The sequence below is a fragment of the Aquimarina mycalae genome, assembly GCF_029906345.1.
In the GTDB taxonomy this organism is placed as follows: domain Bacteria; phylum Bacteroidota; class Bacteroidia; order Flavobacteriales; family Flavobacteriaceae; genus Aquimarina.
Map to the genome: position 1 here is coordinate 230,687 of NZ_JARYGY010000007.1, position 57,671 is coordinate 288,357.

Annotated in this window: 47 protein-coding genes (2 of these 47 running past the window's edge); 19 read left to right on the top strand and 28 right to left on the bottom strand. The window is 33.1% G+C overall.

Annotated elements, in window-relative coordinates:
- Window positions 1-2,432 carry the 3' portion of an alpha-2-macroglobulin family protein gene (locus QBK95_RS17470; protein ID WP_280935842.1) on the top strand. It extends 3,094 nt beyond the left edge of the window, so 2,432 of the gene's 5,526 nt are visible here — the last part of the coding sequence; its start codon lies beyond the left edge, outside the window; it ends in the stop codon at window positions 2,430-2,432.
- Window positions 2,433-2,484: 52 nt separating this feature from the next.
- Here the strand turns inward: QBK95_RS17470 and QBK95_RS17475 are convergent, their stop codons facing one another.
- The 8 genes from QBK95_RS17475 to QBK95_RS17510 form a co-directional block, all read right to left on the bottom strand.
- Window positions 2,485-2,970: a hypothetical protein gene (locus QBK95_RS17475; RefSeq protein WP_280935843.1), complete on the bottom strand. Its 486-nt coding sequence runs from the start codon at window positions 2,968-2,970 to the stop codon at window positions 2,485-2,487.
- Between the two features lie 166 nt (window positions 2,971-3,136).
- Window positions 3,137-3,577: an SRPBCC family protein gene (locus tag QBK95_RS17480; protein ID WP_280935844.1), complete on the bottom strand. Its 441-nt coding sequence runs from the start codon at window positions 3,575-3,577 to the stop codon at window positions 3,137-3,139.
- A 12-nt stretch (window positions 3,578-3,589) separates the two neighbouring features.
- Entirely contained in the window at window positions 3,590-3,913 is a 324-nt protein-coding gene (locus QBK95_RS17485; RefSeq protein ID WP_280935845.1) for an ArsR/SmtB family transcription factor, read from the bottom strand.
- A 247-nt stretch (window positions 3,914-4,160) separates the two neighbouring features.
- Window positions 4,161-5,132: an NAD(P)H-dependent flavin oxidoreductase gene (locus QBK95_RS17490; RefSeq protein WP_280935846.1), complete on the bottom strand. Its 972-nt coding sequence runs from the start codon at window positions 5,130-5,132 to the stop codon at window positions 4,161-4,163.
- A 130-nt stretch (window positions 5,133-5,262) separates the two neighbouring features.
- The gene (locus QBK95_RS17495; RefSeq protein ID WP_280935847.1) at window positions 5,263-5,619 is read right to left on the bottom strand and encodes a bleomycin resistance protein; all 357 of its coding nucleotides are present in this window, start codon (window positions 5,617-5,619) and stop codon (window positions 5,263-5,265) included.
- Window positions 5,620-5,909: 290 nt separating this feature from the next.
- Window positions 5,910-8,147, bottom strand: coding sequence for a response regulator (locus QBK95_RS17500; RefSeq protein WP_280935848.1), 2,238 nt, complete (start codon window positions 8,145-8,147; stop codon window positions 5,910-5,912).
- A 271-nt stretch (window positions 8,148-8,418) separates the two neighbouring features.
- Window positions 8,419-9,906 carry a response regulator gene (locus QBK95_RS17505; protein WP_280935849.1) on the bottom strand — a complete coding sequence of 496 codons (1,488 nt, stop codon included), beginning with the start codon at window positions 9,904-9,906 and terminating at the stop codon, window positions 8,419-8,421.
- Between the two features lie 65 nt (window positions 9,907-9,971).
- Window positions 9,972-10,631: a tetratricopeptide repeat protein gene (locus tag QBK95_RS17510; RefSeq protein WP_280935850.1), complete on the bottom strand. Its 660-nt coding sequence runs from the start codon at window positions 10,629-10,631 to the stop codon at window positions 9,972-9,974.
- Between the two features lie 381 nt (window positions 10,632-11,012).
- On the opposite strand from QBK95_RS17510, the gene pbpC reads away from it, so the two are divergent.
- The 12 genes from pbpC to QBK95_RS17575 all read left to right on the top strand — a co-directional run bounded on the left by pbpC (window position 11,013) and on the right by QBK95_RS17575 (window position 27,477).
- On the top strand, window positions 11,013-13,364 hold the full coding sequence (gene pbpC / locus QBK95_RS17515) for a penicillin-binding protein 1C (protein WP_280935851.1): 2,352 nt from the start codon (window positions 11,013-11,015) through the stop codon (window positions 13,362-13,364).
- 120 nt (window positions 13,365-13,484) lie between these two features.
- Complete coding sequence (locus QBK95_RS17520) at window positions 13,485-14,138, top strand: TetR/AcrR family transcriptional regulator (protein WP_280935852.1); 654 nt, start codon at window positions 13,485-13,487, stop codon at window positions 14,136-14,138.
- A 9-nt stretch (window positions 14,139-14,147) separates the two neighbouring features.
- Window positions 14,148-15,833, top strand: a complete 1,686-nt coding sequence (locus QBK95_RS17525; RefSeq protein WP_280935853.1) for an AMP-binding protein — start codon at window positions 14,148-14,150, stop codon at window positions 15,831-15,833.
- Window positions 15,824-16,624 carry an SDR family NAD(P)-dependent oxidoreductase gene (locus tag QBK95_RS17530; protein WP_280935854.1) on the top strand — a complete coding sequence of 267 codons (801 nt, stop codon included), beginning with the start codon at window positions 15,824-15,826 and terminating at the stop codon, window positions 16,622-16,624. Before QBK95_RS17525 ends, QBK95_RS17530 begins: the two co-directional genes overlap by 10 nt.
- On the top strand, window positions 16,625-18,226 hold the full coding sequence (locus tag QBK95_RS17535) for an acyl-CoA carboxylase subunit beta (protein WP_280935855.1): 1,602 nt from the start codon (window positions 16,625-16,627) through the stop codon (window positions 18,224-18,226). It begins immediately after the preceding gene.
- Window positions 18,227-18,241: 15 nt separating this feature from the next.
- Window positions 18,242-20,221, top strand: coding sequence for an acetyl/propionyl/methylcrotonyl-CoA carboxylase subunit alpha (locus tag QBK95_RS17540; RefSeq protein WP_280935856.1), 1,980 nt, complete (start codon window positions 18,242-18,244; stop codon window positions 20,219-20,221).
- A 2-nt stretch (window positions 20,222-20,223) separates the two neighbouring features.
- The gene (locus QBK95_RS17545; protein ID WP_280935857.1) at window positions 20,224-21,042 is read left to right on the top strand and encodes an enoyl-CoA hydratase-related protein; all 819 of its coding nucleotides are present in this window, start codon (window positions 20,224-20,226) and stop codon (window positions 21,040-21,042) included.
- A gap of 34 nt (window positions 21,043-21,076) precedes the next feature.
- Complete coding sequence (locus QBK95_RS17550) at window positions 21,077-21,931, top strand: beta-keto acid cleavage family enzyme (RefSeq protein WP_280935858.1); 855 nt, start codon at window positions 21,077-21,079, stop codon at window positions 21,929-21,931.
- 2 nt (window positions 21,932-21,933) lie between these two features.
- The gene (locus QBK95_RS17555; RefSeq protein WP_280935859.1) at window positions 21,934-22,740 is read left to right on the top strand and encodes an SDR family oxidoreductase; all 807 of its coding nucleotides are present in this window, start codon (window positions 21,934-21,936) and stop codon (window positions 22,738-22,740) included.
- Window positions 22,741-22,745: 5 nt separating this feature from the next.
- Window positions 22,746-24,524 (top strand): acyl-CoA dehydrogenase FadE, encoded by a 1,779-nt coding sequence (locus tag QBK95_RS17560; RefSeq protein WP_280935860.1) that lies wholly within the window; start codon window positions 22,746-22,748, stop codon window positions 24,522-24,524.
- 13 nt (window positions 24,525-24,537) lie between these two features.
- Window positions 24,538-26,043, top strand: coding sequence for an acyl-CoA dehydrogenase family protein (locus QBK95_RS17565; protein WP_348637346.1), 1,506 nt, complete (start codon window positions 24,538-24,540; stop codon window positions 26,041-26,043).
- Window positions 26,044-26,055: 12 nt separating this feature from the next.
- Window positions 26,056-27,477 carry an aldehyde dehydrogenase family protein gene (locus QBK95_RS17575; RefSeq protein ID WP_280935861.1) on the top strand — a complete coding sequence of 474 codons (1,422 nt, stop codon included), beginning with the start codon at window positions 26,056-26,058 and terminating at the stop codon, window positions 27,475-27,477.
- A 35-nt stretch (window positions 27,478-27,512) separates the two neighbouring features.
- Here QBK95_RS17575 and QBK95_RS17580 read toward each other — a convergent pair whose 3' ends face one another.
- The 5 genes from QBK95_RS17580 to QBK95_RS17600 form a co-directional block, all read right to left on the bottom strand.
- Window positions 27,513-27,980 carry a CYTH domain-containing protein gene (locus QBK95_RS17580; RefSeq protein ID WP_280935965.1) on the bottom strand — a complete coding sequence of 156 codons (468 nt, stop codon included), beginning with the start codon at window positions 27,978-27,980 and terminating at the stop codon, window positions 27,513-27,515.
- A 90-nt stretch (window positions 27,981-28,070) separates the two neighbouring features.
- On the bottom strand, window positions 28,071-28,904 hold the full coding sequence (locus QBK95_RS17585; RefSeq protein WP_280935862.1) for a DUF2911 domain-containing protein: 834 nt from the start codon (window positions 28,902-28,904) through the stop codon (window positions 28,071-28,073).
- Window positions 28,905-28,927: 23 nt separating this feature from the next.
- Window positions 28,928-30,031: an AraC family transcriptional regulator gene (locus tag QBK95_RS17590; protein ID WP_280935863.1), complete on the bottom strand. Its 1,104-nt coding sequence runs from the start codon at window positions 30,029-30,031 to the stop codon at window positions 28,928-28,930.
- 33 nt (window positions 30,032-30,064) lie between these two features.
- Window positions 30,065-30,763 carry a hypothetical protein gene (locus QBK95_RS17595; RefSeq protein WP_280935864.1) on the bottom strand — a complete coding sequence of 233 codons (699 nt, stop codon included), beginning with the start codon at window positions 30,761-30,763 and terminating at the stop codon, window positions 30,065-30,067.
- Between the two features lie 103 nt (window positions 30,764-30,866).
- Entirely contained in the window at window positions 30,867-31,538 is a 672-nt protein-coding gene (locus tag QBK95_RS17600) for an NAD(P)H-binding protein (protein WP_280935865.1), read from the bottom strand.
- A gap of 90 nt (window positions 31,539-31,628) precedes the next feature.
- Here QBK95_RS17600 and dinB point away from each other — a divergent pair, with 90 nt between their 5' ends.
- Window positions 31,629-32,735, top strand: coding sequence for a DNA polymerase IV (dinB, locus tag QBK95_RS17605; RefSeq protein ID WP_280935866.1), 1,107 nt, complete (start codon window positions 31,629-31,631; stop codon window positions 32,733-32,735).
- A 53-nt stretch (window positions 32,736-32,788) separates the two neighbouring features.
- Complete coding sequence (locus tag QBK95_RS17610) at window positions 32,789-33,538, top strand: hypothetical protein (protein ID WP_280935867.1); 750 nt, start codon at window positions 32,789-32,791, stop codon at window positions 33,536-33,538.
- A gap of 11 nt (window positions 33,539-33,549) precedes the next feature.
- On the opposite strand, the gene QBK95_RS17615 is transcribed toward QBK95_RS17610, so the two are convergent.
- The 4 genes from QBK95_RS17615 to QBK95_RS17630 all read right to left on the bottom strand — a co-directional run bounded on the left by QBK95_RS17615 (window position 33,550) and on the right by QBK95_RS17630 (window position 37,532).
- Window positions 33,550-34,695, bottom strand: coding sequence for a methionine aminotransferase (locus QBK95_RS17615; RefSeq protein WP_280935868.1), 1,146 nt, complete (start codon window positions 34,693-34,695; stop codon window positions 33,550-33,552).
- A gap of 397 nt (window positions 34,696-35,092) precedes the next feature.
- Window positions 35,093-35,263, bottom strand: a complete 171-nt coding sequence (locus tag QBK95_RS17620; RefSeq protein WP_280935869.1) for a hypothetical protein — start codon at window positions 35,261-35,263, stop codon at window positions 35,093-35,095.
- Window positions 35,264-35,469: 206 nt separating this feature from the next.
- Complete coding sequence (locus QBK95_RS17625; RefSeq protein ID WP_280935870.1) at window positions 35,470-35,628, bottom strand: hypothetical protein; 159 nt, start codon at window positions 35,626-35,628, stop codon at window positions 35,470-35,472.
- Window positions 35,629-35,861: 233 nt separating this feature from the next.
- A complete protein-coding gene (locus QBK95_RS17630) occupies window positions 35,862-37,532 on the bottom strand; it encodes a helix-turn-helix domain-containing protein (protein WP_280935871.1) in 1,671 nt (556 codons plus the stop codon).
- 399 nt (window positions 37,533-37,931) lie between these two features.
- Between QBK95_RS17630 and QBK95_RS17635 the strand changes: the two genes are divergently transcribed.
- The 3 genes from QBK95_RS17635 to QBK95_RS17645 are packed head-to-tail and all read left to right on the top strand — an operon-like array spanning window position 37,932 to window position 41,383.
- Window positions 37,932-38,603: a succinate dehydrogenase cytochrome b subunit gene (locus QBK95_RS17635; RefSeq protein ID WP_280935872.1), complete on the top strand. Its 672-nt coding sequence runs from the start codon at window positions 37,932-37,934 to the stop codon at window positions 38,601-38,603.
- Between the two features lie 10 nt (window positions 38,604-38,613).
- Complete coding sequence (locus QBK95_RS17640; RefSeq protein ID WP_280935873.1) at window positions 38,614-40,629, top strand: fumarate reductase/succinate dehydrogenase flavoprotein subunit; 2,016 nt, start codon at window positions 38,614-38,616, stop codon at window positions 40,627-40,629.
- 7 nt (window positions 40,630-40,636) lie between these two features.
- Entirely contained in the window at window positions 40,637-41,383 is a 747-nt protein-coding gene (locus QBK95_RS17645; RefSeq protein ID WP_280935874.1) for a succinate dehydrogenase/fumarate reductase iron-sulfur subunit, read from the top strand.
- A gap of 88 nt (window positions 41,384-41,471) precedes the next feature.
- On the opposite strand, the gene QBK95_RS17650 is transcribed toward QBK95_RS17645, so the two are convergent.
- Window positions 41,472-42,290: a Rossmann-fold NAD(P)-binding domain-containing protein gene (locus QBK95_RS17650; protein WP_280935875.1), complete on the bottom strand. Its 819-nt coding sequence runs from the start codon at window positions 42,288-42,290 to the stop codon at window positions 41,472-41,474.
- A complete protein-coding gene (locus QBK95_RS17655) occupies window positions 42,274-44,673 on the bottom strand; it encodes a M28 family peptidase (protein ID WP_280935876.1) in 2,400 nt (799 codons plus the stop codon). The genes QBK95_RS17650 and QBK95_RS17655 overlap by 17 nt, the downstream gene beginning before the upstream one ends.
- Window positions 44,674-44,987: 314 nt before the next feature.
- On the opposite strand from QBK95_RS17655, the gene QBK95_RS17660 reads away from it, so the two are divergent.
- Entirely contained in the window at window positions 44,988-45,458 is a 471-nt protein-coding gene (locus QBK95_RS17660; protein ID WP_280935877.1) for a CBS domain-containing protein, read from the top strand.
- 2 nt (window positions 45,459-45,460) lie between these two features.
- On the opposite strand, the gene QBK95_RS17665 is transcribed toward QBK95_RS17660, so the two are convergent.
- The 9 genes from QBK95_RS17665 to QBK95_RS17705 form a co-directional block, all read right to left on the bottom strand.
- The gene (locus tag QBK95_RS17665; RefSeq protein ID WP_280935878.1) at window positions 45,461-46,159 is read right to left on the bottom strand and encodes a GIDE domain-containing protein; all 699 of its coding nucleotides are present in this window, start codon (window positions 46,157-46,159) and stop codon (window positions 45,461-45,463) included.
- A gap of 19 nt (window positions 46,160-46,178) precedes the next feature.
- Complete coding sequence (locus QBK95_RS17670) at window positions 46,179-46,529, bottom strand: hypothetical protein (protein WP_280935879.1); 351 nt, start codon at window positions 46,527-46,529, stop codon at window positions 46,179-46,181.
- A 51-nt stretch (window positions 46,530-46,580) separates the two neighbouring features.
- Window positions 46,581-47,483 carry a histone deacetylase family protein gene (locus QBK95_RS17675; protein WP_280935880.1) on the bottom strand — a complete coding sequence of 301 codons (903 nt, stop codon included), beginning with the start codon at window positions 47,481-47,483 and terminating at the stop codon, window positions 46,581-46,583.
- Window positions 47,484-47,489: 6 nt separating this feature from the next.
- Window positions 47,490-49,001 carry a hypothetical protein gene (locus tag QBK95_RS17680; RefSeq protein ID WP_280935881.1) on the bottom strand — a complete coding sequence of 504 codons (1,512 nt, stop codon included), beginning with the start codon at window positions 48,999-49,001 and terminating at the stop codon, window positions 47,490-47,492.
- A gap of 83 nt (window positions 49,002-49,084) precedes the next feature.
- The gene (metG, locus tag QBK95_RS17685) at window positions 49,085-51,151 is read right to left on the bottom strand and encodes a methionine--tRNA ligase (protein WP_445012635.1); all 2,067 of its coding nucleotides are present in this window, start codon (window positions 51,149-51,151) and stop codon (window positions 49,085-49,087) included.
- Between the two features lie 212 nt (window positions 51,152-51,363).
- A complete protein-coding gene (locus tag QBK95_RS17690) occupies window positions 51,364-52,977 on the bottom strand; it encodes a DUF1501 domain-containing protein (RefSeq protein ID WP_280935882.1) in 1,614 nt (537 codons plus the stop codon).
- 6 nt (window positions 52,978-52,983) lie between these two features.
- Window positions 52,984-54,444 (bottom strand): DUF1800 domain-containing protein, encoded by a 1,461-nt coding sequence (locus QBK95_RS17695; protein ID WP_280935883.1) that lies wholly within the window; start codon window positions 54,442-54,444, stop codon window positions 52,984-52,986.
- A gap of 325 nt (window positions 54,445-54,769) precedes the next feature.
- Window positions 54,770-56,404, bottom strand: a complete 1,635-nt coding sequence (locus QBK95_RS17700; RefSeq protein WP_280935884.1) for a DUF1501 domain-containing protein — start codon at window positions 56,402-56,404, stop codon at window positions 54,770-54,772.
- Between the two features lie 7 nt (window positions 56,405-56,411).
- Window positions 56,412-57,671: the 3' portion of a DUF1800 domain-containing protein gene (locus QBK95_RS17705; protein ID WP_280935885.1), read on the bottom strand. The gene runs 285 nt beyond the window's last position; the window shows 1,260 of its 1,545 coding nt (coding positions 286-1,545); the start codon falls outside the window, past its right edge; the stop codon is at window positions 56,412-56,414.

A 57,671-nucleotide genomic window follows, 5' to 3' on the forward strand; every position in this document is an offset into this window, starting at 1 on the left:
AAACTAAGTTTGAATTACCAATAGAAGAATTATATACACCAAATGTATATATCCATATTACATTGTTGCAACCACATGCATCTACAGCTAATGATTTACCTATCCGATTGTATGGTGTGATTCCTATTTCTGTAGAGAATCCAGCTACTAGGATTACTCCTGTTGTTAAGATGCCAGATGTGTTGCGCCCAGAAGAAACTATTGATGTCAAAATTAGTGAAACCAATGGGAAAGCTATGACCTATTCTATCGCTATAGTTGATGAAGGATTATTAGATCTTACGCGATTTAAAACACCAAATCCTTGGAGTACTTTTTATGCAAGAGAGGCTTTGGGAGTAAAAACCTGGGACGTTTATGATGATGTAATCGGCGCATATGGAGGAAGTATAAATCAAATCTTTAGTATTGGTGGTGATGCAGAAGCGGGAGGAAGCAAATCCAAAAAAGCAAATAGATTTAAACCAATGGTGGTTTACAAAGGACCTTTTGAGCTGAAAAATGGAGAAACAAAATCTCATAAAATTAAAATACCAAAATATATAGGGTCTGTTCGTACGATGATCGTAGCTTCTGATGCATCAAATGCAGCGTACGGAAGTACTGATAAAACAACTCCTGTAAGAAAACCATTAATGGTATTGACTTCAATTCCTCGAAAAATAACTCCTGGCGAAAAAGTAACAATTCCAGTAACTGTTTTTGCCATGGAAAATAAAGTAAAGGATGTAAATGTAACTTTAAAACCAAATAAAGGATTTACAGTAGTAGGAGAAGCTAGTAAACGTATTTCATTCTCACAACCAGATGAACAAATGGTGTATTTTGATATTGAAGTGTTAGAGGGCGCATCAATTACAGATATTGAAGTGGTTGCCAGTGGTAATGGTGAGAAAGCATCTTATAGTGTTCCTATTGATATTATGAATCCGAATCCAATGACTACAGAGGTTACTTCTATAGTATTGGAGCCTAATAGTGCGCAAGAGGTGGATTTTGCTTCTTTTGGAGTTGAAGGCAGCAATAGTACAATAATAGAATTGTCCTCATTACCTCCAATGAATTTTGAAGGAAGATTAAAATATTTAATCAGATACCCTCACGGTTGTGTAGAGCAGACAACTTCGGGAGCTTTTCCTCAATTATATTTAGGAGATGTATTTGAGCTGTCTTCAGAAAAGAAAAAGAAAATTCAGCGTCATATGGAAGCTGCAATTTATAGATTAAAAAGCTTTATACAACCTAATGGAGGGATGTCTTATTGGCCAGGATATAGTGGTGCTAATGATTGGGGAACTACTTATGCAGGACATTATTTGTTAGAGGCAAATAAGCAAGGCTATGTATTACCGATTGGTTTTAAAAGCAATTGGATTAATTATCAGCAGCAACAAGCAAAAAGATGGAGAAGCAATGGTAGTGATCTGGCACAAGCTTATAGATTGTATACATTAGCATTAGCTGGTAGCCCTGATTTATCTTCAATGAATCGACTACGAGAAACATCAAACCTTTCTAATGATGCTAAATTAAGACTGTCAGCCGCTTATGGGCTTGTAGGGCAAAAAAGTGCTGCAGAAAAATTATTGAATAGCGCAAATATTGATTTTCAGCCAAGAAAAAACTATTACTATACATATGGATCTACCAATAGAAACAGAGCGATGGCACTTGAAACGTTAGTGTTATTAGATCAAAAAGTAAAAGCTCAGAAAATAGCAGTAGAACTAGCCAAAGAGTTATCTTCAAAAAAATGGATGAGTACACAAACAACTTCTTATGCATTGATGGCCATGGCAAAATATGCTGCGTATGTTGGAGGAAAAGGAGTAGATGTGCAGTATACCTTAAACGGAAAATCAGTACAGGCAAATTCAAACAAAACGTTGGCTACATCTGGAGAGTTGTCTATTGTTAAAAACAATAAGCTAATCCTGAAAAACAATAAGGATAACACCATTTTTGTGCAGCTTGCAACTAGCGGAATCTTACCTGTTGGTAGTGAGAAAGTGATTCAAAGTAATTTTAAAGCAATTGTAGATTATAAAAATAGAGAAGGCAGAATTATTGATATTACCAAACTATCACAAGGAACTGATTTTGTTGCCGAGGTAACTATTACTAATACATCTGGAAATAAAGTAAAAGATATTGCTTTGACAGAGATTTTTCCATCAGGATGGGAAGTAGTCAATACTCGTTTTACCGATTTTGGGTCATTTAGAGCTAATAAAGTAACCTATACAGACATACGAGATGATCGAGTGAATTTCTATTTTGATTTAAAACCGAAAGAAAGTAAAACTGTTACCTTGTTGCTCAATGCTTCTTATTTAGGGAAATATTATTTACCAGGCATTCAATGCGAAGCAATGTATGATAATGACTATCTGGTAAGAACTAAAGGGAAATGGATTGAAGTAGTTAAATAGAGTAGAGGAGCGTACAGAAATATTATTGATCTGGTTTTTATCTTATTTAAGTTTAAAACACATCATTAGTATACCCAATTGTATTACCAACTTTTTGAATAAATTTTTTATTGTCTGGAGTTATACCGTGAATGGTATAAATATTTTCATTCTTGGCATTAAATAACCTCAAAACTCGAAACATACCATGGTACTTAGTTTTTGTTATTTCTGACCAGGTATAACTAGAAGTCTTCCCTCTTTTAATAACTGTAACGCAATGTTCATTATATAGTACCTGCGCGGTTTTATATCGTAGTACTTGTAAGCCTAAATAAGAACTATATCCTGTAAAAAAGGTAATGACCAGAATACCACCAATAGATAAAAATCCTTCTGTTTTTACTAGTGTGATAATCCAGATGATGGATAGAATAGTTAGACAACAAAAAATAAACACTGCGGTATAAGTAAGAATTTGATATAATAAGGGATTCTGTATAGTATATTCTTTAGCTTCTTGTTCGCGAATTTGTTTTTCAGTATCCTTTATTTCCATTTCATTTTTTGTTCTATTAGTGATAATGATCTTTGCATTTAGTAGTACTGTAACACTAAGTTAGCAAAAAGAAAGACGAGTGTGAGATTTACTTGAATTTCCTTAAAACTTATTAGGAGATTTTGCAATGAGATATGCTTCAAAAAGATAGGTTGGTTATTTTTTACTACCAATTACGAAGTGCTTTACCATTTTCGAGATATTCCTTCAAGGACTCATGAATTAGATATTTCCATCCACCCATGAAATTGTCTCTCATAAAGTCTGGGTTTGTAAATGTTTCGAGTCCTTCATGGATTAGTTTAACACTGGTTTTTTTACCAACAGATGATAATTCAAATGTAACAAAAGAAATGCCTGTATATCCTTCATATGTCCATGAGTACTTTAGTTTTTTATAAGGAATTACTTCTAAAACTTCGCATAGATGTACATAGCGTTTATTTTCTTCGCCACCTTCAAAATGGAACTTGCAGCCTACCTCTGGTTTGAAATCAGAAATATCAAAATACCATTTTTTCATTAACTCCTTTTCGGTAATTGCCCGCCAAACAAGTGCTAATGGAGCATTAAATTCTTGTTCTATTATTAATGGTTTATTATCCATGTTAATTGTGTTTTATTGTCTCTTTGTAGATTGTAAATCGTTCAATAACTTGTCAAGCTGATTGAATTTTCCAGCCCACATCTTTCTGAAAGGTTCTAACCAATCAGCAATTTCTGCAAGTTTTTGAACTTCAAGATTGCAATGACGCTCTCGACCTTCTTTTTTTATAGTGATAACACCACATTCTTGTAGATATTTAATATGTAATGATACTGCTTGTCTAGTCATGTCAAACTTGTCTGCCAAAGTATTGACATTCTGTGATTCGCTGGTCAAGGATATTAGTATACTCCTTCTGGTAGGATCTGCGATAGCATTAAATACATCTCTTTTCATAAATTTATTTAATAAGCAAGTGATTGCTTGCAAATATAAACGAAAGCAATCACTTGCGCAATTTTTTTTAGCAAATAATAACCTTTAGAAGATAGGGTGTAAAGTGTAACCAGCGATTCTATGTTTAAACTGGCCTCATATAAGCATAATAAAGGATCTATGTACTAATCGTTTGATAATAGAACGATTTCATTGTATTCGTCTCACCTTATCCTTTATTATGTTTATATCTTATATGTTATTTATATCAAATTAAATCATTCAATCTTTTGGTAATAAGGCTGTGCGATTCTGTCATTATACGATCAATTAACTCTTTACAGGTTGGTATATCATGAATCAATCCTACAACCATTCCACATGACCATGCTCCAACTTCCATATCCCCTTCCATCATAATTTTAGGATATACGCCGGCAACTTCCTCAATTATATCCGAGAATTGAATGTTTTTCCCAAGCTTTTGTTCTTTTTCTAATAAACGTTGTACTGCTGCATTGTTCATTACACGTTCTGTATTTCTTAGAGGTCGCATAACCAAACGAGTATCTAATTCTGTAGCATCTAGGATGGCTTGTTTTACATTTTCATGGATAGGTGCTTCTTGTGTAGCCATAAAACGGGTTCCCATATTGATACCTTCCGCACCCATTGCTAATGATGCTACCAAAGAGCGAGCATCTGCCATTCCACCTGAAGCTAAAAATGGAATTTCAAGTTCTTCATGAGCTCGTGGTAACAATATCATGTTCGGGATATCATCTTCACCTGGATGGCCACCACACTCGAAACCATCAACGGACACAGCATCACAACCAATAGATTGTGCTTTTAATGCATGTCTTACTGAAGTACATTTATGAATGACTTTAATTCCTGCGTCTTTAAGGTATGGTAACACCTCTTGCGGATTACGTCCTGCAGTTTCCACAACTTTTACGCCTCCTTCTATAATCGCCTTGACATATCCTGGATAATCTGGAGCATTGACTGTGGGTAAAAAAGTTAGATTTACAGCAAAAGGTTTGTCAGTCAAATCTTTACATCTTGCGATTTCATTTGCTAAATCAGCTGGTTTTTTTTGAGTCAAGCCTGTAATTGTTCCAATACCACCTGCATTAGAAACAGCTGCAGCTAATTCAGCAAAGCCTACATAGTGCATTCCTCCTTGCATAATTGGATGTTCAATACCAAATAGTTCAGTAATCTTAGTCTTCATTATATTGTTTTTATAGTCAAATTAGTTAATTGTTTTTCTTGTTATAAAGGTTACTTCAATAATGTTGATGGGTTTTTTAAATACATACAATGATTTAAAGGTATTACTCATTGTTGAAGGTTTATTTTTCTTAAATATTCTGTCCAAATGTCAATAAATTATTATCGGGATCAAGTACAGAGAATTCCTTTTGTCCCCAAGGTTTGATTTCCAATGGTCCATTAGGATGAATATTCGTTTGTTTTTCCAGCAAAAGTTTATACAACTTATCAATATTGTCAGTTCTGATATAAACCTGACCGTAATTCTCTTTTGGGTCAAGCTCTTTAAATTCAAAGAAATGAATTTGAATTTGGTCACACTGCATCATCAAATAACCATCATAGTCAACACCTCCAAATTCTTTGAAGCCTAATTGATTTGAATAAAATTCGCGCGTTACCTTTTTATCACGCATTGGTAATTTAGGATTAATATCTGTAAGCATTGCATTCTCTTATTTTAAATTCACATTAAAACCCATGTTAATTTTGATTTCACGTAGGGATTCTTAAATGATCACTGTTGATTAATATAAGAAACGTGTAGTAGTGAATAAGCTATACGTTTCTGGTTGGTATTAAATCAAATATAAATGTTTTGCTTTTATCATTTTCAAATCAATGACTAAAAATTCCCAATGTGACAAAATGCTGTACATATTTCTGTAGGGAAGAAAATTCGTGTAGATCAGAACAGTCTAGAGGACAAATTAATTTAACGATGGAGGCATAGCAATTAACCCTTAGTCTCAGAGTTGTTAATGATTAAATTTTTATCAATAGCCTCTCGCAAATCCTTTTTATTTAAAGGTTTATTAATAAGGTCATTCATTCCTGCTTTTGTACATTCATCTCCTACTTCACTTAATTCTGAAGCAGTCAATGCAATAATCGGAGTAGTTTTATCAAATTCCCGAATTTTTAAGGTAGCCTGCATACCATCCATTACAGGCATGTTAATATCCATAAGTACCAAATCAAAAGTTTCTTTCTTCAAAATTTGGACGGCTTCTAATCCATTTTCTACTATCGTACAAATACACCCAATATTTTTTAACAAGTTTTTGGTTACTAATTGATTGACTTTATTGTCTTCTGCAACTAATATTTTTGCAGATACATTTTCTGTGATGATCGTATTTTCTAACCCGTTTTCTAAATCATTTAGGCTTTCTGAGATCTCCAGATCTAAATCAAAATAGAATATAGATCCAACCCCTTTTTTACTTTCGAAATTAATCTGACTTCCCATTACCTGAACCAAGTTTTTGACAATAGAAAGTCCTAAACCTGTTCCTTGCTTATTATCGTAGACACTACCGATTTGTGAAAACTCTTCAAAAATGTATTCTTTTTGATCTTCTGGTACTCCCATACCTGTATCTTCTACCTCGAATCGAATTCGAACGATTTTAGAATCATTATCTAATAATTTGATTCGAAGCCAAATTCTTCCTTTATCAGTAAATTTAATGGCGTTCCCAATTAAGTTGATTAAAACTTCGGAGACCCTTAATGCATCTACATTAAGTAGTTTAGGGATACTATGATTATGCTTTAGGATTAATGTGTTTTCTTTTTTTTGTGACTGATAATCAAAAGATTGTAAGATATTCTGTGATAAGGAAAATATATCTGTGGGTGTTTTGATAAGTTCCTTTTCTTCAGAATCAATTTTACTTACTTTGAGCACCTTATTTACTAAATCAAGAAGGTAATCTGCAGAAAATTTCAAAGAATTGAGTAATTTTTTGTCTTTTTCAGATTTCTTGTCATTTTCTAATAAAATTGAAGAGATTCCAACCACGCCATATAAAGGAGTCCTAAGTTCATAACTTATGGTAGAGATAAATTGTGACTTGATCTTACTTAATTTTTCTGCTTTTTGATTAGCTTCTGATAGCTCGCTATTTTTTAATTCTAAAGTTTCGCTAATTCTTTTTTTGGATTTATATGCTTTGTAATACAGGACAACTAGAATCATCAACAGAATAAGACCAGAGAGGGTAATGTAAATGATTTTTTTATTCTTTTTATCAATGTTTTGATAAAGCTGATTTTCTCTTTTATTGGCCTCAAATTTTGCCTCATATTCGTTTAGCTTAAATCTAGATTTAGCCATTTCCTCAAGCTTGGATTTAGTAAAATCATAGACTTTGCGCTCATTTTCTATTAAACTGTTCTTATCAGCTAATGCTAAAGGATAATTTTTAATTCTTTCATACATTTCAGATCTGTATTCATAAAAATAACTTTTCCCTTTGACCCAAGAACTTTGTTTATCAAGTTGTTTTAGTGCTTTTTCAAAGTATGCTTCAGCGCTATCGATAGCCACATAATGTGCATAATTTCGTGCCTTTAACAGATAATAAGAGGACTTATTCCCTTCTGACCCAGTAGGTGAAAAAATCAAACTGTCAATTTCTTTTAGATATGGAGCAGTGTTATCAAACTCATTGAGATCCATATATGTCCAAGTCAAATTAATAATGAGAGTTTCATAACTGGTCATATTAACTTCTTCAGGTTTTTTTTCAATTTTATTTTTGAAGATACTTACAGACTCTTTATAATATGTTAAGGCTCCTTTATAATCTTTTTTGTCATCGTAATAGACATTGGCTAAGTTGTTTAGAATCCTAGGGATTAATGTTTCGTTTTCGGACTTTTTTGAATATTCTAATGCTCTATTAAGATTTTCTTTTGCCGTTTTATAATCAATTATTTCATAATGAATATTACCTATTAAAAAGTAACACATAGATAAATAGTAAGGATCTTCTAATTTATGAGCTCCTTTTGCTGCCTCAACTGCATGTTCTAACGCTAAATACATGTTCCCATTCCTAGATGCTTTTTGGGATTTTATTATCAAATCATCCACTTGATTATATTTCTTAATAGAAATAGAATCCTGACCAAAGACTGATAAAGAAGCAATGAAGAAAACAATAATATGTTTAAATTTTTTCAATATAAAAACAGGTTTTATTAATACGCTACATTAAATAAGGTTATACAATACGAGATTCTTTATTATGAGCACCTAACCTTACTAATAATTTGAGTGAAAACGGTATTAATTGTTTTTAAGCGTGATATAATGTAATAAAATTATAGGTTTTTTTCATTATAATTGACAATAAAACTAACGGTTATTAGCGCTGCAAGAATATAAAAATGGGGATATTATACCTTTTTATATTGTAATTTAGAGTATTAATTACTTTGGTAAATTTCAATTACTACATATTTCTAGAGTTGTTAATGATTAAGTTTTTATGGATAGCGTATCGCAGATCCTTTTTGTTTAGGGGCTTATTAATTAGGTCATTCATTCCAGCTTTTGTGCATTCTTGAGAAACTTCGCTTAACTCTGAGGCTGTTAAGGCAATGATAGGAGTAGTTTTGTCAAACTCTCGAATTTTTAAAGTAGCCTGCATTCCATCCATAACAGGCATATTAATATCCATAAGAACCAAATTGAATTTCTGATGTTTTAATATTTCAACGGCTTCGAATCCGTTTTCTACAATTGTACAGTCACAACCAATGTTTTTGAGTAAGTTTTTAGTTACCAATTGATTTACTTTATTGTCTTCTGCTACCAAAATTTTTGCCACGAGATCATCAGTATTCTCAATACCTTCGGTATCGCTTTCCATACCTTGTGTACTATCAGTTATTTCCAGATCCAAATCGAAATAGAACTTAGATCCAACATCTTTTTTACTTTCGAAATGGATGTGACTATCCATCACCTGAATCAAATTTTTCACAATAGAAAGCCCCAATCCTGTTCCTTGTTTATTGTCATACACGCTACCTATTTGCGAAAACTCTTCAAAAATATACTCTTTCTGATCTTCTGGTACTCCCATACCAGTATCTTCAACTTCATATCTAATTTTAACAGTTTTGACATCTCTAGATAATAATTTGATCCGAAGCCAAATGGATCCTTGGTCTGTAAATTTATTAGCGTTCCCAATTAGATTAATCAAAATTTCGGATAACCGTAATGCATCTACATTAAGTAATTTTGGGATATTGTCCTGATAATCTAGAGTTAATTGGTTCTCCTTTTTTTTCGATTGATGCTCAAAAGACTGTAAAATGTTTTGAGATAAAGAAAATAAATCTGTAGGAGCTTTGATTAATTCCTTTTCTTCAGAATCAATTTTACTTATTTTCAGTACTTTATTAACTAAATCAAGTAAGTAGTCTGCAGAAAATTTAAGTGAATTAAGAAGTTTTTTGTCTTTATCAGACTTAGGATCATTTTCTAACAGAATTGAAGAAATTCCAACAACACCGTATAAAGGAGTTCTGAGTTCATGACTAATAGTAGAGATAAATTGTGATTTGATCTTGCTTAGTTTTTCCGCCTGAGATTTAGCTTCGAATAACTCTGAATTTTTTAGCTCGAGAATTTTACTAACCTTCTTTTTGGATCGATATCCTCTATAATAAAAGAACACAACGACAACCAAAAGTATAAGACTGACAAACGATATAAAAATGATTCTTTTATTGTTTTTATCAATATCTAACAATAGTGCTTTTTCTCTTTTGGCTACTTCTAGTTCTTGCTCATATTGATCTACCCTAAATCTGATTTTGGTTACTTCTTCTTTTTTGTCTCGAGCATTCTCATAAAATTTACGTTCATTTTCTTGAAATTTTTTTAGATCAGCAATAACTTTTGGATAGTCTTGTATGTTTTCATACATCTGTGATCTATATTGATAAAAATAGCTTATTCCTTTTAGCCAAAATTCAGGCCCTTCAAGTAGTTCTAGAGATTTGTTAAAATATTCTTCTGCAAGTTCAATTTCACCATCACGTGTATGGTAACGTGCTTTTGTAGGTATAAAGAACTCCTGTCAACATGAGTAATGTTAATGAGATTGTCAATACTATCTGCTTCCTTTAGATATGGAATAGCATTATCATATTGATCGAGATCTAAATAGGTCCAAATTAGGTTGTGTAGTAGGATTTGATAATTATTACTAGGACTATTATATTTTTGTAATTCTACAGCTTTCTTGTAATAAAACAACGCGTTTTTATAATCATTGTTATCATAATAATATAAACTTCCCAAGCTATTTAAAATCAAAGGCATTAATTTTTTATCCTTGGTTTTTTCTGAATATTCTAATGATTTTAATAGGTGTTTTTTTGCATTTTCATAGTCAATAATTTCATATTGAATACTTCCCATTAACAAATACGCTTGAGATAAGTAATGGTAATTTTCCAACTTATGGGCATAATTGACTGCGTCAAATGCATAATCTAAGGATTGATATAAATCATTTTCGAAACGTAAACTATCAGCTATTTTGATTAATACCTCTAAACTATCATTTTTTTTAAAAGAAGGTTCACTCTGCGAAAATACAGATAGAGAAATAACAAACAATAATATGGATACCGTAAACTTTTTCAATACAAAACAATTTATTAGTAAAAATGAACACACTATATCAGATTGTTTGCGATAGTACTTTGATTACATTTTTACAATTTAAGCCCTTGTATTTCTAATAGATTTGTGGATAGAATAATGGTTAATTATACTTAAGAGTCACATAATTTAATAAAATTCTGGGGTTTATACGTTATGATATAGAATAAAACTAACGATTACAATATGTATAGTGTTATGATAACGGGGAAATTTACTTATTATTAGAATTCGAATTGAATATAAAATAGAATCACATAATTTATGTTTTAATGTATTTTTCTAACCGTATTGTCGTATATCTAATGACATTTGTATAAATTTCAGAATTATTGTCTAGGTGCATATAAATTGTAAATTATAGTGTTCGAAATACCCAAAAATTATATTAGAAAACATCCTAAACGATTGATTGTTATCGGAGTGTTGCTAATTTGGTATTATTTATCTTTACCTAAACCATTGTTTGATGACCCCACTGCGACAGTAATTGAAACGAAAAATGGAGAATTACTTGGAGCTAAAATTGCTAGCGATGGACAATGGCGGTTTCCAGAAACAGATAGTGTACCAGAAAAGTTTAAACACTGTATTCTCGCTTTTGAAGATCAACAATTCTATAATCATTTTGGATTTAATCCGATATCAATGATAGATGCTATTATTGAAAACATAAAGGAAGGAAGAGTAGTTCGTGGTGGAAGCACAATTACACAACAGGTCATTAGATTATCACGAAAAGGAACAAAGCGAACGTATTTTGAAAAATTAATTGAACTCATATTGGCAACCAGACTTGAATTTGGTACATCCAAGAAAGATATTTTAAAATTATATGCTTCATATGCTCCTTATGGAGGAAATGTGGTTGGAATTGATATGGCTTCCTGGCGATACTTTGGATTGCCTGCACATCAATTATCTTGGTCAGAAAGCGCAACCTTAGCTGTATTACCAAACGCTCCATCCCTAATATATCCTGGAAAGAATCAAATACGCTTATTAACGAAAAGAAATCGATTACTGAAAACATTACTAGAGCAAGGTACAATCGATTCTTTAACCTATGAATTATCAATTAGTGAACCGCTGCCAGAAAAACCATATCGACTTCCGCGAATTGCACCTCATGTATTAGATCGATTGGCAAAAAGTAATAATGGGGAGCGATTACAAACTACTATAGAAATATCATTGCAGCAACAGGTAAATCAACTTGTAAAACGACATTATGAAACGCTTAGGCAAAATGAAGTTCATAATATGGCAGTATTGGTTGTGGATGTAAACTCTAGAAAAGTAATGAGCTATGTGGGGAATACTCCAACAGATAGAGCACACCAAAAAGATGTGGATATTATACAAGCCGGTAGAAGTACTGGTAGTACATTAAAACCGTTATTATTTGCAGCGATGATGGATAAGGGAGAAATATTACCAGAACAATTAGTTTCTGATATACCTACGGTTATTGCAGGATATACCCCAATGAATTATGACGAAACTTTTAGTGGAGCCGTTCCAGCGAACAAAGCATTGGCGCGATCACTAAATATACCTGCAGTCAGGTTATTGCAACAATATGGATTACAGAGGTTTAGAGATGAGTTAAATGCTTTTCAAATTGAAAACCTTAGATATAGTGCAGATCATTATGGATTATCACTGATAGTAGGTGGAGCAGAGGGAAGTCTTTGGGATTTGTGTAAAACGTATGCAGGTTTTGCAGGGACATTAAATCATTACCAAAGCAACTCTAGCGAATATTTTACGAATGAATTTACTGAGCCAATAATATTGGCCAATACAAAAGTTGATTTCGGCAAAAAAGTAAAAGAAAAACCAGTATATGGCGCAGGAAGTATTTGGCTAACTTTTGAAGCGATGAAAAAAGTAAATCGTCCAGAAGGAGATGAAGCTTGGGAATTTTATGATTCATCTAGAGAAATTGCTTGGAAAACTGGAACTAGTTTTGGAAATAGAGATGCGTGGGCAATTGGAGCAAGTAAGGATTATGTGGTAGGAGTTTGGATAGGGAATGCCGATGGAGAAGGCAGACCAGAACTTACAGGATTAAATTCGGCGGCTCCTGTATTGTTCGATGTAATTAATATACTGCCAAATTCTGAATGGTTTCCTATTCCTTATGATGATTTGGTGAAAGTTGATGTTTGTATTAAAAGTGGATTTCTGGCAGGAAAAGAATGTCCAACAAATGAAAGATATATTCCAGTGGCTGGAATTAAGACAAAACCTTGTCCATATCATCAATTAGTGCATTTAGACGCTACAAAACAATATCAGGTTAATTCTTCCTGTGAGTCCGTAACAGATATGATCCATGAATCCTGGTTTGTGTTACCAGCTTTGCAAGAATATTATTTTAAAACCAAAAATGCTGATTATCGAACATTGCCATCGTATCGATCAGATTGTACAAAGGAGTTCCAAAATAGTATGGATTTTATTTTTCCAAAATCAAATAGTAGTGTGTATTTGCCTAAAGGATTTGATGGGAAAACGAATGACGTTGTATTGAAGATTGCACATACACAGCCCGAAACAAGAGTCTTTTGGTATATTGATAATCGATTTATAGGAGTTACCAAACAATTTCACGAAATGCCAGTAAAACCTAAAGTAGGAAAGCATGTGATAACCGTGCTGGACGAAAAAGGAAATCAACTAAAAAGGAGAATTGAAGTAAAAGAATAAAGTTTTTTAAACCTTGATTTTTAGGAAACTAAATTCTTATTATTTAAAAATAGTCATTAATGACTATTAATTTTTATATTAATATAAAAATTATTTTATATTTGTGTAAAATAGAATAGCGTGGAAACCAAACAAAGAATACTTGATCAAGCACTTAAAACCTTTAATAAATCAGGGTATGGTGCGGTGAACTTATTCGAGTTAGCTAAATCTTTGGATATGAGTAGGGGAAATATGACCTATCATTTTAAGGATAAAGAAACTTTATTACAAGAGTTAACTAATCAGTTATGGGATAAATTGACCAATGTAAGAATGGAAAAAAGCATTCCATCTTTCCAGAACTTGCATAATGAAGCACAGCTATATTATAGATTACAGAAAGAATACTCTTTTATTTTTCATGATAATCAGATGTTGAAACATACATTAATTGCACCAAAAATGGAGTCTCTTTGTACTAAAATGATCAAGGAAATAGAAACCGCGATAGCATTTTCCATTCAACTTGGTAATATGAGAGATGAATCAGTTCCTGGTGTATATAAGAATTTAGCATTAACCACTTGGATGTCTATGTTTTTTTGGTCTTCTCAAAAAATGATTAGAGGCAATAAAACCAATGAAGACGGAGAAAAGGTTATTTGGAGTCTCTTGTTACCTCACCTTACTGAAAAAGGCTTAGCATCATTTAAAAAATTCTTCGGAGAAGAGTATCTGTCGAAAATGGGTGAAGCGTTTGATCATAATATGGATTCTTATTTAACTTTTTAATTTGTTGCTATGAGTAGTTTACGTATTCCAGATTACAATTCGCTTCCAGAATATTTTTATCACTGGATTGATCAGAAACCAGACTTTCCTTTTCTGAAACAACCTAAGGGGAATTCTTGGAAAATCTTGACGTATCGAGATGCGTATATCGAAGCTTCAAAGATGACCAGTGCTTTACAAAAATTAGGATTAAAAAAAGGAGATCACGTAGCAATATATTCTAAGAACTGTTACCATTGGATACTTGTTGATTTGGCTATTATGATGGGCGGTTTTGTTTCAGTGCCTTTATACTACAACCTTTCTGGGAAACAACTAGGACAAGTGCTAGAGCAATCAGATGCTAAAATCGTTTTTGTAGGAAAATTAGACAGTTGGTCTGGGCATGTGAATGAGATAAAAGATACGACACAGATTATTCGTTTTCCACATTATGAAGGAAATGCAAAAGTAACTCAAGGATTATTATGGGATGATCTAATTTCGCAAAACGAACCATTGTCAAAAGGTTATGTTCCGGATCCTGAGGAGCTATGGACCATTTTGTTTACATCTGGTACAACGGGCACTCCAAAAGGAGTAATGCATGTACATAAAACACCAGTAAATATTATTAAAAATGATGACCTGAATGATTGGATGGGAGCTGCAAATAATCTAAGCCCTAAATTACTATCATATTTACCATTAAATCATGTAGGGGAGAAAATAGGTATTTATACTAGCGCATTGACATTAGGCGGGACCATTTCATTTGCAGAAAGTATCGAAACCTTTGCTAAAAATTTACAAGAAACTCAGCCGACAATTTTTTTCGCAGCACCTAGAATATGGACAAAATTTTATTTGGGTGTGGCAAATAAGATATCACTCAAAAAACAAAAAATACTATTTAAAATTCCAATCCTATCTGGATTCTTAAAAAAGAAAATTCGGCAAGGTTTGGGGATGACCAACGCTCGATTAGTAGTTACTGGATCTGCGATTACCCCTACTTATCTTAAAGAATGGTATAAGAATCTGGGGATTTATTTGATAGAAGCATATGGGATGACAGAAGTTTGTGGGTCTATTACAAATACACCTATGAGAGATGCTCCTACCGATTCTGTTGGTAAACCTGTGCCAGGTTGTGAAATTAGGATTGATCCTAAAACCCAAGAAGTGTTAATGAAGTCTCCTTTTATGATGAAAGGATACTACAAGGATTCAGAATTGACCGAAAGAGTTCTAAAAGATGGATGGTTACATAGTGGAGATAAAGGAAAAGTAGATGAACAAGGATTTTTAAGAATTATAGGGCGCGTTTCTGATGCTTTTAAAACTAGTAAAGGGAAGTACATTACGCCAAACCCAATGGAAGAGAAAATTGAAAAAAATGTATTAGTAGAGCAAGTCTGTGTAGCAGGTTTAGGTCTGCCTCAACCTATAGCGGTGATTAACCTATCAGAAGTTGCATTAGATGTGGCAAAAGAAGAAGTCGAGTTGTCTTTGGACGATACACTTGTTTCACTCAATAATGATTTGGCAAATTATGAACGGGTATCCACTATTGTTGTAGATCGTACTGCCTGGAATACAGAGAATGGGTTGTTAACACCAACACTAAAAATAAGACGAGGAGAAATAGACAATAAATTCAGTGAGAATTTTCTGGAATGGCATAATAGCGAAAAAAAAATCATATGGTTATAAGTAAGACAGTATTGATATCTGGGGGTTCCAGTGGAATTGGTTTTACAATATCTAGATATTTTGCTAAAGCTGGGTATACTTTGCTTTGGGTTGCTCTTTTAAAAGATGAGATCACAGCATCCAAATTACGGTTACAAAAGGAATTTTCAGATTGCCAAATTAATTTTTTGGTTCAGGATCTTTCTGTATCAAATGCCGCACAAAAAGTTTATGATTGGGTGAAAAAAAATAAATGGAATGTGGATGTGCTAATCAACAATGCAGGTTTTGGAACGTATGGTTTTATTAATGATACGGATTCAGAACGAGAGTTGAATATGATCAATGTAAATATCGTGAACCTGTATAAAATGACTCGATTGTTTTTAAAGGATATGATAACCAATAATCAAGGTACAATTATAAATATTAGTTCTAATACTTCTTTTCAACCTACACCAAAACTAAGTACGTATGGAGCAACTAAATCTTTTGTCAATCATTTTACCAGAAGTGTTCATGAAGAATTGAAAATTCTAAACTCCAATGTAAAAGTAATTTGTGTATGTCCTTCGGCGATTAAAGACACTAATTTTAAGAAGACAGGAAAGATGGAAAAAGTAAAAACATTTAATGGATTAGCCACCACAACATCCGAAGAAGTAGCCAAAGATATATGGAATGGATTTATAAAAGGAAAAAGTTTTATAGTTAGTGGATGGAAAATGCGAATGCTACATCGTATTTCGGGAATAGTTCCATACCGATTTCAACAATTTTTGGTAAGAAGAGAAATTAAAGAAGCACATTAAATGAGAGCATTAAAATCAAATATTAATACAACAAGTGCTTCCTTTCAAGAGAATAAAAAGGCAATGCTTGAACTAGTAAAAAAACTAGATGAGCATTTTGAAGAAAGCCGTTTTCAAGGAAAGGAGAAATCTATAAATCGAGCTAGAAACCGAAATAAATTACTCGCCAGAGAACGTATAGAATTACTATTGGATAAAGACAGTCCATTTCTTGAGTTATTGCCATTAGCTGGAATGCAAAAAAAAGATGGATTCGGAACTGGTGGAACAAGTGTTTCTGGAATTGGAGTAGTAGAAGGAAAACTTTGCATGATTAATTCTAATGTGGGTACTCGCAAAGGTGGATCAGTAGATTATGCAACTGTTTTTAAAGGTTTTAGAGTAGGGCAGATTAGTAGAGAGTGTAAACTTCCGTCTATAAATCTTGTAGAAAGTGGTGGAGCTAATCTTCCAGATCAAGCCAAGATATTTAATTATGGAGGCGAAGGGTTTCGAGAAATCACAAGAAGATCAGAAATGGGCATTCCTACTATTTCTGTAGTTTTTGGTAATGCCACAGCTGGAGGAGCTTATGTGCCTGGAATGTCTGATTATGCAATTTTTCAAAAAAATTCTGCTAAAGTGTTTTTAGCAGGACCTCCATTGGTAAAAATGGCAACTAATGAAGAGTCCACAGATGAAGAGTTAGGAGGCGCCGAAATGCATAGTAGAATTTCTGGAGTTTCTGATTACTTGGCAGAGGATGAACTCGATGCTATTAGAATTGCAAGAGAGATCATGGCCTTTATTCCAGAACCAAAACCACATTTAGTACCAGAACAACCAATAAAAGAGCCACTTTTTTCTGCAGATGAGATTCTTGGAGTAGTTCCTGTAGATACCAAAACACCTTTTGATATTAGAGAATTAATCATGCGAATAGCAGATGGTTCAGAGTTTTCAGAATTTAAATCTGAGTATGGAAATACTATGGTATGCGGATGGACAAAAATACACGGATATCCCGTAGGAATTCTAGGCAATAATGGAGTTATTTTTTCAGAATCTGCTAATAAAGCAGCGCAATTTATACAATTATCCAATCAAAAAAATATTCCATTATTATTCTTGCAAAATACTACAGGTTATATGGTAGGTAAAGCTTATGAAGAAGGAGGTATTATTAAGAATGGAGCTAAACTTATTAATGCCGTTTCTAATAGTAAAGTACCCTCGATAACTTTAATGATTGGTTCCTCGTTTGGTGCTGGAAATTATGGTATGAACGGAAGATCTTATGAGCCTAATTTTCTCTTTGCATACCCAAATTCAAAGATTGGAGTAATGGGATCTCAGCAGTTAGCTGGTGTGATGCGTATTATTCAAAAAACTTCAGCTAAGGCAAAAGGGATTCCTTACAATGAAGACCAGGCAAAAATGATAGAAGGAATGCTTATCGCAGAAGCCGAGTCAAAAGCTTCGTCTTGGCATTCTACATCAGAATTGTGGGATGATGGAGTCATAAACCCTAAAGAAACCAGAAACTATTTAGGTTTTTCTTTGGCCGTATTGTATAACCAGGAAATAAAAGGAGCTAGTAGTTATGGTGTCTGGAGACATTAAGATCCTATTACAAATATGAAAAATATCAATACCATATTAATTGCGAATCGAGGAGAAATTGCCTCGAGAATTATCCGTACCTGTAAAAAGATAGGTATTACTTGTGTTGCAGTATATTCTGAAGCGGATAAAAATGCACCATTTGTTAAACAAGCAGATTTGGCAATCCATATTGGAGATCCAGAACCATCTAAGTCATATTTGGATCAAGATAAAATCATTGCAGCAGCATTACGTTCTGGCGCAGATGCCATACATCCTGGATATGGGTTTTTATCAGAAAACGCTTCATTTGCTCAACGATGTTTTGATGAAGGGATTATTTTTATTGGCCCAAAACCAGAGGTTATTGAATCCATGGGATCCAAGTCCCATGCAAAAATGATTATGGAACAATCAGGAGTTCCAGTAATACCAGGATATAAAGGAAAAGCGCAATCGGATGCAATTTTAAGAGAAGAAGCTTTAAAAGTTGGGTTTCCATTATTGTTAAAAGCAACTGCTGGTGGTGGTGGAAAAGGAATGCGCATCGTATATGAAGAAAAAGATCTTGAAAATGCAATTGCTTCTGCAAAAAGAGAAGCAAAAAACGCATTTGGTGATGATGAATTACTGATCGAAAAATACATTGAATCTGGAAGACATATTGAATTTCAAATTTTTGGAGATCAACATGGTAATATCATCCATTTATTAGAAAGAGAATGTACTATCCAAAGGCGTTACCAAAAAGTAATTGAAGAAAGCCCTTCTCCTGTAATGACCGATGCACTAAGAACAAGCATGGGTGAAGCTGCGGTTTTAGCGGCTAAATCTTTGAACTATGATAATGCAGGAACTGTAGAATTTATTTTTGATGATAAAACCCAGAACTTTTATTTCCTGGAAGTGAATACCAGATTACAAGTTGAGCATCCAGTAACGGAGGCGATTACAGGGCTTGATTTAGTGCAGATGCAAATAGAATCTGCTAAAGGACTTCCGTTACTAATTAGACAAGATGAAGTCAAAGCAAATGGCTATGCTATTGAAGCTAGATTGTATGCAGAGGATGCCGCTAATAATTTTGCGCCTGTAACAGGAACCATTCATACGTTTGAATTTTCTAATATAGAAGGACTTCGAATAGAATCAGCAATCGAATCAGGATCAGAGATCTCAATGTTTTATGACCCAATGATTGCCAAAATAATTGTAAGTGATACAGATAGAGAATCTGCACATAATAAACTTAGCTATGCACTTAAACACTTAGTTTGTCAAGGAACCATAACAAATCAAAGCTTTTTGCAAACCCTGCTTCAGCATGAAGATTTTAGAGCAGGAAAATATGATACTCATTTTATTGATAAACGGATCGATCTTTCCAAATTAAATAACCTAACCAAAAACCATATAGAGGAAATAGCCTTAGCGGCTACTCTATATAGCTGGAATGAAAGAGAAGTTTCAAGAAAAACACTAAGAAGTCTTCCTTCAGGATGGAGGAATAATTTTTACGAGTACCATAAAGAAATTTTCCTTATCAATGATCAGGAAGTAATTGTTCAATATAGATTCTTGGATAATAATTTTACTGTAATTATTGATGAAAAAGAAACTGAAGCAAATATTATTGACGTAGATCAAAACTTGATTCGTCTTAATATTAGTGGTTTGCAAAAAAGCTTTTCAATACTGAAAGTGAATAATGATTATTATGTACACGCTGCAGATATTGGTAATGTTAGTGTGATTAAAAAAGATCGCTTTCCAGCAAAAGAAAAAGAAAAGGTAAATGGAGGATACGAATCCCCTATACCTTCACAAATTGTCAAAATTCATATTGCTACAGGTGAACAGATTACAAAAGGAGATCCATTATTAGTACTTTCTTCTATGAAAATGGAAACAGTGATTGAAGCAGATGAAGATGGTATTATAGAAGAAGTATATGTAGAAGAAGGAAATAATGTAGAAGCTGGTTTTTTACTGTTAAAAATTAATAAAAATTAACTATGGATTTTTTTGATACTGCACTCATTAAAGATGCACTGAACCAAAAGTATGCTTTTGTGAAGTTAAAGGTAGAAGATCATGTAATGACCTTAACCTTGGATAGAACTGAGAAGAAAAATGCCATACATCCTCAGATGGTTCAGGAAATCGCGTTTGCAATGCAATTTGCTAAACAAACTAATACAATTAGAGCGATAGTTATAGATGCTGCAGGAGATGTGTTTTGTGCAGGTGCTGATTTAAAAGCTTTTATGGGAATTGTTGGAGAATTCGAATCCTCTATTCCACTGGCAAAAGAAGAGGTGCTTATAGGAGAGCTTTTTAACAAAGTACATAAACCCATTATTACAAAAGTAGAAGGCAAAGTATTGGCAGGAGGTTTTTTCTTTCTGGCAGGAGCTAATTATGTAGTATGTAATGAAGGAATTACATTAGGATTGCCAGAGGTTAAAAGAGGCCTGTTCCCATTTCAGGTAATGGCTGCGTTGTTAGAAATAATGCCGAAACGAGCAGTAGTTGATTGGTGTATAAGAGGATATGATCTGGATGTAAAAGATGCGAAAAACTTTGGATTGATTACGCACATTACAACTCCAGATACAATGAAAAAAACTGTTGAAGATATACTTAGCGATATCAAGATAAATTCTCCCACAGCAATTCGATTAGGCTTGGAAGCCTTGGATACAATAAATGAACAAGCATCGACGCATAAATATCTTATGGAGATGCTTCAAAAAACGGTGAGTTCTAAAGATGGACAGGAAGGATTACTTGCTTTTAGACAAAAAAGACAACCTGTTTGGACAGGAGAATGAAAATAAAATTTAAGAAGATATGCCTTTTAAAAAAATGATTCTTTCAGCAGCTCTTACAGGAGCAGCAACAAATAGAACACATTGCCCAGACATACCATATACTCCTCAGGAGTTAGGGTTAGAAGCAAAACGTGCGGTAGATGCAGGAGCAGCAATCGTTCATATTCATGCTAGAGAAGATAATGGTATGCCCAGTTGGAGAACAGAAGTATTCGAACAAATTACCCAAGAAGTTCGAAAACATTGCCCTGATGTAATTATTAACTACTCTACAGGAGCTATTGGGCTTTCTATAGATGATAGACTAAAACATTTGCCAGTTACAAAACCAGATATGGCTGCGTTCAATATGGGAAGTATGAATTATGCCATTTTTTCTAAAAGAGCTAAACAATTTATTTGGAATGGTGTTTTTGAAAATTCGTATGATGATATGATCAAGGTAGTTACTACCATGAATGAGCATAATATTTGCCCAGAAATGGAATGTTTTGATACAGGACATATCAGAAATGCAGAACCTCTAAAATCAATGGGACTTTTGCCAGATAATGCTTGCTATAGTTTAGTGATGGGAGTAATGGGAGGAATACCAGCAACTGCAGAAAATCTAATCCATCAAATAAAACAGGTTCCCGACGGAGCTTTTTGGCAATCTATAGTCATTAGTCGCAAACAATGGCAACTCTCTGCCATTGCCGCCGCAATGGGAGGGAATTTTAGAGTAGGATTAGAGGATAATTTTTATTTGCCTAATGGAGATATGGCAAAATCTAATGGAGAACTAGTAGAAGCTGGAGCTTCCTTGGCCAGAATGATCGGAAGAGAAATTGCTTCTATAGAAGAAGCAAGAGCAATGCTTAATATTCCAAAAAAAGTAAATGCATAATTATGTTTAAGTCAGATACATTTAAAGACAAAGTAATATTAGTAACAGGAGGAAGATCAGGCATAGGTTTTCAGATTGCTAAGGATTTTTTGCAACTTGGAGGAAAGGTAATTATATGCTCTCGAAAAGAGGATCAACTTAAAACCGCTGCCGAAGAATTATCAGCATATGGTGAGTTGTCCTATAAAGCTTGTGATATTCGCAATACTGATGAGATTCAGTCACTTGCCACTATGATAAAAGAGAAATATAAAGGATTAGATATTTTGATTAATAATGCAGGAGGTCAATTTCCTGCTTTGGCAGAATATATTAATGATAAAGGTTGGAATGCGGTGATTAATAATAACCTTAATGGAACATTCGCCATGACTAGGGAAATGGCGAATGCTTTTTTTATTCCGCAAAAGCAAGGAGTAATTGTCAATATTATCGCTGAGGTATTGCGCGGATTTCCAGGAATGGCACATACGGGAGCTGCAAGAGCTGGAGTCGAAAATCTAACCAAAACACTAGCTCAGGAATGGAGTGATTTCAATATAAGAATCAATTGTGTAGCACCTGGAATTATAGAATCAAGCGGATTGGATAATTACCCGAAACAGATTCAGGATATGTTTGAAGAAGCACAAAAAGCTATTCCTTTAAAAAGGTTTGGTAAAGTAGAAGATGTTTCAAATGCGGTAACATTTTTATCAAGTCCTATGTCAGCATATATTACTGGAGTTTCATTATATGTCGATGGAGCGCAACATTTAGGGTTCGATAAGATGGGCTTGGCGAATGTACTTAAATCATTTATGAATTAATTTTTATGGAACCTAAACTAGAAACAATTAAAGGTGGTGAGTTTTTGATCAAAACGAGTAATCCTAATACCGTGTTTACTCCTGAAGATTATACAGAAGAACATCATATGCTTCGCGAAGCTATTCGGGATTTTTTAAATAAAGAAATAGAACCGCTTAAAGAAGTTTTTGATAGTAAAAAAGGAACCGAAATTGCTCCTGAAATATTAGAAAAACTTGGAGAATTAGGGTTTTTGGCAATTTCAGTTCCCGAAAGTATCGGAGGAATGGGATGTGATATCAAAACAGATTTAGTAGCTTCAGAAATCATGTCTGATAGTTTTTCTTTCTCTCAAACCTTAGGAGTACAAAGAGGATTGGGTGTCAATACCATTTTGTTTTATGGAACAGCACCCCAAAAAACTAAATATCTGGATAATATTCTATCTGGAAAACTAAAATGTTCATATTGCTTGACAGAACCAGGAGCTGGATCCGATGCTAATTCTGGTAAAACAAAAGCTACCATAAGTGAAGATGGCACACATTATATCCTCAATGGTCAAAAAATGTGGATTACCAATGCTGGTTTTGCAGACGTCTTTTCGGTGTTTTGTAAAATAGAAGATGATGAAAATTTATCCTGTCTTATTGTAGAAAAAGAATGGGGAGTAATGTTAGGCGCAGAAGAGAACAAATTAGGAATACATGGTTCTTCAACAAGACAGGTGTTTTTCGAAAATGTAAAAGTACCTGTAGAAAATCTACTGGGTGAGAGAAATAAGGGATTCAAGATTGCAATGAATGCTCTTAATATGGGACGTCTGATGATCGGTGTAGCGGGATCTGCAATCGCAAAAAGAGGGTTTAAATTGGGTGTACAATATGCGAATCAGCGTATACAGTTTAATAAACCAATTGCATCCTTTGGAGCTATCCAAGAAAAAATAGCCAAAATGGCAACCGATATTTATGCTATCGAATCGGGATGGAATCGATTAGGAGGTGATATGGATACGCTTTATGACGAATTTAGAGCAGAAGGTTTAGATCCATTATTAGCGAAACAAAAAGTTGCTCAGGAATTTGCTACAGAATGTGCTATCGTAAAAGTCTTCGGGTCTGAAGTAGAACAATATGTAATTGATGAGGCATTACAGATTCATGGTGGAATGGGGTTTTCTGGAGAAAGTGAAATCTCTATGCATTATAGAAACATTAGAGGTAACAGAATCTATGAAGGCACGAATGAAATCAATAGATTGGTAATTCCAGGAACGATTCTTAAATATGCACTTAAGGGAAAACTACCATTAATGGAATCCGCAATGCAGGCTTTCCAGGATTTACAGTCAGGAAACCTAAAACCCGCAGATAGTAATAAACCATTTGGAGAATATGCGTTTGAATTTTTAGAAAACTGTAAGAAATCTGCTTTACTAATAAGTGGGCAGGCAATGCAAAAATTTCAACAGGATATTCAGGAAGAACAGGAAGTATTATCAAGGTTGGCAGATATTATTTCGCAAATATATATACTTGAAGGAGTCATACTTAGAACACTAAAAAGTAAAGAACAACATCAAAGTGTTCGAGAAGCGATAAGTTCTAACTGTATGAATAATGCTGCTGATCTGATTAGAGTAGCGGCTAAGGAAGTAATTTTTGCCGCTTCTGAAGGAGATATGAGACTAATGAGCCTTAAAGCAATTCATAAATTATTACAGCTACCTGCACGTAACATTATTATGGATAGAAGAACAATTGCAACGCATTTTATACAAGAAAATCAGTATAAAATCTAAAAAGAATATAATCATGAATAGCTATTATTTTGATGAAGGGCATACTCTATTTAGAGAAAGTCTTAGGGCTTTTTTACAAAAAGAAGTGATACCAAATATTGACCAATGGGAAGAAGATCGACGTATACCGAGAGAAATATGGAAAAAAATGGGACAGATGGGTTTTCTTGGACTCTCTTACCCAGAAGAATTTGGTGGAGCAAACCTTGATTTTTTCTATGATGTCATATTTGTTGAAGAAACTGCCAAAGTATTTTCAGGAGGATTTGCAATTACTCAGGCAGTAGTTCAATACATGTCAGGACCTTATATTTTGAAATATGGTTCTCAACAATTAAAAGAAAAATACCTTCCAGGAATTATCTCTGGTGAAAAAATCAGTTGTATTGGTATTTCTGAACCATCGGCTGGATCTGATGTCGCTAATATAAAAACAACAGCAATTCTGGATGGAGATCATTATATTCTTAATGGTTCGAAAACATTTATCACCAATGCCATCTATGGAGATTTTGTGATATGTGTTGTAAAAACTGACCCCAAAGCAGGTCCAGAAGGAGTAAGTTTATTGATTGTAGATTTAGATAAAGAAGGGGTTTCTAGAACCAAATTAAAGAAATTAGGATGGCATGCTTCGGATACCGCAGAATTGGCATTTGATAATGTCAAAATACCTAAGGAAAACCTTATTGGAGAAGAAGGACAAGGTTTTTATTATTTAATGGGTGGTTTACAAGTAGAGAGATTGGCGGGAGCGATTATGGGATATGCTGCCTGTGAAGCTGCGATGGGATATACACTACAATATATGTCCGAAAGATCAGCATTTGGCAGACCTATCAATAAGTTTCAGGTGTTAAGACATCGAATGGCCCAATTAGCTTCAGAAGTAGAAGCTTGTAAACAATTTGTATTATACTGTTCCAGATTAAATAATGATGGTAAGTATGCCGTAAAAGAATGTTCAATGGCAAAATTATTGGCAACAGAATTGTCAGATAAAACAATGACGCAATGTTTACAATCTTTTGGAGGATATGGATATATGGAAGATTTTAAAATAGCCAGAATGTTTAGAGATAGCAGAATTGGAACTATAGGAGGTGGGACTTCAGAGATTATGAGAGAAATCATTGCAAAAATGGTCATCGATGATGTTTCTTATCAACAAGCGAATAAAAAAGAGGTAAATAGTAATAATAATAACGAAAATAAGATTATGAGTAAAATAGAAAATGTACTTGAAACAATTCAGGAAAAAGCAGGAAAAGCAGATAGTTTACAAAATACGCTGAAGTTTAACTTTGGAGAAGAGCAATTATACATCGATGGAACGGGTGATAAGAACCTTGTTTCTGTTGAAGATAAAGCAGCAGATTGTCAGGTAGATGTAGAGTTTGACGATTTTATGGCATTGATCAAAGGAGAGCTTAATCCTATGGGAGCTGTAATGAACGGTAAAGTGAAAATTAAAGGTGATATGGGAGTTGCTATGAAATTACAGTCCCTGTTCGCCTAAACAAAATATAGTATGGTCACTGATATACAGGAAACATCTATTTCAGATATACAAGCTATATATGCTGAACAGAAATCTTACTACAGAACCGTTGGAAACTCTAGCGCCTCTGATCGTATTAAGAAACTGAAGAGATTTCAAAAAAGCATTCTAAAATTCAGAAAAGAATTGCAAGATGCTATGTGGAAAGACTTTAGAAAACCTGCTGCAGAAGTTGACCTTACAGAAATCTATCCAGTACTTACTGAGATCAGATTTGCCTTGAAACATTTAAGGGATTGGATGAAGCCAACTCATGTGTCTAGTCCAATAACAATGATAGGAACTTCATCCTGGATTCAATATGAACCAAAAGGGATGTGTCTTATTATTGCTCCCTGGAATTATCCAATGCAACTACTTTTTGCCCCTTTAGTATCGGCAATTTCCGCAGGGAATACAGTTATTCTTAAACCTTCAGAATTTACTTCTCATACCGTAAATGTGATGAAAATAATTATTGAAGAAGCCTTCGAAGGGAAGGAAATTGCTATTGTAGAAGGCGGTGTACAAACATCCACCGCCTTATTGGATATGAAATTTAGTCATATCTTTTTTACAGGAGCACCAGAAATTGGTAAAATTGTAATGTCTGCTGCCGCTAAACATTTATCTAGTGTCACGTTAGAATTAGGAGGAAAGTCTCCTACGATTATAGATGAAACGGCAAATATTAAATCTATAATACAAAGAATTACTTGGGCTAAGTTTGTCAATGCAGGGCAAATTTGTATTGCTCCTGACTATGTGCTTGTTCACGAAAGCAAAAAAGAAGAGCTGGTTCGGAACTTATCTGATCAAATCAAAAAACATTACGGTAATGACGCGATGCAATCTCCTGATTATCTGAGGATCATAAATGCGAAGCATTTTTTTAGATTAAAAAAGTATTTAGAAAACACGATAAAACAAGGTGGTAAAGTAGTTTATGGAGGCACTTTGGATGAGACCGAAAATTATATTGAACCAACTATAGTTACAGATCTTCCGCTAGATTCTGATTTGATGAAATATGAAATTTTTGGTCCAATTCTACCTATAATCACTTATAGTGATAAAGAAGATGTGATAGAACTAATCAATTCTAGAGAAAAACCACTGTCTTTGTATGTATACAGTCGGAGTAAAAAAAATATTAAATATTTTATGAAGAATACAAGTGCTGGAGGTTCTTGTATTAATATGTCTGCTGTTCATGTGGGAAATCCTAATTTGCCTTTTGGAGGAATAAATAATAGTGGAATAGGCAAATCCAGAGGACATTATGGTTTTATAGAGTTTACTAATGAACGGGCGATGTTTCGTCAAAAATTACCAAGCGCTATTCAGTTGATGACTCCACCATATACTGGTTTTAAGCAAAAATTGATTGATTTAACGTTGAAATATTTTTAAGGTTTACGATCTATTAAAACTGCGAATGATATTTTTTACCATGTTTTATATGGATGTTTACTCAATTGAGAGTTGTAATATCTGGGATCACCAGTAACTTCTTTTCCTAACCAATCTGGTTTTAAAAATGCTTCATTTTCATTAGATAATTCTATTTCTGCAACAATCAGACCTTCATTTTCATCATAAAACTCATCTACTTCATAGATGTGATTTCCTATTGCGATTTCGTAGCGAGTTTTTGAGATGACACCTTTTTCGCATAATTGTAATAGTGCTTTTGCTTCTTCGTGATCTATTTCTTTTTCCCATTCAAACCGAGAAGTACCCGAATCATTGCTTTTTCCTTTGATTGTTAAGAATCCTTTTTCTTCTTTGATTCGAACTCTTACCGCACGTGTTGGGTTAGAATTTAGATATCCTTGCGAGATGCGAGTGCTCTTTAGAGCTTCTTTTTTAAAGGCTTCAGAAGCTACTAGAAATTTACGTTCTATTTCAATCATTTGTAGTATATGATATTGATCTTTGTTATCAGTATAGATTCCAGACATTATGTTTTTCAAATCTAATGTCTAGAATCTATAAAATGCTTTTTATCTAGACCATTTTTTGATATTTTTTTCATTTAACCTTACTAAATCTTTATTTCCTGCTTTTTTAGAGAGTGTCAAAGACCTTTTAGCTACTATTATTGCTTCTGGTTTTCTATCCAGATCTGCTAGAATTAATGATTCTCTATATACCTGAAAAAACAATGCATTTTTACTAGCTGTAACTTTTTGTATATACTCCAGAGCTTTATCCAAGTCCTTTTGTGCTTCGTGTAAATATAACGCCGCTAGGAAATAATCAAAATCAGTTGGGCCAGAAAATGCTTTTTCGATATTGTTCATTGTTTTTGTGTGTGTATCAAACTTTAATGGTAGTACTATTTTGGTTTGATCCCAAGCAAAAATAAGTTTTGAGCTATCCAATGTGATTTGATCAACATAAATCAAAAATGTTTCTAAAGGTTCATTTTGTATAATGCTTTTAGAAGTAAAACTAGCAATGGGTGTTCGATTTACATAGGTATTCCAATTGCTGGATTCGTAATCGTATAAATGAACTTCCCAGATACTTATTCCAGGTTTGGTAAGAATAGCGTATGTTCCTTTTTTTACAGGTGTTTCAAAAATCGTAACATCATCATCAAAAGTAATTTTTGTTGCTGCATTGGCACCAGTTCTCCATAACTCATCATAAGGAATGATGCCTTGTTCTCCAAAAATAGTTCGACCTCTTTTACTAGGCCTGGAGTATTCAATTTCGATTTCGGTCAACCCAATAGTTTGTGTCGTTTTTGAGTATGGACTTAATGCAGGAACAGTAAGTTGTGCATGTGCGCTTACAACAGTAATTATACTGAGAAAAAATATTTTGAACATAGTTTTTTGATATTTTAATATGATTAAAGACGTGCGAAATACTCTTTTGGAGTAGTTCCCATTAGATCTTTAAATGATTTGTTAAATGTAGTTTTAGAGTTGAAACCTGCTTCCTGAGCAAGACCAAAGAAGGTCATGTTTTTAGCTTGATCGGTTTTCGCTAAGGCAATAAATTCTTTGATTCGATAATAGTTTACATACTCAAAAAAGTTCATTCCGATTCTTTCATTGAGTAAGCGGGCTATTTCTGGGTTACTTACACCCAACATTTCTGCTAATTCCGATTTGAGCAGTTTCCTGTTTAAATAAGGTTTCCTTTCCTCCATTAAATGCTCTAATCGAGATTTTAAACTATCTAACTGTAGGTTTGATAATTTGGATTGTGCATATTTTTTATGAGTTATTAGTAAAGGAACCTTGAATAGATCAGGTTCTTTCATACCATAAAAAGTAATAAACAGAATGATGAGAGCAATACTTATCCATATGACTTGCCAAGCGGATTTATCTAGGAATTGGTATCCCATCAGCCAATAAATAAACATGCTAAACCAACAAAGTAGACAGATTCCTATGCCTATCAGAAAATTCATGAAAAACTGAGATTTTATGGTAAAACTTAATTCATTTTGGATGTCTTTTCTAAATTTTAAGAATATTCTAAAACTTAACACCCAGTAGGTGATATTAAATAATAATCCGATGGCAATAAAAAATAAGGTAAATCTAAACTGTTCACCACTTTCTAGTCGTTCTTGTAATACCGTATCCGATGGTAAGATAAAAGCAATGGTTACAAATGTATTGTATACCAAAGCAGGGACATAATGGAGTAATTCTTTATAAGAGTATTGTTTGTTCAATAGACTAGATCTGGTAAACAAATAGATCGTAGCACCAAACAGCAAGGTAGCAAACTCAGAAAATATTACCCAACGATAATTGTCGCCAAAAAACCCCGAAATATATAGTACGCGTCCTGTTAATCCGATAGCAAGAACAAGTACAAGGAAAGCTATATAGCTATTAATACTTTTTCTTTTTTTGGAAGAGAAAATATAGATAAATAACAAAAATAGACTTTGAAAATATCCAAAATAAACAAGTTGATTTAGGAATGATTGCATATTCGTGAGATCTGTTTTTTGGCTTTTAATATACTAGTTTAGGACAAATTGATTTACGTGTAATATACCTTTATGATTCATTTTAAGATTTTCTTCGTAGAAGGCATCAAATTCTTTTTTGCTTTCCCATTGAGTAATAATCAATAAATCAGGATTATGATAATATCCAATAGGTGATTTGCCATTGGTTAGTTGAATAATTTTTTTTCCTCCTTTTGCGGTTGATTTTTGTAACCAAAGTTCTGTGAATTTTTTAAAAGATACGGCATCTTTTTTCCAATAGGATGTAGCTACATTATATTTATTTCGATCAATTTTAAAAGAAACATCTCTAGGCATTTCGTAATAGGTTAAACTAAATAATGACCAGATGTTTCTGCGTTGTACATGAAAATCTGGAACGACACTCTCAATTTCTGAAATAAATTGTTCACGATTTTTTAGGTCATTCCATTTACCGAATATAAAATTTGCAGGTTGAATATTTCCTTGCGTAGTTTCTTTAATACCAAAAGCTGGCATTGGTGTATATGTTTTTTTGAATGCAACAGGAAAAGCTGTTTTTTTGTATTTGTCAAAGTCCTTTTCGGTTCCTGACTTTGTCGTCAATAAAAGAATATCTAATATTTCTCCTTTCTTAAAGCTAAAGGATTTTACTGTAGATTGAGCAAAAACACCTGTTGATACCAAAAAAGTAAAGCATACCAGATAGTGGGTTTTTAAAAGCTTCATAATTGTTTGTTTTTAAATGATACATTTTTTTGACAAATGTAGAAGCTGTTATAAATATTCAATACTAATAGGAGCTCAGAAAGATACGGATACGGTATATGAACTAATTATAACTGGTTTTTTCTTGTATTGCTTTGATTTTATCAGAAACCACTCTAATATCTTCATATGTATGATTTGCCAACCAAATCATACTTGAAACAATTGTTTCTGGATTAATAGATCTATATTTTTTTAGTGAACCAATTAATAAAGGATCAATGATCTTCATTAGCTGTTTAAAGAAATATTCTCCTGTTCTTTTTTCATTTCTTTTACCTCCAATTAATGATGGTTGCAGAATATGTGTTTTAGAGATTTCTAGATCCAAAACAGCTTCTTCCATTTCTCCTTTGGTACGATTATAAAACACACGGCTTTTTGGATCAGCTCCCAAGGCAGAGACTACTATAAAGGTTTTAATATTGTTTTGTTTACAAAGTTGAGCTGCGGTTACCGGAATACCATAATCAATGGTACGATATAAACCTTTGTCAGGTGTCTTGGCATTAGTAGTTCCGATGCAACAAAAAACTTCATCACCTATAAAATCAGAAGTTACAGTTTGTAGTTGAAGCATATTAATCAAATATTCTTCAAGTTTAGGGTGTGAGATTCCTACTGTTTTTCTGGAAAATAATTTGATATGATCATATCGATCATCTTTAAGTAATTTTTGTAAAAGAATTCCTCCAGTTAAACCTGTTGCACCAAGTATAATAGCAGTTTTAGACATGTTAAATTCATTTATTTTGTAAAGGTATACAAAGAGCATTATTACTTTAGTCAAAGAAGCTATAAATTTGTAGTAAAGAGTATATCCTTTTTGGAAGAGCAAGTATCACATAAAAAAATCATACACGTTGATATGGATGCGTTTTACGCTTCTGTAGAGCAAATGGATAATCCTGAACTTAGAGGAAAGCCATTGGCTGTTGGTGGAGGCGGAAAACGTGGAGTTGTTAGTGCTGCGAGCTATGAGGCACGTAAATTTGGTGTGCGTTCTGCTATGCCTGGTTTTACCGCTAGAAAACTATGTCCAGAATTACTGTTTGTAAGGCCAAGATTTGATCGGTATCAGGAAATTTCTAAACAGATCCGTAAGATATTTTTTGACTATACAGATTTAGTGGAACCTCTATCATTAGATGAAGCGTATCTTGATGTTACTGAAAATAAAAAAGGAAACCCAAGTGCCTCTTTAATCGCTCAGGAAATCAGACAACGAATTTTGGATGAAGTAGGATTAACAGCCTCAGCTGGGATATCGATTAATAAATTTATTGCAAAGGTAGCGAGTGATTATAATAAACCTAATGGTCAAAAAACTGTAAATCCAGAAGAAGTACTAACCTTTCTAGAAGATTTGGATGTAAAAAAATTCTATGGAGTAGGTAAGGTTACACAAGCCAAAATGTACCAAATGGGGATTTACACTGGAAAAGATTTAAAAACCAAATCTGAAGAGTTTCTAATTCAGAATTTTGGAAAATCTGGTGGACATTATTATAGAATTGTAAGAGGGATTCATTTAAGTGAGGTAAAACCAAATAGAGAACGAAAGTCGCTTGCGGCAGAAAGAACTTTTAATGAGAATATTTCTTCAGAAATATATATGCTTGAGCGACTAGAAAATATAGCCGAAGAATTACAAAAACGATTAAAACGAAGTAAAGTAGCTGGAAGAACGGTAACTTTAAAAATTAAATATAGCGATTTTACACTTCAAACCCGAAGTAAGACATTACCTTATTTTGTAAGTGATGCAGCCATATTATTAGAAACAGCAAAAGAGCTGTTGTATCAGTCAGAAATGAAAAATTCTGTTCGGTTACTAGGAATTTCACTTTCTAACCTGAATACAGGTAAGAAAGACCAAAAAAAGAAGGAAAAAGAAGAGATAGAAATCATTCAGTTACGGTTTGATTTTTAGAAATAGCAACTTAAAAAAAGGAAGTTTTAATTAAGCCGTAATTTGTGCATATTATGATCATTACTAGAAAGGTTACCAATGGAGTTGTTGTTGCAACTATTGTATTGCTGATTTTATTTTTATATCGCCTTAGTCCCTATAAATTGGAGTTTTTAGGTCATTACGATAAAATATGGGCGCATAGAGTAAATAGTACAGAAAAACTGCATTCAGCATTAAAACACTACAAAGGAGTAGAGTTGGATCTTATTTATGATGCTGAGAAAGACTTTTTTGATATAAATCATCCTCCTGCAAAAACGATCAACCTAAAATTCGAAGATTATATTGCAACTTTAGAAAAGTCGCAATATCCTCTATTATGGTTAGATATTAAAAACTTAAAGAAAGATAATGAAACAAGTGTATTGAATAAATTGCTAGAGATTTTTAACAAAAGAAAATATCCGTTACAAAATGTTCTCATAGAAACACGCTATTCGGATGCGTTGCCAATCTTTACTCAATCAGGATTTAAAACCAGTTATTATTTACCATATGGTTTAAGGAATAGAAATGAGGAAAAATTACAAGCTACAATACAGAAGATTAAAAAAATTATTAATGAACAACCAGAAATAGGGATTTCTACTAATCATAAAGACTATCATATTATCAAAGAACATTTCCCTAACCGTACAAAATATATTTGGATATTAGTTCCAATTATTAATATAGATTTTCTAACAACCAGAGAGATCTTAAATGATGATCATGTAGATGTGGTATTAGTTAATTATGTGTCTTTAAGAGGAAACAGATAAATGGTGTTATTTTAAATCTTACACAAAACCTCGGCAGCACGTTTTAATGTATCATCGGTTTTTGCAAAACAAAATCGTAATACTTGATCATCCTGTTGATTGAGGTTAAAAACAGAAACAGGTATGGAAGCGATTTTATATTCTTTTGTTAGCCTTTCGGCGAAAGCCACATCACCTTCATCTGTGATAGCAGTATAATCTAACAATTGGAAATAGGTTCCAGATGCTGGAGTGTATGAAAATCTAGAATCTTTGATCAGCGATAAAAACAAATCTCTTTTTTCCTGATAAAAACTTGGTAACGATGTGTAGTTTGCTGGGGTTTTTAGATATTCTGCTAAAGCCCATTCTATGGGATGATTACTACAGAATACATTAAACTGGTGTACTTTTCTAAATTCGCTCATTAAATCTTTTGGTGCTATGCAGTACCCCATTTTCCATCCAGTGATATGAAATGTTTTTCCGAAAGAAGCAGTAATGAATGCTCGTTCTGCTAATCCAGGAAATTTAGCTACACTTTGATGTTGTTGCTCATCAAAAATGATATGCTCATATACTTCATCACTAAGCAAAATGATATCGGTGTCTTTGAGTAAGCTTTCTAATTGAATCATATCCTCTTTAGATAGAATTGTTCCACTAGGATTATGAGGAGTATTAATAATCATCATCTTTGTTTTTGAAGTGATTTTGGTGGCAACCTCTTGCCAGTCAACTGTGAAATTAGGTGCTGACAACTGAATTGGAACGACCGTTCCGCCATAAAGTGCCACAGATGGTTCATAAGAATCATAAGCAGGTTTAAAAACAATTACCTCATCACCTGGATTTATAAAAGCCGAAATAATAGTAAAGATTGCTTGAGTTGCACCAGAAGTAATGGTAACTTCAGTTTCAGGATGATAATTACTGTTATATAAGAAATTGGTTTTTTCTGCAATAATTTCTCTTAAAGATTGTAAACCAGGCATTGGAGCATATTGATTATATCCTTTTTGCATAGCAGTAGTAACTAAATCAATAAGCTTCTTGTCGGTTTCAAAATTTGGAAAACCTTGTGATAGATTAATTGCTTGATGTTTTGCAGCTAATTTACTCATTACCGTAAAGATAGTCGTAGATACATTTGGCAATTTAGAATGGATGTTTCTCATATATATAAATCAAAAAAAGAAGGTATAAAAAAACCCTGATAATTTCAGGGTTTAAATGCGAGAAATAATTTTTATGTTTAAAATATATGGCAATAACCTTGGTGACATCTATCGGAAAAATCACCTGTTACATCCCAACAATCTTGCGTGGTGGCACAACGAATATTTGTTCTACAGTAATATCCTCCAGTAATAGATTGCTTTTCTGATTTGTCTAATTTTGAAACGTTATTTAGTTTTAGAATTTTTGATAACATAATTTTGTGTTTTAAATTATTGCTGTTTTGCCTAATTCTATGAAAAGGTTTTCAGCTTACTCTTGTTAAAAATTAAGTATTTGTAATACAATGATTTTTAGCTCAAAGTATATCGAAATCACTGTTGATATATTATATGTTTAATATATATGACAATACCCTTCGTGACATCTATCAGCACCTGCTTCCCAGCAATCTTGAATTGTAGAACAACGGATATCCGTTCTGCAGTAATAACCTCCATTAATCGACTGCTTTGCTGTTTTGTCTAATTTTGTAACCTCTTTTAATTTTAAAATCTCTGATAACATAATTTTGTGTTTTAAATTAATGATATTATTTACCTACTCTGTTCAAAGGTTTTCGGTTTCCCCTTATTAATCAAGTGCACATCATGCAGTAATTTTGATACCAATGTATACCTAAATAAATGTTGGAAAAAATGAAACACCCGTATTTTATTTAAAATACGGGTGTAAAAATAACATCGAATGATGGAGGTGTTTTTTTGCTAAATTTAAAATACGTTATCACAAACGCAAATGCTCTCATGAGTACCCATATCAGGTTCGATTACTATGCAATCTCCGCCTTTTATTTTATACATAGAATTTGTATTAATCTTAGCTATAGTAAGCTTTTTTAAGGTAATTGTCTTTTGTTCTTTTGTTTTCATGATTATAATATTTAAGTGAAACAATGAATATTAAATCAAGGTACTTTTAATACTTGTCAAATCATAAACTAGTAACCGTAATTTAAATAAATTAAGGTAGAGTTTAATGATTAGTTTAGAGAGCTTTTTTTGGAATGCAAACTTGTTGAAAATGGTATTTAAAATACATGTTGTATGACTCTAACATGCTTTAAATTAAAAAGAAAGAAGATTTTTTAAGCTTCTATAAGCTCTTAATTGTCTATCTTATTTGAGTTTATTTTTTTTATATAATAAGAAGGATTTATACCTGTTTTGGATTTAAAATGTTTAGTAAACGAATTATCCGTTTTATATCCAATTTCTAAGGCAATTGATTTGACAGAAAATGACCTGAATTTTTTGTCGTTCTTTAATCTTTTTAGGGCATATTCGATTCTTAGATCATTAATATAATCGTTGAAACTTTCAGCTTTATGCGTTTTAATGATTTTAGATAAATAGGTAGTATTGGTTTTTACTTTTTTGGACATTGATCTTAAATCACAATCGGTATTTAAAAAAAACTCTTGAGTTTCTAGCTTATGTAATCCATTAAGGACATCATTTACTTTCTCATCATTGATTACGACTGTTTGTATTTTTGTGTGGTTCTTTTCTTTGGATTCTAAGGCATTTATTTTTTGTATTAATGTGTCAAAATGCACTTTATTATTTTTTTGCTTTCTGAAATATTTAAAAAGGATGAACATCAAAAAAGCACAGACAAATAGTAGTATGAAGAACACATACTCCTTATAACGCGCTTTTAATGTGTTTTCTAGTTTTTGAGTATCTTGTTTATGTAATTTAGTTACAGTTTTGTTTGTTGCATCCTGAAGCTGTGCTTGTAGTGCTACGACTTTCTCCAGATATATTGATTCCTGTTTTTTGTCAATTACTTTATAGCATTTTGCAAATAATTTATTAATATCTATAAATCGTATGTTTCTTGAATCTTTTTCTTCTAACAGTGATTCGGTATTTTTCAAGTAAGAAATGGCTTTATTATATTCTTTTTGCTCATAAAAACAACTTGCCAAAAAATAATAAAGGTTTAGTATTGAATTTTTTTGAGTAATCTTTTTATTTATCAGAATATCCTCAGCTAAATAAAGATGATGTAATGCTTGAGGTAATTTATTTCTATTAAATGCTACAATGCCTTTTTTGGTCAGTAAATCAATATGTCCAATAGAATAATCCAAAGGTTTAGACATTGCTATACCGATGTCTGCATAATGTAGGACTGAATCATATTTTTTTTGATCAAGATACGTCTCACTAATTATGGTAATAAAGTTAACGTGATCAATACTGTTTTTATAAGACGAATTTTCAATAAGCAATAAAGCATTTTTACAAACCTCTAACGCTTTGTCCAACTGCTGCATTCTTCTAAGAATCATTGCCATTCCTGAATTTACTGCGAGTTCATATTTTATATTTTTATTCTTTTGTAAAATTTTCAGCGCGAGATCATAAGAATCTAGGGATTTTTGATTTTTCCAGTCTTTTAGATAAGCATTTCCTAATTTTATATAACATTTAGATAAAAACGTATCGTCCTCTATTTTTTTTGCAAGTTTGGCGGTTTTGTTTAAATAATAAACACTACGTTCATATTCCTCTTTTTTATAAAAGAATAAAGCTATACTATAGTGTTGTTGTGCTAAAATTAGATCACTATCCGAAATTTTGTTAAGGGCAATTTCATAGATTTTACTTTCTTCAAGGGTAGAATGTTGTATGTATTCTATTAATTGCTTAGGGGATTTTGTGGTTAAACTATCTTGATTATTTGGTTTAACTCCAATAGCGAATGCACTTTTACCAAAAAATAATAAGGGAATAAGAAAACAGGTTGCCAAAAATTGTTTCGTCAAAAAAGTCATTTATTTAAAATTCGATAATTTCTCAAAAATAGTGTTTTTCGTTTTTCAAATGTACGACATACTTAAAGCGAGCTTAATGTATGATAGTAATTTGTTATTTTCTAAACAATGGTATAATAACTTTAATATAGACAGATTTGTTTGCGATGTAGTTGCATTAATCACATGATATGTAGTGTCGTACAAAGTAAGATTAACATAATTATAAAAATTAGTATTGCTTTTTGTTCAAAGTTAACACTATATTTCAAACGATTTCGTAATGAACGGTCAACAAAATTTATAATCTATTTTAATTCATTATAAATACCGTATTATAAAGCTAAAACCTTGTTAAAAACAAGTTTGAATCTTACTTTTGCTAATCAAAATTTTAAACATTCTTAAATAATGAGTGGATTGATTAAATCTTCAATAGCTAGAAAGGTTGCGATGGCACTTTCGGGACTTTTCTTAGTATTCTTCTTATTACAACACTTTACCATCAATTTTACTTCTGTTTTTAGCCCAGATACTTTTAATGAGTTATCTCATTTTATGGGTACCAATCCAGTGGTTCAGTTTGCGTTACAACCAGTACTGATTTTTGGTGTGATTTTCCATTTTGTAATGGGATTTGTTTTAGAAATAAGAAATAGAAACGCCAGAGCAGTTAAATACGCTAAATATAGCGGTGGAGCCAATTCTTCTTGGATGTCTAGAAATATGATTATTTCTGGATTAGTAATTTTAGCATTTTTAGGATTGCACTTTTATGATTTCTGGATTCCAGAAATGGTACATAAATATGTGGATTTTGCACCAGAAGATCCATCACGTTATTATCATGAGTTGACCGTAAAATTTGAAAGTCATATTCGTACTATATTATATGTGATTTCTTTTGTGTTTTTGGCATTGCATCTATGGCATGGATTTGCATCTTCATTTCAATCTGTAGGATTCAATAATAAGTTTGCAGTAGGAGCCACAAAGTTTGCTAAGGTATTTGCAATTGTTATTCCCTTAGGTTTTATAATTGTTGCTATAATACTTCATCTTAATCATGTACTAAATAACTAAAACCACTATTATGTCAATTTTAGACTCTAAAATACCAGAAGGTCCACTGGCAGATAAGTGGACAAAACATAAAAACACAATTAACCTGGTGAATCCAGCTAACAAACGTAATATAGATATTATCGTTGTAGGTACAGGATTAGCAGGAGGAAGTGCTGCGGCAACGCTGGCAGAACTTGGATATAATGTAAAAACATTTTGTTATTCTGATTCTCCACGTCGTGCACATTCTATAGCGGCACAAGGAGGAATCAATGCAGCAAAGAATTATCAGGGAGATGGAGATTCTAATTACCGTCTTTTTTATGATACTGTAAAAGGAGGAGATTATCGTTCCAGAGAAGCGAATGTATATCGATTAGCTGAAGTTTCGGGAAATATAATTGATCAATGTGTAGCTCAAGGAGTTCCTTTTGCACGTGAATATGGTGGACTACTGGATAACAGATCCTTTGGAGGAGTATTAGTATCTCGTACTTTTTATGCAAAAGGACAAACGGGTCAGCAATTATTGCTTGGAGCATATTCTGCAATGAATCGCCAAATCAATAGAGGTAAGATAGAAGCTTTTAACCGCCACGAGATGTTAGATTTAGTGAAGGTTGATGGAAAAGCAAGAGGAATTATAGCTCGTAATCTGGTAACAGGAGAAATTGAACGTCATTCTGCTCACGCAGTGGTATTAGCATCTGGTGGATACGGAAATGTATTCTTTTTAAGTACCAACGCTATGGGAAGTAATGTGATGGCAGCATGGAGAGCACATAGAAGAGGAGCTTTTTTTGCAAATCCTTGTTATACACAAATTCACCCAACTTGTATTCCAGTATCTGGAGATCATCAATCTAAGTTGACATTAATGTCAGAATCATTACGAAATGATGGTCGTATTTGGGTTCCTAAAAGAATAGAAGATGCAGAAGCAATTCGTGCTGGGAAATTAAAACCAACGCAATTATCTGAAGAAGAAAGAGATTATTATTTAGAACGTCGTTATCCAGCATTTGGAAACTTGGTTCCTCGTGATGTAGCGTCAAGAGCTGCTAAGGAACGATGTGATGCTGGTTTTGGAGTGAATAAAACTGGTGAAGCAGTATATCTTGATTTTGCTTCGGCAATTCAGCGATATGGAAAAGAAAAAGCGTTGACTTCGGGGATTCATAATCCTACTGCAGCGCAAATATTAGAACTAGGAGAAAAAGTTATCGAAGATAAGTATGGTAACTTATTCCAGATGTATGAGAAAATTGTAGATGAAAACCCATATAAATCACCAATGATGATTTATCCTGCTGTACATTATACTATGGGAGGTCTTTGGGTAGATTACAATTTACAAACTACCGTGCCAGGATGTTATGCGGCTGGAGAAGCCAATTTCTCTGATCACGGAGCAAATAGACTAGGAGCCTCAGCATTAATGCAAGGATTGGCTGATGGATATTTTGTATTACCATATACTATTGGAGATTACCTATCTCATGATATACGTACAGGTAAAATACCTACAGATACAGCAGAGTTTGATCAAGCAGAAAAAGATGTAAAAGATCGGATTGAGAAATTAATGGGTGGATCTGGAGAGCATTCTGTTGATTATTACCACAAGAAATTAGGTAAAATCATGTGGAATAAATGTGGAATGTCTCGTAACGAAAAAGGATTAGAAGAGGCGATTGATGAAATTGTTGCTTTAAGACAAGATTTCTGGAAAAATGTGAAAGTTCCTGGAACTGCAAATAGTATGAATCCAGAATTAGAAAAAGCAGGAAGAGTAGCAGATTTCTTAGAATTAGGAGAGTTATTTGCAAAAGATGCATTAAATCGTAATGAATCTTGCGGAGGACACTTTAGAGAAGAATCTGTAGAGCAAGATGGAGAACAAAAAGGAGAAGCACTTAGAGATGATAAAAACTTTAAGTATGTTTCTGCTTGGGAATACAAAGGAGAACCTAAAGATGCAGTATTGCATAAAGAAGATTTAGCGTTCGAAAATATTGAATTAAAAACACGTTCTTATAAATAAAAAAGCTATGAATCTTACATTAAAAATATGGCGTCAAAGTGATGCTAAAGCACAAGGAAAGATAGTAGAGTATCCGATATCTGGAATAGAAGGAGATATGTCTTTTTTAGAAATGCTAGACGTGTTAAATGAAGAACTAATTACAAAAGGTGAAGAACCTGTAGTGTTTGATCATGATTGTAGAGAAGGAATTTGTGGTGCTTGTTCACTACAGATTAATGGAGAACCTCATGGTCCAGATAGATTAGTAACTACTTGCCAATTACATATGCGTAAGTTTAATGATGGAGATACTATTTTTATAGAGCCATTTAGAGCAAAGGCATTTCCTGTGGTTAAAGATTTAATGGTAGACAGAAGTGCTTTTGATAGAATCCAGCATGCAGGAGGATATATTTCTGTAAATACTTCTGGTAATACTATCGATGCAAATGCAATTCCAGTTAACAAAGATAATGCAGATGATGCATTTGCCGCAGCAACATGTATTGGTTGTGGTGCTTGTGTTGCTGCCTGTAAGAATGCTTCTGCAATGTTGTTTACCTCGGCAAAAGTATCGCAATACGCATTGTTACCGCAAGGACAGGTAGAAGCTACCGATCGTGTAATGGCAATGGTAAATCAAATGGATGAAGAAGGTTTTGGTAACTGTACCAATACAGGAGCTTGTGAGATCGAATGTCCTAAAGGAATTTCTTTAGAAAATATTGCACGAATGAACCGAGAATATCTAAAAGCAAGTTTGAAGGGATAGCTTTCATTCTTAATCATATTATTAAAACTCCATATCTGTCAAGATTTGGAGTTTTTTTTGAAATAAATTCAATGCAGAAAACTGTTTTTCATAATAAGTTTAAACCTCTTTTAAAAGTATAATTCAATACATCCTGAACATTGCTTGAATCAATAACCTTGCCTTTAGAAGAAGTTTCAAAATCATAATCAGGAATAGGTAATTCCATTTGCTTACAAATTGTACTATAATATTCAGATTTCAGAGGGTGATCAGGGTAAGATGCATTAAAAGTATTGTTCCAACTATCAGTTTCAATAATTTTTTTAATGATACCTATACAATCTTCTCTATGAATTAAATTTACTGGTGCGAGCGGATTTTTGATGTTTTTTCTTTTGGACAACATAGTTGCTGGATGTCTTCGCTCATCAAATAAACCTGCAAATCGTAGTATAGTGGTTTCAAAATTTTGATTGTTTAACAGTATTTGTTCGGTTTCTATTAATTGTTTTCCAGCATTTGAAACTGCATTAGGGATCGTTTTCGAGGAGATCATAGGAAAACCATCAAGATCAGCAAAAACAGACGTAGAACTAATAAAAAGCACTTTCTCGATCGTTGATTGTTCAATTCTTGGGATCAAACTTTGGATTTTGCCAACAAAATTGCTTTCTGGGTTTCTTCTTAAACCAGGAGGGATATTGATAATAAGAATTTCACTTTCGTCTAAAAAAGAATCAATGGAACCTTTAGGGCCATTTTCTGTTATGCTTACTTGATACGAAGCAATATCTTTTTCCTGTAGTTGTTTTAATTTAGTTTCAGAGGTTGTTGAACCTTTGACTTTATAATTTTCATCAAGTAAGGCTATAGCTAAAGGAAATCCTAGCCAGCCAGTACCCATGATGCTAATCTGTTTGCTCATTAGTTTCAGATATGTTTTGTGATGTTTTTGAATCTATATTAGTAGAATCTGTTATTTTCTCTACATATTCTAATGTTAATGTTTTTTTAATAATGATCGCATCATTAAGCACAAAAGGTTTTGGAATCATCGTTTCAGGACGCTTAGGCACCGACAATAGCTCACTTTCCAATAGATCATATGAAGATTCATATAACACAATCTCTGGAATAGAATCTTTATGGAACTGCATTCTAAGTTCTAATGGTTCATTGTTTACCAGGAAATATGTCAACAATCTGTTGTTCCAGCGTTTTGTGAAAGCATTATATATTGTTCCGTCTTTATGTTTTACGTCTTTAGGCGCAACTCCATTCGCCTGCAAACTTTTAAAATTAAAAGATTTATCCATAAATAGATCAATACGATTTACATTTCTTTGTGGCCGTATACAAACATCTAGAAATCTTATATCTCCTTGTATGCTGTCAAAAGAAGTTTCTACTTTGGATGATTTAATTTCTTTAACATTAGTTTGATTAATATAATTAAACGAACTACTGTATTTGCTTTCTATGGTATTTTGATTCCAATCTTTTGCAAGATTCTTAAGGCGATCAATGTGGTTTTTTGTCCAAGAGTCTAATGTATAATCATAAGATCCCCAATATGCTTTATTTTGATCCTCGTGTATAAGGTATACTAAACTATTTTGTTTTTGTCTTTCTTCATTAAAATCAGCTTTAAAATGCGAAGCTCCCAGACATATCAATGCTAATACAAAAGCGATAGTTCCCAGCATACTCTTTTTAGTATAGAAACCTAGCACAGGTAACAGTAGCGTACATAATAATACCGTTAGTGCCGAAGAAGCAAATACTATTTTTAGTCCCAATGCCACAGGAAAAGACGCTATAAATGGAACAATCAGAAAAATGGAAGGTAAACATAGCACTAACATTAACAAAGGAAAAGGCTTCTTTTGATTAATAAGAACAAATAGACATAAAAGACAAAGAAGTACTGGTATGATAAAATAGCTTGCTCCTTCTAAGTAGAGTGCTGCTGCGCCGCAAATTATAATCCAAAAAAACAATGGAGCAATCAGGATACTTGGAAGTTCTTCTACATTATCAAAGATGCTATATACTTTAAAGAAAGCAGCAATTGCTAGTAATACGGCGGCAATAATATAATAATAACCATTATACGGAAACCCATGTAACATATCTTGATATTCGGGATATATTATTAAAGCTAATTTCCATAATCCAAAACCGAGAACACCTGCTAAACCAACAGAAATGACAAATGCTAAAAATCCACTTCCAACTTCTCCGAAATTGATGCGAAATCTTGCTTTTCCATATACAATCAAGCCGATAAATAAAAAAACCGCTAATCCCAGTAATGGAAAAATCCAATCAAAGGGATACTTAATAATCTTGAAAACAGGAGCGTTAAAATATAGATAATCTTCTTCTGATGTAAGATCTGTAATATCGGCATCAGAAAAATAAGTTAATAGTGGCATCAAATAACTTCCTTGATGTTGTAACGTATTTAAATCAAGATTTTGCCAGGTATCATTAGCAGTATGATAATCAAAGTGATCATCAATAAAGGCAAAATTATACCCTTCTATATTTCCGTGTTTTCTAAAAACGGTCAAATCAGTATCATTAGGAAGTAATTTATAAATGCTGTAGGCTAATGAATTTGTCACAGGAAATTGAGGATCTGCTTTGATGAATTCTTCAATCATTTTTCCGTTTTTCCCATTAGTTTCCATTAACATAAAGGAATTTCCGCCGCTTCCTCTGGCTTCGAAGTTTAATACCAGTCCTACATCTTTTGCCCAAGCATGTTCTGATACAAATAAATCAGCTCCGTTTAAGCCTAGTTCTTCTCCATCGGTGATACAAATAATAATATCATTCTTAGGTGTTTTATTTTGCGATAGATAAGCTCTTATTCCTTCTAAAATTGTTGCAACACCACTTCCTGCATCACTGGCACCATATGATGAGTGTTGACTGCTATCATAATGAGAAAGTAATAGTAATGCTTTACCTTCTGAAGAACCTTTGATTTTGGCAATGATATTTTGCGGTTTACTAATGCTTCCTCGATCACTAGCAGAATATCCTTCTTGAATTTCTACAGTTAGCCCTAGTTTTTTGAGTTCTTCTTCGATATAGTTTTTAACCTCTTCGTGTCCTGGACTTCCTAAGTAATGAGGTTTGTTGGCAATGTTTTTTACATGTGCTAAAGCGCGCAAAGTAGAAAATTCCTGATCTGGAGTGTCCATACCCGAAATTTGTTGCGGCATACTACTATAAATAGTATACCAAACAGATAAAAGAATAAGTATAAGTGTAAGTACTGAAAGAATCTTTTTCATCAGTTACGAGTTTGTTTTAGTTAGTATATGTGAAGATATATGTGGTAAGATGTTATTGTAAAAAATGGTGAATAATGTATGCATTGTAAATGAACTCACTTTTGTCATTTTGACTTTTATTCCTTTCATTTATTTAATATCCTTTTAAGATTGATTGTATAATCATTACTTTTTTAGATAATAACTAAAATTTAAGCATTTTATTAGTTTTGATAAAGGTAGTAAAATAAGATTTTACCCTAGTAAATGCAGAAATTCTATTGATTAAGTAATTGAAAATGACTATATTTAAGATTCACTAAATCACTATTATTATGGGAATTATAAGTTTTCAGGGCGCAAGAACCAAGGTAAAGAAGCAAGATGATACGCCAATTAAAGTTTCGGATTATATGACCCGAAAATTAATTACGTTTACTCCACAACAATCAGTGTTGGAGGTGATGGAGACGTTAGTAAAACATAAAATTTCTGGTGGACCTGTGGTGAATGAACAGAACGAATTATTAGGAATTATTTCTGAAGGAGATTGTATTAAGCAATTAAATGAAAGCCGATATTATAACATGCCTATTGATGACGCTAATGTAGAAAGGTTTATGGTAAAAGATGTAGATACCATCGATGGAAACATTAGTATTTTTGATGCAGCTAATAAGTTCTTAGAAACTAAAAGAAGGCGTTTTCCAATTATAGAAGATGGTAAACTCGTAGGGCAAATTAGTCAAAAAGATGTGATGAAAGCTGCGCTAAAAATGAATAGCCAACATTGGAGGGATATATAAATTCAATGCAATGATGTTTTCTTTGATTCTTGTGCTTTTGGATCATCTGTTATAATCAGTTTGTTTTCGCCATCACCAGATATGAATAAGCTTTTTGAGGAATATTGATCAAAATTATGATCAGATTCTTTCCACTTTGCTGTACCCATAATTGTGATGTTTTCTCCAACCTCTATAGCTCCTTCTTTATATCTGATACTTTTATTAAATCCTAAAAAACCAGTACTTTCTCTTCCGTGAGAACGTAGATAATTTTCTAGAAATTCTGGAGCATCATTCCAGGTTCCTGAAGAATGTTCAACATCTTTATTTAGATAGATACGCTTGTTTTTATTAGGAACATTAGTGATTACAATAGCTTTTTCTGTCTGACTTTCAATTATAAAATCCTGAAATTTATGTTCTTTAACAATAGTATGCCAATGACTGCTTTTACCACTACTTCTTTTTTCTTGGATTTCTACCTGATAGTACACGCATTTTCTTTTTCCAATAGGGGATACTAACGAGGTGTCATTGGATATAGCTTTTCCCTTTATTTTTACATATTCATTGTCTTTAATTAAGCCAATTCGTTTAAAAGGGTGTTTTTTAAGTGCTCTAAGGATTCTGTTTTTATTAGAAAAATAATAACCAATAGTAATTCCTGTTGCTATTAGGATAATTCCAATTCCAAAAACAGTTATGATTCCATCATTCATTAAAATACTTTTTTAAAATTTAATTGCTCCTTTTTACTAATGCGTAATATTCGTTTTCCAAAGGAAGATATCCTTGGTCATACACAAAATAATAAATGGTGCCAACCTTAGTAGTGTAGATACTGGTGAAAAACTGAAAATCAAACCCTTTAGAGATCAGTTTTGATTTGGTTGTTTTTGTTTTTTCGTTAGGATTTAGTTCTTCCAGGATTCTATAATTCTTCCGAAGGCGGTTGTTGATATTTCTTACCAGATTTTTACTGTCTTTATTGAGTTTATTATTAAACGCGTTTCGACAATAGTCGCTACAGAATTTTTTATCGGCTCGTCCGATTATTTTTTCTCCGCATTCTGGGCAATCTTTTTGCATAGTAATATAATTAGATGGTCTAAGATACATCATTTAGCCGTTTACAAACGATTAAAAGAAAATATCCTGAGCGAGTCTATACGTATTAGCGTGTGCTTCTATAATAATTTTGATATCCTTAGAATATCCTCCACCCATTGAGCACATTACTGGGATAGATAGATCTTTGCACGTTTGTAATACAAAACGATCTCTTTCTTTACAACCATCAATTGTACAGCTCAATTTACCCAGTTTATCCGAAGCTAAAATATCTACTCCAGATAGATAATATATAAAATCTGGTTTTTCTGATTGGATAAGTCTAGGAAGTGTTTCTTTTAGAATATTTAAATACTCTTCATCTTCAATTCCATTGTCTAATGGAATATCCAGATCCGATTGTTCTTTTTTAAAAGGATAATTAGAAGCGCCGTGCATGGAGAATGTAAAAACGTCTGGGTTTTTCTCAAATATTTCTGCAGTTCCATTTCCTTGATGAACATCAAGATCTACTATTAATATTTTCTTTGCTAACCCTTGATTAATCAAATGCTTTGCTCCAATAGCTTGATCGTTTAGTAAGCAAAAAGCTTCTCCACGATTCGTATATGCGTGATGCGTACCACCTGCAATATTCATAGCAATTCCATATTCGATTGCATATTCTGAAGCCTTAATGGTACCATCCGCAATAATCACTTCGCGATCAACAAGTTCTTGTGATAAAGGAAAACCTATTTTACGTATCGATTTACGATCTAAGGCAAGCTCTGTAAGCTCTTTATGGTATTCTTGTGTATGAACCTCTAAAATGGCACTAGCATCTGGAATTTGTGGCTTAAAAAAGTTCTCTTTAGAACAAGTGCCTTCATGTAATAATTGTTTAGGCAGTAATTCATACTTGATCATCGGAAAACGATGTCCTTCTGGCAATGGATGTGTATAGATTGGATGATATGCTATTTTGAGCATAGCGTATTATTCTTGGAATCGATATAACTCATAGACTCTTTTTTTGGTATCAAAAAAACCATAATGCAATCTATTCTTGTGTAAAAAGATGTTAACTGCTTTGATTTTAATACTTAAACTGTCTTCAAAATCATATAATCTATCATAACTATTCTTTTTAATATCTCCTTGGATGTGATCAAAATTGGCATCAAAAAGACAATTGATATAGGTAGATTTTGTAGAAGTATAACTATTATAATTATAAAAAGTAGGATTAAAACTAACCCATGCACTAGTTGAATTACCAATGGTGCCATTTACACCAAAACCATTGCTAAATCCGTTACCAAAACCAGCCGTTCCTGCATATCCATTATTTGTAGTGATGTCTTTTGTGCCTCCAAGTACTATATTATACTCATCATCCACTTTGTACACTGAAATCCCTAGGTTAGATGAAGATATTTTTCTAAGATACTTTGCGGTTTTCTCGATTTCTCTAACTCGATTTTCTGAAAAACCAGGTAATATACCTCCACCTTCTTGTATGATAGGTGAATTTTTAAACCGAATAGTATCTTCTTTAGTTATTTTATATTCTTTAATGAATTTTTCGGTCTTAAGATCTAATACGGTAAATTTCATTTTTTGATTAGAACTAGCAATCTGAAAAAGCTTATTGTCGAAGATGTATGAATTACTTTTACGGTATCCTTTTTCAGTTTTAGCTGGCTTATTGTACGATTTTACATAGCCTTTAAATGTATCCAAATCGATAAAACATAGTTGCGTTTTTTCATGGCTATAGTCAAAACTAAAGATCAGTTGATTCTTAAACTGATATAATTTATTTTCTTTAGAAGTTGTTTCAATCACATTGGGGTTATTTCCTTCTATTTTTTCAACATCCACTAATGAGCGTAATGTTCCTGCTGTATCAGGAAGCAACAAATAATATGCTGTAATGGTATGATTTCTACTTTCTGGATTTGGGTATTCTAATTCCTTTAGAGAAATTACATTTTTAGTAGGTGTAAACTGCTCATCAAAAGTATAGATGTTAAAGTTCGAAGATTTTTTTGAGATAGTGATTAGATGAATTTTATTATTATGTACAATGCTTTCTACATATTTTTCGCCTTTAATTTTAAAATCTAAGAAAGTGTTTTTAGTTGTATTGGTTTTAAAATCAAAAGTTTGCACACCAAATTTTGTGCTCCAACTATCACTAAAAAAAATAGAATATTTATGATCCTCTATATTATAGCCTAAAATATACTTGTATTTAGAAGGAATCGTTTTTGCAGAAATTTTAGCTTTATTAGTGTAATTACTATCTAATAAGTGGGCATGAAACTGTCTGCCTTCTTCTAATAAGAGCATTAAATCACCCGTAATTTGATTAGGTAATGCATACGATTCCTTTCCAGATTGAAATTTCACAAAACCATCTTCTAGTTCCAGTACCCGTTCTTGGGCAATGATAATAGTACTGATGTAAAATATACTAACCAATAATGCAATTTTCTTCATCATGTGTCTTCGGTTTATTAATTAGTGGCGAAAATTTATAAAATGTTACCTCAGCTTTAGGCGAATTTTCGGTTGGAGAATTGTAATTAACTAATTACAGCTCCTGGATTTACTCCATCTTCATCAGGATTTAGAAATACTAGTTTTCCGTTTGGAGTTTCAGTCATTAAGATCATTCCTTCGCTTTCTACACCACGAAGTTTTCTTGGAGCTAGATTTACCAGAACTGTTACTTTTTTACCAATAAGATCTTCTGGTTTAAAATGTTCTGCGATCCCTGAAACGATCGTTCTAATATTTATTCCTGTATCTACTTTAAGCACTAGCAACTTTTTTGCTTTAGGCATCTTTTCAGCTTCAACAATAGTTCCAATACGCAGGTCCATTTTGGTGAAGTCTTCAAAAGTAGCAGTTTCTTTTTGAGGTTCGATCGTTTTGTTTTCGGCTTCGTTAGCTTTTTTAGTAGCTTCTAGTTTATCCAATTGTTTTTGGATGTCAGTATCTTCTATTTTAGAAAATAACAGCTCTGCCTTTCCTATTTGATGACCAGCAGGAAGTAATACTTCTTTAGTTGAAATATCGTTCCAGGTAGATGCTGTATCAAGTTCGGAATGACAAAGTATAGATTTTAATTTCTTACAAGTAAAAGGTAAAAATGGTTCTGATAAGGTTGCTAAAGCCGCCGCAACCTGTAAACCAACATACATGATTGTTTTTACGCGTTCTGGATCTGTTTTAATTAGTTTCCAAGGTTCTTCATCTGCCAAATATTTATTACCTAATCTAGAAACGTTTAATAGCTCTTGAGATCCTTCTCTAAAACGATAGCGTTCTATAGAACTGCTAATAACTCCTGGATAGGCTCTTAATTCAGTTAACGTTTGCAAGTCTACTTCAGAAAATTCATTAGGAGTAGGAACTACACCATCATAATATTTATTGGTCAATACTACGATACGATTGATGAAATTACCGAAGTTACCTACTAATTCGTTATTGTTTCTATCTTGAAAATCTTTCCATGTAAAATCGTTATCCTTAGTTTCAGGCGCATTAGCGGTTAACGCGTATCTTAACACGTCTTGTTTGTCTGGAAAATCTTCTAAATATTCGTGCAACCAAACTGCCCAGTTCTTAGAGGTAGATAATTTATTACCTTCTAGATTTAAGAATTCATTAGCAGGAACATTTTCTGGAAGGATATAACTCCCTTCTGCTTTCAGCATACTCGGAAAAATAATGCAGTGAAAAACTATATTATCCTTACCAATAAAATGTACTAGTTTAGTGTCTTTATCTTTCCAGTAAGGTTCCCAATCTTTTCCTTCTCTATCTGCCCATTCTTTAGTAGAAGAGATGTATCCAATTGGAGCATCAAACCAAACATATAGCACTTTTCCTTCTGCTCCTTCTACAGGAACAGGGATTCCCCAATCTAAATCACGAGTAACGGCTCTTGGTCTTAACCCATCATCTACCCATGATTTAATCTGACCATAAACATTAGTTTTCCAATCTTTTTTATGACCAACTAGTACCCATTCTCTAAGAAAATCTTCATATTGATCCAGTGGCAAAAACCAATGCTTGGTTTGTTTTAGTGTTGGCTTTGCTCCAGAAATTGTTGATTTTGGGTTTATCAGGTCTGTAGCATTTAGAGAACTACCACAGTTTTCACACTGATCTCCATAGGCTTCTTCATTACCACATTTTGGACAAGTACCTGTTACGAATCTATCTGCAAGAAATTGATCTGCTTCTGCATCGTATAATTGTTCGGACGTTTCTTCAATAAATTTCCCATCTTCGTATAGTTTCTTGAAAAATTCTGAAGCAGTTTCGTGATGAATAGGAGCAGAGGTTCTCGAATAATTGTCGAAGGTAATTCCAAAGTCTTCAAAAGACTTTTTAATGATAGCATGATACTTGTCAATGATTACTTGTGGAGAAACTCCTTCTTTTTTTGCACGCATCGGAATAGCAGCACCGTGTTCGTCACTACCACAAATAAAGGCAACGTCGTTTCCTGTTATTCTAAGATATCTGGAATAAATATCGGCTGGAACATAAACTCCAGCTAGATGACCTATATGAATTGGGCCATTTGTATAAGGTAATGCTGATGTAATTGTATATCTTTTTGGTGCGCTCATAATGCTTGTAAAAATAAGGCACAAAGGTAATAAAGACAACGATAAATTAGCAGGGTTTGTTTAATTAATACGAATCTTATTTAATGCATTCCAGTTAAAGTCTTTGGATATGTTTAATCGTGAAATGAATGAATAATATTTTATAAAAAGAAAAGCAGTACCAAGTTTATTTTTCTGATACTGCTCACTATAAAAATAGTATTTTAAATCTGTTATAAGATCATAACAGGTTTACTATAACGATTTTTGCCTTTGGTAATTCTATAGGCATAAAACCCTTCAGATAGTGTTGTCTGAGCAGCTTCTTTTACGTTGATTATATGTTCTCCTTCTAATAACATTTCATTTTTTAAGTTTGCTATTTTTTGCCCACTCATACTAAATAAATCTACATTTACATGACCAGCTTGAGCGTTGGTAATATGAAGAAAAGATTGGTTATTGGTATAGGTAACTGTGTGGTTGAAATTTTCAAAATTTGGAGTTTCATCATCTGTACCTAGGTTATTACAATTAAAACCAAGATTCATAGAGTTGTATTGTTGACCTAGAAGAGTTTGATCCACAAGTTCGCTGTCTATACATAACCATTCTTTCATAATTGAGGCATAAACCTGTCTAAAATCATTTGTATTGTAGAGGTTACCATTGTTATTTAAATTTGATAAATCTGGATGATCTCCAATAAAACCATTTCCATCCAATCCAGTTCCAAAAAGCATCATAGGCGCTGCAGTTCCGTGATCTGTTCCTCGTGATCCATTCTCTTTTACTCTTCTTCCGAATTCAGAAATTGTCATAGAAACTACTTTGTCATCCCATCCAGCATCTTTAAGATCATCATAAAAATATGACATGGTCTCAGATAATTGGGTCATCAATTCTTCTTGTCTATTTAATTGGTCATTATGAGTGTCAAAACCGCCAAGAGTTACAAAATATACTTTAGTTCCTAAGTTTCCTTTTATTAGACGAGAAACAACACTTAATTGTTGTGATAATCTATTGTCAGGGTAATTCCCAAAATCAGAAGTACTTTCATATGCATCGTTAATTACGCCAGCATAAGTAAATGTTGTGTTCGCCACTCCTTTTAAGTACCCCACTTTCTCTCCATGAGTACAGTCTGGAAGATTACTTAGGTCATAAAGAGATCCGTTTTGAGCTATTTCATATAACTTTCTAGGATCTGCCACAGAAAAGGCGAAATTGTTTTGGTCTCCATTAAATATAAGATTACCGCTACTTCCTATCTGTATAGCCGCAGGTCGCTCAGGTGGGTTTAGTAAATAATCGGGATATAAGTTTTCGAAATATCTTCCCATCCAACCAGTACTTTCTTGATCAGTTACATCAGAGGTTGCCCAAATATCAGAACCTGTAAAGTGTGATAATGCACTTTGTTCGTATCCAACACCATGAACTATTTTCATCTGACCATCTCCCCATAATTTTTCAAATTTATTTGCATAATTAGGCATTCCATAGTCATCATTAAGATTGAATAACTGATTTTGCGGGATTCTTATATTAGGCCGAGCATTGGCGTAAGTGTCGTATTGGTTAATTGGGATTACAGTATTTAATCCATCATTTCCACCCTTAAGTCTTACAATTACAAGAACTCTATCTGTTTCTGATTCGTTTAGAGCAGCGGATAAAGGTGAAGGCTTTGATACAGATAAAGCCGTATTTGCAAAAGCTACTGTACCTCCACCAACGATTCCTAAAGCTTGAAGAAATGAACGTCGGTTCCATTTTTTGTGTTCTTGATTATTACAACTACCAGATTTTGGTGTGAAATTTTTATAATGAGAGTCGCACATGATTTTTTATTTAAGTTGGAATTCGGGGATTGTTATAAGAAATTGTAAAAGCCTATATACCTGTCTGGGAGCTGTTTCCCAATCAAGATTCCAAGTGCCATCTTCAAAATAATTTTCAGGAACTTGGTCTTTAAAAATTTCTAAACCTTGACTGTATTCTGTAGCACTGATAAGCTCTTTGGATAAAAAATTATCCATAATCTGTCTAGATACCAACGTTACATCATTAGAATTTTCATCAACTATAGCCTTGCCAATTACTCTAAATTGCTCTTCATTATGTCTCCAAGCTCTCCATAGATACCAACCGATTCTATCCCATCGTGTAGTGATTGTACTGGAGTCTATCCAATCTTTATCCCCTTGCCAACCAGCCACATCTACTGGCTTCAATAACTCTTGTCCTAATTCTTGACATCCTCCTCGTATTTTGTTATTAAATTCAAAATCTGCAGGTAATTCAAAATCTAAGTCTTTAAAAAAGTTTATTTGTACATCTACTGGACTTTTAATGTGCACTCCTAAGCTTCTTTGATCAAAGAAATGCTCACTTTTAAATAATTGTCTTAATACAGGAGCTATTTCAAAGTTGTTATCTAAAAAAGTTTGAGCAAGTTGATTGACAATATCTTCATTTACTAGAGGACTGATAAAGTAGCGATAGAATTTACCACAAATAAATTGTGCTATTTGCTCAGGCCTTTGTTCAAATAGAATTCTGATTACATCATAATAATCCCAGTTACCTGTTTGACCAAAAATGGTCTTCTCATCATTATCAAACTTGTTTTCATCAAAAGTAATTGGACCCCAACGTTTTTCCCTTTCGTTCCAACCTGTTAATGCTCTAGCTGTTTCTACAATATCGTTTTGTGTATATCCATTATCTACTCCTAAGGTAAAAAGTTCATAAAGTTCTCTTCCATAATTTTCATTAGGTTTATTTTTTGTGTTCTCATAACCATTTAGATAAATGAGCATAGCAGACGAAAGTCCCATATCACTACTGAAATCCTTAAAATTACCTAAGCAATGAAGTTGTAATAAATTGTAATACTGAAACATATAAGCAGGACTTTGATATGTATTATCTTCAGTTACAAAGTGATTACTCCAAAATAAGGTAAGGCGATCTCTAAGATTATTTTGAAACATATCAGCTACCATTTGATTTTTCCAATCTCTTCTATATTCAAAGGGATTTTCTGGAGTAGCATCAAAGTCATCTTTTATCCAATAACCCCATTCCGGCGCAGGCGTAGGATTTAGGTTTACGGCTTCATCAATTAGGGTATCAATTAAATCTGAAGGATTTTGATTGAGTGCACTATTTACCATCTCTGGAGTAGCACCAAAACCAAGTCTTCTATACAAATGATTAACCTTTTGTCTATTCCAAGGATTAGTGCCAGTTGGTGAATAGGTAGTTAATGAAGCAACATTACAAGAAGTATTTGTTGTTATCATACATAGTTTGAGTTAGTTGAAAATTTACGTTAGTTTATGTTGGTAAAAACGTAATTATCTGACAGTTAGTTTCTTGTTAAGAAACATTTAGCCATAATTATGAAAATTTTTGATATTGTTTATGTTATTACAATTTGAGATAAAAATGAATTTAAACTAATCATTTAAAACATATTTACAACCACTTTTTTAGTATTCGAGTATTATGAATTAGTATGTGTAGATTTCAAGCCAAAGTTTGTTTGTGATTGTAGTATTACAAAATAAAACCCTTAAGTAGTATAACTACTTAAGGGTTTTATTTTTATTGAATAATTCTATTGATTTAAGAAATCAACAGGGATCTGCTAAACTCACCTGTACCAGTTTCAATTCGGTACACATATTGACCCGTACTTAATCGTGTTCCTGCGGATTCTCGTACATCAATAACGTGCTGTCCTTCCAGAAGCATTTCATTTCTAAGTGTGGCCACCTTTTGACCAATAATATTAAATAATGTAATATCTACATGAGTAGTTTCTGGATTATTAATATTAATAAAGGTTTGACCACCATCATAAGTTACAATATGAGATAGTGTTTCTCCATCCCCAGGAATATTAGTAGTTGGACCACCACAAGTAAAGCCTAAATCAAGTGAATCAAATTCTGCACCTAGTAGCGCTCTATTCACCGTGTCTGGGTCAATACATAACCATTCTTTCATTATAGTAGAATAGATTTGTCTAAAATCATTAGTGCTTTCTGCATTAAAACCTACTGTTGGATTTGAAGGAAGTGTAGGATGCTCTCCTATAAATCCATTGCCATTAAGTCCTGTTCCAAAAAACATCATCGGAGCAATAGTACCATGATCTGTACCAAGAGAACCATTTTCGACTAATCTTCTTCCAAATTCAGAAATTGTCATGGTCAATACTTTATCATCCCATCCAGAAGCTTGTAGATCTGCATAAAAATTACTAATTCCTTCAGAAAAAGAATTTAGTAATTGTTGATGTCGTTGTATTTGATTGTTATGAGTATCAAACCCTCCAAGCGTAACCATATAGACCTTTGTACCAAGATTTCCTTTGATTAGCCGAGCTACAATTCGCATTTGTCTTGCAAAATTGTCATCTTCTAAATACCCTCCAAAATCTGTAGATCTATTGAAAGCTGCAGAAATCGCCTCAGCATATGTATAAGTAACATTAGTACTTTCTCTTATAAAATTTAATCGATCACCATAAGTGCAATCAGGAGCTGGGTCTAAACTGTATCCTAAGTTATCTATATATTGTTCTAATCTTCTTGGATCAGAAATAGCAAAAGAGAAATCATTTTCAGGTCCTCTAAAAATTAGATTTCCAAGACTACCTATTTGAATGGATGGAGGACTTTCTGGTGGATTAGTGATATAACTAGGGTATAATTCTTGAAAATACCTACCCATAAACCCAGATCGTTCTTCTTCTACCAGATTGGTATTGGCCCAAATATCAGTTCCTCTAAAATGTGATAATGTTTGATCTTCATAACCTACTCCATGTGCAACTTTCATCTGTCCGTCTCCCCATAAATTTTCTAATTTATTCATAGGTTTTGGCATTGCATATTCATTTTCCTCTAGATTAATAAACTCACTAGGAGGAATCTTAATTAGAGGCCTTGCGTTTGCATAAATATCATATTGATTGACAGGAATAATCGTGTTGTAACCGTCATTTCCTCCTCCTAATCTACAAATGATTAATATTTTATCAGTTTCAGCTTGACTTAAAGCAAGTGATAGTGGTGATGGTCGGGAAACTGTAAGATTCGTATTCGCTAACATCATAGAACCTCCACCTACAAGACCTAAAGCTTGTAAAAATGATCTACGATTCCATTTTTTATGTTCATCAGGATTACAAACTCCTTCTTTAGAATTGTTTTCCGTTTCTTTTATATTTTTTGGGTGATGCGTATTACACATAAGTTTATTATTTAAGTTGGAATTCAGGGACTTCATCGATATGACTAAGCAAAGCATATAACTGATCAGAGACTCCTGATAAATCTAGAGTCCAAAGAAAAGGAGCAACTGCGCCTGGTTCATAATAGTTGTCGGGATAAAACTCTTTAAAAACAGCTAAAGCTTCTTCAAAAAGTATTTGATCCTCTAGTCCTCTCGGTAAAAAATAATCTAAAATTGCTTTTACAACAATATTTACCTGTTCACCTTGTAAACTATTATTAACAACTCCATCAGCTAATGTACCTATCGGAAGTCCATTTAAGAAGTTGCTGAATTGTGCTTGATCTTGTGCATAAAAAGTATCGAGAATATTTTGAATTCCTTCCCATCTACCTATTAAATAATCTGGACTAATCCAATCTTCATCTCCTTGCCAACCTTCAACATCAATAGGATTTAACACTTCTTGTCCTAAAGTTGTGGTTCTACCCAATAAAGAATTTAAAGAGTCAATACTTGGTGGTGACTGAAAATTTAATTGATTAAAAGAAGTTACCAGTAAATCAATAGGACTTTTTATGATTGCCCCAATTGCTTCTTGATCAAAGAAGTGTTGGCTTTTAAAAAGCTGACGTAATACGGGTGCGATTTGAAAGTTATTATCAATAAATGTTTGCGCCATTTGCGCGACGATTGCCTCATTACAGGTAGGGCTTACGAAATAGGTGTATAATTTTCCGCAAATAAAGTTCGCAATGAGTGCTTGTCTCTGTGTAAATAGATGAGCAATCACATCATCAGCACTCCCAAGACCGTAATATCCAAAATTAGCTGATTGCCCAAAAATTGTTTTGGTCTCATTACTAAATTGACCAGGATTAAAAGTAATAGGCCCCCAAGCAATATCATTAGTTTCTACCCATCCTGTAATCGCCTTTGCTGTTTCAATAATGTCATTTTCATCGTATCCATTATCTACTCCAAGTGTAAATAATTCATACAGTTCTCGAGCATAGTTTTCATTGGGTCTATCTCTGGTATTTTCATCACCATTAAGATATACCAACATTGCAGAAGAAATTCCGATATCGTATACAAATTGTCTAAAATCACCAAGAGCGTGAAATTGAAGGAGATTATAATATTGATATTGATATGCAGGACTTCTATAGGTATCGTCTTCAGTAACAAAATGATTACTCCAGAATAATGTTAATCGATCCCTTAATCCATTTTGCAAGAAATCAAATATCATTTGTCTTTTACCTTCATCTTGATAGAATCC

Coding starts and splice junctions, on each gene's coding strand:
- QBK95_RS17475 (WP_280935843.1), bottom strand. CDS start 2,970: ATGGAAATAAAGGATACTGAAAAACAAATTCGCGAACAAGAAGCTAAA.
- QBK95_RS17480 (WP_280935844.1), bottom strand. CDS start 3,577: ATGGATAATAAACCATTAATAATAGAACAAGAATTTAATGCTCCATTA.
- QBK95_RS17485 (WP_280935845.1), bottom strand. CDS start 3,913: ATGAAAAGAGATGTATTTAATGCTATCGCAGATCCTACCAGAAGGAGT.
- QBK95_RS17490 (WP_280935846.1), bottom strand. CDS start 5,132: ATGAAGACTAAGATTACTGAACTATTTGGTATTGAACATCCAATTATG.
- QBK95_RS17495 (WP_280935847.1), bottom strand. CDS start 5,619: ATGCTTACAGATATTAATCCTAAATTACCAATGCGTGATAAAAAGGTA.
- QBK95_RS17505 (WP_280935849.1), bottom strand. CDS start 9,906: ATGTATGAAAACATACAAGACTATCCAAAAGTTATTGCTGATCTAAAA.
- QBK95_RS17525 (WP_280935853.1), top strand. CDS start 14,148: ATGAGTAGTTTACGTATTCCAGATTACAATTCGCTTCCAGAATATTTT.
- QBK95_RS17530 (WP_280935854.1), top strand. CDS start 15,824: ATGGTTATAAGTAAGACAGTATTGATATCTGGGGGTTCCAGTGGAATT.
- QBK95_RS17535 (WP_280935855.1), top strand. CDS start 16,625: ATGAGAGCATTAAAATCAAATATTAATACAACAAGTGCTTCCTTTCAA.
- QBK95_RS17540 (WP_280935856.1), top strand. CDS start 18,242: ATGAAAAATATCAATACCATATTAATTGCGAATCGAGGAGAAATTGCC.
- QBK95_RS17545 (WP_280935857.1), top strand. CDS start 20,224: ATGGATTTTTTTGATACTGCACTCATTAAAGATGCACTGAACCAAAAG.
- QBK95_RS17550 (WP_280935858.1), top strand. CDS start 21,077: ATGATTCTTTCAGCAGCTCTTACAGGAGCAGCAACAAATAGAACACAT.
- QBK95_RS17555 (WP_280935859.1), top strand. CDS start 21,934: ATGTTTAAGTCAGATACATTTAAAGACAAAGTAATATTAGTAACAGGA.
- QBK95_RS17560 (WP_280935860.1), top strand. CDS start 22,746: ATGGAACCTAAACTAGAAACAATTAAAGGTGGTGAGTTTTTGATCAAA.
- QBK95_RS17565 (WP_348637346.1), top strand. CDS start 24,538: ATGAATAGCTATTATTTTGATGAAGGGCATACTCTATTTAGAGAAAGT.
- QBK95_RS17575 (WP_280935861.1), top strand. CDS start 26,056: ATGGTCACTGATATACAGGAAACATCTATTTCAGATATACAAGCTATA.
- QBK95_RS17580 (WP_280935965.1), bottom strand. CDS start 27,980: ATGATTGAAATAGAACGTAAATTTCTAGTAGCTTCTGAAGCCTTTAAA.
- QBK95_RS17585 (WP_280935862.1), bottom strand. CDS start 28,904: ATGTTCAAAATATTTTTTCTCAGTATAATTACTGTTGTAAGCGCACAT.
- QBK95_RS17590 (WP_280935863.1), bottom strand. CDS start 30,031: ATGCAATCATTCCTAAATCAACTTGTTTATTTTGGATATTTTCAAAGT.
- QBK95_RS17595 (WP_280935864.1), bottom strand. CDS start 30,763: ATGAAGCTTTTAAAAACCCACTATCTGGTATGCTTTACTTTTTTGGTA.
- QBK95_RS17600 (WP_280935865.1), bottom strand. CDS start 31,538: ATGTCTAAAACTGCTATTATACTTGGTGCAACAGGTTTAACTGGAGGA.
- QBK95_RS17610 (WP_280935867.1), top strand. CDS start 32,789: ATGATCATTACTAGAAAGGTTACCAATGGAGTTGTTGTTGCAACTATT.
- QBK95_RS17615 (WP_280935868.1), bottom strand. CDS start 34,695: ATGAGAAACATCCATTCTAAATTGCCAAATGTATCTACGACTATCTTT.
- QBK95_RS17620 (WP_280935869.1), bottom strand. CDS start 35,263: ATGTTATCAGAGATTTTAAAATTAAAAGAGGTTACAAAATTAGACAAA.
- QBK95_RS17625 (WP_280935870.1), bottom strand. CDS start 35,628: ATGAAAACAAAAGAACAAAAGACAATTACCTTAAAAAAGCTTACTATA.
- QBK95_RS17635 (WP_280935872.1), top strand. CDS start 37,932: ATGAGTGGATTGATTAAATCTTCAATAGCTAGAAAGGTTGCGATGGCA.
- QBK95_RS17640 (WP_280935873.1), top strand. CDS start 38,614: ATGTCAATTTTAGACTCTAAAATACCAGAAGGTCCACTGGCAGATAAG.
- QBK95_RS17645 (WP_280935874.1), top strand. CDS start 40,637: ATGAATCTTACATTAAAAATATGGCGTCAAAGTGATGCTAAAGCACAA.
- QBK95_RS17650 (WP_280935875.1), bottom strand. CDS start 42,290: ATGAGCAAACAGATTAGCATCATGGGTACTGGCTGGCTAGGATTTCCT.
- QBK95_RS17655 (WP_280935876.1), bottom strand. CDS start 44,673: ATGAAAAAGATTCTTTCAGTACTTACACTTATACTTATTCTTTTATCT.
- QBK95_RS17660 (WP_280935877.1), top strand. CDS start 44,988: ATGGGAATTATAAGTTTTCAGGGCGCAAGAACCAAGGTAAAGAAGCAA.
- QBK95_RS17665 (WP_280935878.1), bottom strand. CDS start 46,159: ATGAATGATGGAATCATAACTGTTTTTGGAATTGGAATTATCCTAATA.
- QBK95_RS17670 (WP_280935879.1), bottom strand. CDS start 46,529: ATGCAAAAAGATTGCCCAGAATGCGGAGAAAAAATAATCGGACGAGCC.
- QBK95_RS17675 (WP_280935880.1), bottom strand. CDS start 47,483: ATGCTCAAAATAGCATATCATCCAATCTATACACATCCATTGCCAGAA.
- QBK95_RS17680 (WP_280935881.1), bottom strand. CDS start 49,001: ATGATGAAGAAAATTGCATTATTGGTTAGTATATTTTACATCAGTACT.
- metG (WP_445012635.1), bottom strand. CDS start 51,151: ATGAGCGCACCAAAAAGATATACAATTACATCAGCATTACCTTATACA.
- QBK95_RS17690 (WP_280935882.1), bottom strand. CDS start 52,977: ATGTGCGACTCTCATTATAAAAATTTCACACCAAAATCTGGTAGTTGT.
- QBK95_RS17695 (WP_280935883.1), bottom strand. CDS start 54,444: ATGATAACAACAAATACTTCTTGTAATGTTGCTTCATTAACTACCTAT.
- QBK95_RS17700 (WP_280935884.1), bottom strand. CDS start 56,404: ATGTGTAATACGCATCACCCAAAAAATATAAAAGAAACGGAAAACAAT.